Here is a 57,671-nt window from a genome sequence, read left to right on the forward strand (position 1 = left end):
ATTGGTTCATGCCAACAAGGCTGGCAACTATGGCCTCACAGGCCATGGCACGTTGCAACAAATGTGGGAGCGGGCTTGCCCCGCGAAGCGCCGCGCGGGCGGCGCTCGATCTCAAGGGCGCTGAAGACCCCAAGGCAAGCGCTTCGCGAAGCGCCGCGCGGGCGGCGCTCGATCGCAAGGGCGCTGAAGATCCCAAGGCAAGCGCCCCGCGAAGCGCCGCGCGGGCGGCGCTCGATTTCATGAACGCCAAAAACCTCACGTCATGCACCCGGATCCCCACCTCCCATCCCCCCAAAAAAAGCCCATAATCCCCCCTTAATCCCCCCATAGTGCAATGCCAGCCACACCACCCCGGGAGCTCCAACCATGCACGTTCTGCTCTGCGAGGACGACGACCTGATCGCCAGCGGCATCTGCGCCGGCCTCACCGCACAGGGCCTGACCGTGGACCGCGTGGCCAACGCCGCCAGCGCCCGGGCCATTCTCCAGGCCGCGCAGTTCGACGTGATGATCCTCGACCTGGGCCTGCCCGACGAAGACGGCCTCAAGCTGCTGCGCCGCCTGCGCCAGCAAGGGGTGGACCTGCCAGTGCTGGTGCTGACGGCACGCGATGCGGTCACCGACCGGGTGGATGGCCTGCAGGCCGGCGCCGACGACTACCTGCTCAAGCCTTTCGACCTGCGCGAGCTGGCCGCGCGCCTGCATACCCTGCTGCGCCGGGTGGCCGGGCGGGCGGTCAACGTGATCGAGCATGGGCCGCTGCGCTATGACCCCAGCAGCTGCGAAGCAAGCCTGGCCGGCCAACCCGTCGACCTGTCGCGCCGCGAGCAGGCCTTGCTCCAGGCGCTGCTGCAAAACCCCGGCCGCGTGCTCTCCAGCGAGCAGCTCAAGGACTGCGTGTACGGCTTCAGCGACGAAGTCGAAAGCAATGCCCTCAACGTGCACATCCACCACCTGCGCCGCAAACTTGGCAACAGCATCGTCGAGACCGTGCGCGGCCTGGGCTACCGCCTTGGCCCGGCGCAGGCACCGGAGGAAGCGGCATCATGAGCTTGCGGGTACGCCTGAGCCTGATCCTTGGCAGCGCCTTCATCATCATCTGGGTGCTGGCCGCCGCGTGGATGCTGCGCGACCTGCGCCAGCAGATGATGTTCTCGCTCGACCAACGCCTGGTGGCTTCGGCGCGCATGGTCGCCGGGTTGATCGACCAGTTGCCGCAGCCGCTGGCCGCCAAGGGTGAAGATGCGCACTTTTCCGCCGACCAGTTCAGCGTGCCCGACGGCATGGCCTGCCAGGTGAGTTCGCTGCGGGGTGAAATCCTTGCCAGCAACCACAAGCACGATGGCGCCATGGACGACCAGCGCAGCGGCTTTCGCGACCAGACCATCGACGGCGCGTCGTGGCGTACCTTCACCTACAACCATGGCGATGTACGCATTACTACCGCCGACCGCCACATGGAACGCGAGGCGCTGAACCAGTCGATACTGCTGGCGGCCTCGGCACCGGTACTGATGGCCTTGCTCGGCAGCCTGGGGCTGGTGTGGATCGGCCTGGGCAAAGGCCTGGAGCCGCTCAACCGCATGCGCGATGCCCTGCGCAGGCGGCGTGCCGACAGCGTCGAGCCGCTGCAGGTGGCAGGCTTGCCCAGTGAGCTGCAGCCGCTGCTCGATACCCAGAACCAGCTGTTCCTGCGCATCGCCCAGACCCTCGAGCGCGAGCGCCGCCTGACCGACGACGCCGCCCACGAACTGCGTAGCCCGCTGACCGCGATCAAGACCCACCTGCAGGTGGCACGCATGACCGACGGCGCAGTGCGCGAGCAGGCGCTGGAACATGCCGAGCAGGGTACTGACCGTATGCACCGCACCCTGGAGCAACTGCTGATGCTGGCGCGTGTCGAGGGCAGCCTGTCGTTCGAGGATGGCCTGCAGTGCAGCGCCGAGCAGGTCGCCCGCCAGGCGGTGCAGGATGCCGGTGGCGGTGACAACCGGCGCATCGTCGTCCGCCTGCCTGAGGACGCCACCCGCATCTACCTCGGTATGCCCGCACCTCTGGCAGTGGCTGCCTTGCGCAACCTGCTGGACAACGCCCTGCGCCATGGCGGTGACACCGAGGTGGAGCTGGAGGTGCAGATGGCCGATGGGCAGGTGGGCTTCATGGTCCGCGACCACGGGCCGGGCATTGCTGCAGACGACCTGCAACACCTCACCGAGCGTTTCTGGCGGCATGGACAGAGCGGTGGTTGTGGGCTGGGGCTGGCGATCGTGCAGGCGATCGTGCAGCGCTGTGCCGGCAGCTTGCGCTTCGACAGCCAGGGCGATGGCCTAAGGGTGTTGCTGCAAGTGCCGGCGCGCTCGGGCGCCTGATCTTCCTAGCCTGTACCGGCCCCATCGCCGGCAACGACCACAAAAAATCCCACAACAACCGCTAAATCCCCCCCGCAGCCAAGCGTTTCCCAAGCGACAACTACCCGCACATTCGCTTGCTTGCGAGGATCTACCCATGTCGACCGCTTCCAGCCTTGCCCAAGTCCCGCCGGCCAGCGCGCCGCAACCGCTGTACGAGTTCAACGACTCGCCCTTGCTGCAACGCCAGCAGCAACAGGAATCCAACGCCCGCAGTTACCCCCGGCGCATCCCGCTGGCGCTCAAGCGCGCCCGTGGCATTCATGTCGAGGATGTCGAAGGCCGCCAGTTCATCGACTGCCTGGCCGGGGCCGGTACCCTGGCGCTAGGCCACAATCACCCGGTGGTGATCGAGGCGATACAGCGGGTACTGGCCGATGAAATACCCCTGCACACCCTCGACCTGACCACGCCGGTCAAGGACCGCTTTGTCCAGGACCTGTTCGGCATCCTGCCCGAAGCGCTGCGCCGCGAAGCCCGGGTGCAGTTCTGCGGCCCTACCGGTACCGATGCTGTCGAGGCGGCGCTGAAACTGGTGCGCAGCGCCACCGGGCGCAGCACCGTGCTGGCCTTCCAGGGTGCCTACCATGGCATGAGCCAGGGCGCGCTGAGCCTGATGGGCAGCCATGGCCCCAAGCAGCCGTTGGGTGCGTTGCTGGGTAATGGTGTGCAGTTCATGCCGTACCCCTACGATTACCGTTGCCCATTCGGCCTGGGTGGCGAAGCCGGGGTCAAGGCCAACCTGCATTACCTGGAAAACCTGCTGCTCGACCCGGAAAGCGGCGTGCCGTTGCCCGCTGCCGTGATACTGGAAGTGGTGCAGGGCGAGGGTGGCGTGGTGCCTGCCGATATCGAGTGGCTAAAGGGTGTGCGCCGTATTACCGAACAGGCCGGCGTGGCGCTGATCGTCGATGAAATCCAGAGCGGCTTCGCCCGCACCGGGCGGATGTTCGCTTTCGAGCACGCCGGCATCGTGCCGGATGTAGTCACCCTGTCCAAAGCCATCGGTGGCAGCCTGCCGCTGGCGGTGGTGGTCTACCGCGACTGGCTCGACACCTGGAAACCCGGCGCCCATGCCGGCACCTTCCGCGGCAACCAGATGGCCATGGCCGCAGGGTCTGCGGTCATCAACTACCTGGTCGAACACCGCCTGGCCGAGCATGCCGAGGCCATGGGCCAGCGCCTGCGTGGTCATTTGCAATCGTTGCAGAAAAACTATCCGCAGCTGGGTGATATCCGCGGCCGTGGCTTGATGCTCGGGGTGGAGCTGGTCGACCCGCACGGCCCGTGCGACGCGTTGGGCCATCCGCTGGCACATCGTGAACTCGCACCCAAGGTGCAACGAGAATGCCTCAAGCGCGGCCTCATCCTGGAGCTGGGTGGGCGCCATGGCGCGGTGGTGCGCTTCCTGCCGCCGCTGATCATCAGCGCGCCGCAGATCGATGACGTGGCGCAGCGCTTTGCCGAGGCGCTGGCTGCCGCTCACCACTGAGGAGTACCACCCATGACCTCGGTATTCGACCGCCCAGGCGGTCCAATGCGGGTGCTGGACATGGCCAATGTGCAGCTGTTCTGCCTGCCTTATTCGGGGGCCAGCGCCAGGGTGTACTTGCACTGGCGCAACACCCTGCCCGCATGGCTGAGCGTGCTGCCGGTGGAGCTGCCTGGCCGCGCAGGGCGTATCGGCGAGCCCCCGCAGACGGACATGGTGGCCTTGGCAGGTCAGCTGGCGGGCGAAATCCTGCCCAGGATCACCGGGCCGTATGCGTTGTTCGGGCATGGCTTGGGGGCATTGCTGGCGTTCGAGATGGCCCATGCATTGCGCGGCGCCGATGCCCCCGCGCCGTTGGCATTGATTGCCTCGGGCGCGGCGGCGCCGTCGCGGGCCGATACCCTGCTGTGCGAAGGCTACCGGTACACGCTGCGCGAACCCCTGGAATGCCCGATTCACGTGCTGGGTGGTGCGAGCGACACGGTAACCCAGGCGCAGTTGATCGATTGGCAGTTGGAGGGCGCCTCAGGCTTCTCTCTGGATGTCTTGCCAGGTGGCCACCTGTTCATTCATCAGCATGAGGCCAAGGTGCTGCGCATGCTCAGGGCCTGCCTGGAGCGCGATGGGCGCCGCCTGTCTTGGCCGGCTCTGAGGCAAGCCTCGGCTTGAGGCGCGTTTCAGGCGCCACTACCCACCCATGTCAACGCACGCCAGAAGACCTCGCTCACTCGAGGCCTTCTGGCGCGCTCTTGCTTGAGCCCTTGCCTTGGCTTGAACAGCCCAACGCTTGAGCCCAGTCACATTTGCCGGGCATCGCCCGCGCCTGCGGGGCTAAATCGGACCTTCGCTGTTTCGTCCTTGTGGGATGACTGGGTCCTGTGGTCCCGCTTCCTATTGCTAAGGACGCATCGCATGAATGCCGAAGATTCGTTGAAACTCGCTCGCCGCTTCATTGAGCTGCCGCCGGAAAAACGCCCATTGTTCCTTGCCGCGCTGCAGAAAGAGGGGGTGGATTTCGCCGTGTTTCCAATCCCGGCCAATGTCGCCACTGCGGGCCGTGACCGACTCTCCTATGCACAGCGGCGTATGGCGTTTCTCTGGCAACTGGACCCGCAGGGCGCGGCCTACAACCTGCCTATGGCGGTGCGACTCAAAGGGGACCTCGATGTAGCGGCGCTGCAAAGCGCGTTCGATCAGTTGGTTGCACGTCATGAAAGCTTGCGTACCCGCCTGCGCGCTGACGCCGATGAATGGCTGCAGGAGGTGCTGGAGCCTGCGGCCGTGGCCATCACCCGCCATGACCTGAGCCTTTTGGAGGCGGGCGAACGCGAGCAGCAGGTCACGGCGCTCGGCGCAGCCGAGGCACAGGCGCCATTCGACCTGGCCCGCGGGCCGTTGCTGCGGGTACAGCTGGTCAAGCTGCAAACCTGCGAGCACGTGCTGTTGCTGACGCTGCATCACATCGTCGCCGACGGCTGGTCGCTCAATGTACTGGTCGATGAATTCGTGCGGCTGTATGACGCTGCCTGTAAGCAAGTGCCGCTCTCGTTGCCGGCCTTGCCCATTCAATATCGCGATTACGCGGTGTGGCAGCGCAGTTGGCTGGAAGCGGGCGAGCAGGCGCGGCAACTGGCGTATTGGCGTGCTCAGCTGGGCGACGACCACACGGCGCTCGATCTGCCGTTCGATCACCCGCTACGCGCAGTACCCAGCTTGCGTGGCAAGCGTGTGGAACTGCAGGTTGAACCGGCCCTGGCCGCACGCCTGGGTATCCTCGCCAAAGCCCAGGGCGTGACCTTGTTCATGGTGCTGCTGGCCTCGTTCAAGCTGCTGCTGCAGCGCTATAGCGGTCAGCGAGCGATCCGTGTCGGCGTACCGGTTGCCAACCGCCACCGCAGCGAAGTGGAAGGCTTGATCGGCTGCTTCATCAACACCCAAGTGTTGCACACCGAGCTCGATCCGCTGATGGACGTGGCGCAGCTGCTGAGCCGCGTCAAGGACACCGCGCTGGGTGCCCAGGCACACCAGGATCTGCCCTTCGAGCAGTTGGTGGAGGCTTTGGGCGTTGAGCGCAGCGCCAGCCACAGCCCCCTGTTCCAGGTGCTGTTCAATCATCAGTCGGCCATCGCCGATGCGGGGCAGATTCAACTGGCGAGTGGGTTGACCCTGGAAAAGGTCGCCCTGGACAAGCACAGTGCGCGTTTCGACCTGGCGCTGGACACCTACGAAAGTGCCGGCCGCCTGCACGCGGTGTTCACCTATGCGGCGGACCGTTTCGAGCACTCGACGTTGGTGACCTTAAGCCAGCACTGGTTGCAACTGCTGCAGGGCCTGGCCGAGGGGGTGCAGGGCCCGGTGGGCGAGCTGCCATTGGGTGATGCACCGGCCTTGGTGGCGCCGAGTGTGGTCGAAGCGACAGGCTGCATCCATGACCTGATCGACGCCGCTACTGCCCGTGATCCACACCATGTGGCGGCGGTCAGTGGCGCCCGCCAGATCAGCTATGGTGCGTTGCAAGCCCGTGCTGACGGCCTTGCCCGCGTGCTGCTCGACGCTGGCGTGCAACCAGATGAGCGCGTGGCAGTGCTGGCCGATCGTTCCCTCGACATGCTGGTCGCCATCCTGGCAGTGCTCAAGGCCGGCGCCGCTTATTTGCCTGTGGAGCCGGAGCAGCCGCAGGCGCGGTTGGATTTCATGTTGGCCGACAGCCAGGTCAAGCGGGTGCTGGCGCCGGCCGGGCAGCTCAAGCTGGCGCCAGGCATCGAGTGCATCGACCCGGCGCGCGATTACCCTGAGGCGCCGTCGCCGTGTGTGCCGGTCAGCGCCGACAACCTCGCGTATGTGATTTACACCTCGGGTACCACCGGCACGCCCAAGGGCGTCGCAATCAGCCACGGCGCCCTGGCCAACTATGTGCGTGGCGTGGGCGAGCGCATGCAGGTGCATGAACTGCACAGCCTGGCGATGGTCACCACGCCGGCGGCAGACCTGGGGCACACCATGTTTTACGGGGCACTGTGCAATGGCAAGACCCTGCACATGCTGTCCAGGGATACGGTGTTGGACGCCCAGGCCTTCGCGGGTTATCTGCGCCTGCATGCCATCGACGCGGTGAAGATGGTGCCGTCGCACCTGCAGGCGATGCTCGCTGCTGGCCGCGATGCCCTGCCTGGGCGCTGCCTGGTGGTGGGGGGGGAAGCCATTGCCCCGGCATTGATTGCCCGCATCGCCACGCTGGCACCGGGCCTGCGTTTGATCAACCACTATGGCCCCACCGAAACCACGGTGGGTGTGCTGACGCATGAAATCCAGGGGCAGGCATTGCTCGGGCGCCCTCTGGCCAACCTGAGTGCCCATGTATTCGACGCTTGCCTGCTGCCCGTCCCCAGTGGAGCGCGTGGTGAACTGTTCCTTGGCGGGGCGGGCCTGGCCAGGGGCTACCTGGCGCAGCCAGCACTGACCGCCGAGCGGTTTGTACCAGACCCAGCGGGCCAAGGCGCTCGCCTGTACCGCAGCGGCGACTGGGTGCGGCGCGACGGCCAAGGCCAGCTGTCGTTTGCCGGGCGCATGGACGGCCAGCTCAAGATTCGTGGCTATCGCGTGGAAACAGCGGAAATCGACAGTTGCCTGCGCCAGCTGCCAGAGCTGGACAATGTGGTGGTGCGGGTGGTCGGCGAGCAGGACAACCGGCAATTGGCAGCGTATCTGGTGCCGCGCGCATGGCCCTCGAACGAGGCCGGCTGCCAGGCCTTCACCGACAACGTACGCCTGGCTCTGCGCCAGGCGCTGCCCGAGCACATGGTGCCGCAGTACCTGATGCTCTTGCCGCACCTGCCCGTGACTGCCAACGGCAAGGTCGATCTGGGCGCACTGCCGCAACCCGTGGCCACCCAGGTGGATTACCGCGCCCCGGTGACAGGGCTGCAAACCCAGGTGGCGGCGATCTGGGGGCAGGTGTTGCAGGTGGAGCAGGTAGGGCTGGACGACAACTTCTTCGCGCTGGGCGGCCATTCGTTGCTGGCCACGCAGGTGGTGTCGCGCATTCGCCAGCAACTGCAGTTGGAAGTGCCCTTGCGTGTGCTATTCGATACCCGCGACCTGCACGCATTCACGCAGGCGCTCGAAGGCCTGGAGCAAACCGGCGGCGACGAGATCCAGGTGCTGGACAGGGGCGAGCGCTTGCCTGTTTCGCATGCGCAATACCGGCAGTGGATGTTCTGGAAGCTCAACCCCGCCAGCACTGCCTACAATACCCCCCTGGCAGTGACGTTGCAGGGGGCGCTCGACCTGGGCGCGCTGCAGGCAGCATTCGACGCGCTGGTCGCTCGGCACGAAACCCTGCGCACCGTGTTCTGCGAAGAAGATGGGCTGCCCTGGCAGGTGGTGATGCCTGCAGCGCCAGTGCTCATAGAGACCCGGGACTTGACGGGCCTGACCGCTGATGGGGTAAAGCCGCACCTGGATCAGTTGTTCGCCAGCCCCTTCGACCTTGGCCAAGGGCCGTTGCTGCGCGTCGCGCTGTTGCGCACGGCTGCGGCCGAGCACCTGCTGGCCGTGTCGTTGCACCACATCGTTTCCGACGGCTGGTCGATGAGCGTCATGGTGCGTGAACTGGCCGCAGTGTACAACGCTGGCCCCGGGGGGCACCCCGTTCAGCGCCCGGCGCTAGCCGTGCAGTATGCCGACTACGCCGCCTGGCAGCGCCAGCGCCTGGCCGATGGCCAATTGCAGGCGCAGCTGGCGTTCTGGAAAGCGAAACTGGAAGACGACTTTGCGGTACTGGAACTGCCGGCCGACCGCTTGCGCCCGCAGCAGCAGAGCTATCGGGGTGGGCGCATCGACGTGCATCTGCCTGGCGAACTGACGTGCCAACTGCGGCGCCTGGCCGTAGCCGCCAATGCCACGCTGTTCCATGTGTTCCTGGCATCGTTCGCGCTGCTGTTGTCCCGTTACAGCGGGCGCCAGACGCTGAACATCGGCATTCCCGTCACCAATCGCAACCGCGTGGAGCTGGAAGGCCTGATCGGCTTTTTCGTCAATACCATCATCGCCCGGGTGGGCATCGCGCCTGCGCAGACCTTCGGCCAACTGCTGGCGGCGGTCAAGGAAACGACCCTGCAGGCCCAGGCCAACAAGGACATCCCCTTCGACGTGCTGGTCGAGCAGCTCAAGCCCGAGCGCGGGCTTGGGCACAATCCATTGTTCCAGGTGATGTACAACCACCTGCTGGATGTGGGCGAGAAGGTCTCCGGCGACAGCGTACAGGGCTTGCACGTGGAGGAAGTGCAGTGGCTGGAACAGACCACGCAGTTCGATTTGTCGTTGGATACCCTTGAGCGCTCGGATGGCGTGACCGCGTCGTTCAGCTACGCCTCCGACCTGTTCGATGCTGATCGCATCCAGCGTCTTGTGGGTCACTGGCTGACGCTGCTGGCGAGCCTCGGCCAGCCCGAGTTGGCCGTCGCCGAACTGCCGCTGGTCGATGCTGCGCAGTACCGGCAGCTGGTAAACGACTGCAACCCGCTGCCCAACGCCGCCGCGCTGGCGCCCAACGCCATGCAACTGATCGAAGAGCAGGCCCGGGCACGGCCGCAGGCCACCGCGCTGGTGCTGGACGACCAGTGCATGAGCTACGACGAGCTGAACCGTCGAGCCAACCGCCTGGCGCACGCGTTGCGCGAACAGGGCGTGGGCCCGGATGTGCGTGTGGGCATCGCGGCGCAGCGCGGCCTTGACCTGATCGTCGGCCTGTTGGCGATTCTCAAGGCGGGTGGCGCCTACGTTCCGCTGGACCCGTCCTACCCGCATGAGCGGCTGGAGCACATGCTGCAGGACAGTGGTATCGAACTGCTGCTGAGCCAACCTCACCTGGCGTCGAACCTGCCGGCCCTGGCCGGCGTTCGGCGCATGGACCTGGGCGCAACCCCTGAAACGCTGCTGGGCTACAGCGACAGCAATCCGCTGCCGTTGACTGTGCCGACCAACCTCGCCTACGTGATCTATACCTCCGGTTCCACCGGCAAGCCCAAGGGCGTGGCCATCGCCCACGGCGAGCTGTCGGCGTTTTGCCAGGTGGCCGCGGACTATTCGCGACTCACCCCCGAAGACAAGGTCCTGCAGTTCGCCACCGTCAGTTTCGACGGCTTCGTCGAGCAGCTATACCCGGCGCTGTGCCAGGGTGCACAGGTGGTGATGCGGGGTGAGCAGCGATGGGATATCGAGACGCTGACCGACACCATCATCCGCCACGGCGTGACCGTGGCCGACCTGCCCACTGCGTACTGGCGGCTGTTCGCCGCGCACATGCGTGGTGCGTCCTCCTGTGGGGCGTTGCGCCAAGTGCATGTGGGTGGCGAAGCCATGCCGCCCGAAGGGCTGAACGACTGGTTTGCTTCCTGCCTCAAGGACGTGCGCCTGCTCAATACCTACGGGCCTACCGAAGCCACGGTAGTGTCGACGGTGTTCGATTGTTCATTCAGCGCACAGCAGCCGTTGCCCAAGGCCAGCGTGCCGATCGGTACGGCCATCGATGGGCGTGCCACCTACCTGTGCGACAGCGGCTTCGCGCTGGCGCCTGTGGGGGTTGTGGCAGAGCTGTTGATCGGCGGCAATGGCTGCCTGGCGCGGGGTTACTTCAACCGGCCGGCGCTGACTGCCGAGCGTTTCGTGCCGGACCCGTTCGATTCCAGTGTGGCGGGGGGCGGGCGCCTGTACCGCACCGGTGACCTGGCCCGCTACCGTACCGACGGGGTGCTGGAATACAGCGGGCGAATCGACCACCAGGTCAAGGTCCGAGGTTTCCGCGTGGAAATGGGCGAGATCGAAGGTCATCTGCTGGGCCACGCCTTGGTGCGCGAGGCCGTGGTACTGGCGCAACCGACACCCAGTGGCCTGCAGTTGGTGGGTTACGTGGTGCCTGTCGAGGGCGTGCAGGCCGGCGACCTTCAGAGCGAAGCGGTGCTGCGTGACACCTTGCGCGATGCGCTCAAGGCAAGCCTGCCCGAGCACATGGTTCCGGCCTTCCTGCTGTTCCTCCCGGCAATGCCGTTGTCGCCCAACGGTAAGCTGGACCGCAAGGCCCTGCCACAGGCCGACGCCAGCCTGCTGCAACAGAGCTATCAAGCACCGCAGAATGCCCTGGAGGCGCAGGTCGCAGAAGTATGGGCACAAGTGCTGAAACTGGACCGCGTCGGGCGCGGCGACCACTTCTTCGAACTGGGCGGCCACTCGTTGCTGGCCACGCAGATGATCTCCCGGGTGCGCCAAGCCCTGGGCCTCGACCTGCCGCTGCGCAGCGTGTTCGAGGCGCCAGTGCTGGCTGATTTCGCCGCGCTGGCCGTGGTCGCGCCACAGGCCAGCCGGGGCGGTATCCCCAAGGTCGCCCGGGATCAGCCATTGGCGTTGTCCTACGGCCAGCAACGTCACTGGTTCCTCTGGCAGTTGCAACCTGACAGCGCGGCATACCATGTGCCGGCGGTCCTGCGTTTGACCGGGGCACTGGATGTCGCAGCCCTGAAGCGCAGTTTCAACGACCTGATTGCCCGTCACGAACCATTGCGCACGACCTTCAGCCAGCACGGTGATCAGGTCTACCAGGTCATTCACCCCAGCCTGCCGCTGGCTTGCACCGTGGATATTCTGCAGGGCCGGGATGATGCAGGCGTGCAGGCCTGCATCGACGCGGAAATTCAGCGCCCGTTCGACCTGGAGCACGGGCCGCTGTTGCGCGTACGGTTGTTGCAGCTGCGTGAGGACGAGCATGTACTGATCGTCACCCAGCACCACATCGTCACCGATGGCTGGTCCATACCGATCATGGTCGATGAGTGGGTGCAGCTGTACGAGGGGCACCGTCAGGGTCAGCCTGTCACACTGCCAGCGCTGGCTGTCCAGTACGCTGATTTCGCTCAATGGCAGCGCCAATGGCTGGAGGCAGGCGAGCGCGACCGCCAGTTGGCCTACTGGCGGGCCCAACTTGGCGCCGAGCAACCGTTGCTGGATCTGCCTGTGGACCGGCCACGGCCCAGCGTGCAGAGCCACGCTGGCGCGCGCCTGGAGCTGGTGCTCGATGAGCCTCTGACACGCTCGCTGCGGGCCCTGGCCAGCTCGGCGGATGCCACGCTGTTCATGGTGTTGTTGGCCAGCTGGCAGAGCGTGCTGCGGCGTTACTCGGGGCAAACCGATATTCGAGTGGGCGTACCCATCGCCAACCGTACGCAGGTCGATACGGAGCAGTTGATCGGTTTCTTCGTCAATACCCAAGTGATGAAAGCCGAATTCGCGCCTGACACGACGTTTGCCAGCTTGCTGCAGCAAGTGAAACAGGCGGCATTGGGCGCACAGATGCACCAGGACCTGCCGTTCGAGCAGCTGGTAGAGGCGTTGCAACCTGAGCGCAGCCAAAGCCATAGCCCGCTGTTCCAGGTCATGTTCAACCATCAAGGCCAGGGCCGACGCGCCGTTCACAGCTTGCCGGGGCTGAGCCTGGAGCCGTGGCCGCACGCCCATGGCTCTGCGCAGTTCGACCTGACCTTGGACACCGTCGACAACGGCGCCACGCTGGCGGCGTCGCTGACCTACGCAACCGAGCTGTTCGATGGCGCGACCATCGAACGCCTGGCCCGGCACTGGCTGCGTTTGCTGCATGGGGTGGCTCAAGCGCCGCACCTGGCCATTGCCCGGGTGGCCTTGCTCGATGCCCAAGAGCAGCGGCAGGTCATGCAAGCCTGGAACCCTCGGTCCGCCCACTACCCGCAAAGCCAATGCCTGCACCAGCTGATCGAGCAGCGAGTGGCGCAGGACCCGCAGGCCATTGCCGTGACCCTGGACCGCCAGCACCTGAGCTACGGCCAGCTCAACCGCCGTGCCAACCGCCTGGCGCACCGCCTGCGCGAGCTTGGGGTGGGGCCGGATGTGCGGGTAGGGGTGGCGCTGGAGCGTAGCCTGGAAATGGTGGTCAGCCTGCTGGCCATCCTCAAGGCCGGGGGCGCCTACCTGCCTCTGGACCCGCATTACCCTAGCGAACGCTTGGCGTACATGCTGCAGGACAGCGGCGTGCAATGGGTGCTGACCCAGCCGCATCTGCAGCAGCGGCTGTCGGCACCCCAGGCGGTGCATTGCCTGGATGTGGGCACTGGCGATGGCGCCTGGGCCAGCTACAGCGATGCCAACCCCGACAGCGGGGTGCAACCGCAGAACCTGGCTTATGTGATCTACACCTCAGGCTCCACCGGTAAACCCAAGGGTACCCTGCTGGCGCACGACAACGTCACCCGCCTGTTCGAGGCGACCCAGGACGATTTCGGCTTCAACGCCGAGGATGTCTGGACGGTGTTCCATTCCTACGCCTTCGATTTCTCGGTTTGGGAACTGTTCGGCGCTTTGCTGTACGGCGGGCGGGCGGTGATCGTGCCGCAGGACGTGGCGCGCTCGGCTGAAGACTTCCATGAGTTGCTGGTGCAAGAGCGCGTCACCGTGCTCAACCAGACCCCATCGGCGTTCAAGCCGCTCATTCGCGCCGCCTGCGCAGGAGCGCAGGGCGGGCAGGTGCTTGCATTGCGCTACGTGGTGTTTGGCGGTGAAGCACTGGATGTGGCAAGCCTTGCGCCTTGGTTCGAGCAGTTCGGCGATGCCCGGCCACGCTTGATCAACATGTACGGCATCACCGAGACCACGGTGCACGTCACTTACCGTCCGGTCACCCGCCAAGACTTGCAGGGCGTTGTAACCAGCCCCTTGGGCAGGGTCATTGGCGATTTGTCCTGGTACTTGCTGGACGACCAGTTCGAGCTCGCGCCCCAGGGCTGTCGTGGCGAACTGCACGTCGGCCAGGCCGGCCTGGCGCGGGGTTACTTCAACCGCCCTGGGCTGACGGCCGAACGTTTCGTGCCTAACCCCTTCGATACCAGCGAGCAAGGCGGCGGGCGGCTTTACCGCACCGGTGACCTTGCACGGTGTGGAGCCAACGGCATCATCGAATACAACGGACGTATCGATCACCAGGTCAAGGTGCGTGGTTTCCGTATCGAGCTGGGGGAAATCGAAGCCCGGCTGGTGGAGCAACCGGCTGTACGCGAGGCGACGGTGCTGGCCCAGGAAGGGCCTGGCGGCACGCAACTGGTGGCCTACCTGGTCCCCGCCGAGTCGGCGCTGCTGGACAGCCCCCAGGCTCAACAGGGCCTGCGTGACACCTTGCGTGCGGCGCTCAAGGCGGTGCTGGCCGAGCATATGGTGCCGGCCCATCTTTCGTTCCTCGCCGGGCTCCCGCTGACGGCCAATGGCAAGCTTGACCGCAAGGCCCTGCCGCAACCGCAGTTGGAGCAACTGGCGCATACCTATGTCGCACCCCAAGGCGAGCACGAGCTACAGGTGGCGGCAATCTGGGCCGAAGTGCTGGATGTCGAGCGGGTAGGGCGCAGCGACGACTTCTTTGCGCTGGGCGGGCATTCGTTGTTGGCGACCCAGGTGGTTGCGCGTGTGCGTCAGCAATTGGCGCCAGGCCTCAAGCTGCGTGCGCTGTTCGACCATCCGCGGCTGGACGACTTCGTTGCCTGCCTCGGCTGCGAGGAGCTTGCACGGCCAGCGCTGCCGGTGTTGCACGCCCGTTCGGGCACTACGCGCGCGCCGCTGGCGCTGGTGCAACGCAGGTTGTGGGTGGTGGAACAGCTATCACCAGGCAGTGCTGCCTACGGTATGCCCATGGCGTTGCGCCTGCGCGGCGAACTGTCGGTCGAGCTGCTTCATGCCAGCTTGCAGGCCGTGGTCGAGCGCCACGAGGTGTTGCGCACTACCTATGGTCAGGACAGCGAAGGTGAACCCATTGCCTTGATTGCGCCGCAGTTGGCCGTCGAGTTGCCGGTTTACGACTGGTCGGGCCTGAGCCGGGCCGAGCAGGAAGCCCAGGTGGCGAACCAGGCGCTGGCCAACGAAGCCTACCCCTTCGTACTCGATCAAGGGCCGCTGCTGCGGATGCAGGTTGCGCGGCTGGGGCCGTTGGAACACGTGCTGTTCTATTCCATGCACCACATCATCTCCGATGGCTGGTCGATGGCAGTCATGGCCAATGAGCTGGTGCAGATCTATGCAAGATTGCGCGCGGGCGACCACTCGCCACTGCCGGCTCTGGCGCTGCAGTACTCGGACTTTGCCCATTGGCAGCAAGCGTTGCAGGACGCCGGTGTGCTGCAGCGACAGGCGCAGTACTGGGCCGGCACGCTCGCCGGCTACTCCGGGCGGCTGCCGTTGCCGCTGCGCCAGCCGCGGCCGGCACACGCCAGCCATGAAGGCGGCAGCGTCTCGTTCCGCCTTCGCGATGGGTTGACCGCAGCGCTGAACGAATTGGCGGCACAGGCCCACGTCACGCTGTACAGCGTGATCCTGGCCGCGTTCCAGGCCTATTTGCACCGTTTGACCCGCAGTGACGATGTGGTGGTGGGCGTCGACTACGCCGGTCGTCAGCAGGCTGAGCTGGAAGGCTTGATCGGCTTCTTCGTCAACGTGCTACCGGTGCGCTCACGCCAGGTGCCAGGCAGCACGTTCGCCCAGTTCCTGGCCCAGGGTCGCGAGCAGCTGCTCAACGCATTCGAGCATCAGGACTTGCCGCTGGACATGATCGTGGAGGCCGCACGGGTGCCACGGCACAAGGGCATCAGCCCGCTGGTGCAGGTGTTGTTCGTGATGAACGACTTGCCCCTGCCTACTGCGGGTATCGAGGGGTTGAGCGTTGAAGCGCTGCCCAGTGTGTCGCAGCAATCGAAATTCGACATGGCGCTGTTCGTCGAGCAGGGCCAGCAGGCCGAACTCAGTGGCCATTGGCAATACGCCTCAGCGTTGTTCGAGCAGGCTGAGATCCAGGGGTTCGTGGACGGCTGGATAGCCGTTCTCGAGCAGATCACATGTGACCAGAGCGTGAGAGTGGAAGACATGACCATGCCAATTCAAGACGCGGCGGCCAGCCCAGCACCTGCCGGTAAAGCCAACAAGCTGGACAAGTTCCTGAAAAAGAACCAGACCCGCCCTGCAGCAGGGGCACAACGTCCGATTCGCGAGTCCCTGCTGGTGCCGGACCAGGTATTCCCACTGCTGCTGGAGCCGACCGACCCTGGGCTGGACGTAACGGGCTGGATCGCGGCCAATCGTGCCTGGGTCGAAGAAAAACTGTTGCATCACGGCGGCATTCTGTTCCGAGGCTTCAGCGTGCCTGACAGCCAGGCGTTCGAGGCATTCGCCGAGGCGGTACAGCCAGGTTTGTACGGCAATTACGGCGACCTGCCGAAGAAGGAGGGCGGGCAGAACACCTATCGGTCCACGCCCTATCCCGAGAAGAAGATGATTCTCTTCCACAACGAAAGCGCCCACCAGGACAGCTGGCCACGTAAGCAACTGTTCTTCTGCGAACTGCCATCGCCGGTCGGCGGCGCCACCCCGGTGGTGGACTGCCGGCAGATGTACCGGCGTCTGCCTGCCGCGCTGCGTGAGACCTTCGAGCGCAAGGGCCTGCTGTATGTGCGCACGTTCACCGGCAAGCTCGACGTGTCCTGGCAGCATTTCTTCAAGACCGAGCAGCGCGCCGAAGTCGAGGCCCGCTGCCATGCTGCCGGTATTCAGTGGCAATGGCTGGCCGACGATGAATTGCAGATCCGTACTCCGTGCCCCGCCATCATCACTCACCCGGGGAGTGGCGTGCGCTCGTTCTTCAACCAAGTGCAACTGCACCACCCTTACTGCCTGGATGACGATGTGCGCGAAGACCTGCTGACACTGTTTGGCAATGAGCGTATGCCGCGCAACGTGTACTACGGCGATGGCTCGCCGATCGAGGACGAAGTGATGCAGCTGATCGGCGAACTGTATGAACAATGCGCGGTGCGTTTCGACTGGCGCAAGGGCGACGTGATTCTGCTGGACAACATGCTGATTGCTCACGCCCGTGACCCCTTCGAGGGGCCGCGCAAGATTGTCGTGGCCATGGGCGACATGCTCGACCGGGCCAGCCTGGCTGCGATGCAGCCGCACCCACAGGAGGTGGATGCATGAGCACCATGATGGTTGAAAGCGTTGCGCTTTGCCCACAACAGCACTGGGCTTTGCAGGCCCTGAAGCGCGCCACGACCTTCGCTGAAGCAACCCGGCGCGTCACCCTGGATATCCAAGGGGAGCTGGATGTGCCCCGGCTCCAACGTGCCGTGGCAGCGCTGCCTGAGTTGCACCCTGAACTGACGGCGCGCCTGCAGGCAGTGACGGGCTTTCACGGGCTGCGCTGGTGCCCTGTAGCCGACTGCACTTCGCTGCCGCTGACGTCGCACCTGGCGCTGGTGTCAGGGTCGCAGGCCCAGTTGCAGCGCGAGGCCTGGTTGGGCCAGGCCTTCTCCCTGGCTGGCGGCCCCTGGGCGCAGGCCTTGCTGCTGCGCTTGGGCCAGACGCACTGGCAACTGACGCTGGCGGTGGCCAGCGTACTGGTCGATGGTCCCGGCATGGGCCTGCTGGCCGAAGGGCTGATCACCTTGTATGGAGCACCTGAGACACGCCTGTCGGAAGAGGCCGGGTGTTTTGAGCAGTACCTGGAATGGCGTGCGGAAACGGCGATCGATGAGGATGCCGAGCAGGCTCAGCGCTACTGGCGCGACCACCTTCAAGGTGAGTCGAGCGGCCGCGCCAGGCTGCCCTATCGCCTGGGCGACAGCCAGGGTAGCGCCATGGAACGTGTGCACGCCGAGGTGGCCCCGGTGCTGCTGGCCGGCCTGCAGGCGCAGGCTGCCGCGTTGCAGGTCGCACCGTTGACTGTGGTGCAGGCAGCCTGGTGGGTGCTGCTGGGCCGGGTCAGCGAGCAACCCGGATTCCTCGCGCAATGGCGGCATGACAGCCGTGAAGACTATGACTATTTTGCCCACAGCGCTGGGGTGCTGGAAAAGTCCCTGCCGCTGAAGCTGCGCATTGACGATGCCCAGCCTTTCGATGAGTGGGTGGCCCAGCTTGCCACGTTGGCGGCACAGCACGTGACCTGGCAGGAATACTGGGCGGCAGCCCCCGACGAGGCGCCGCCTGCGCTGGGTTTTGCAGCGGCGCGTGAGCACTGTGCCAGTGCGCCGCAGGGCTGGCGCCTGGAGCAAGCGCCGCGTGGCGGCGAGCCCTGTGAGTTGATGCTGCAGGTGCAGCTGTCTGCCGAAGGCGACTGCAAAGCCCTTTGGCTCGACTTTCTGCCCGACTGCTACGACGCCTCCAGCGTGCAGCGCCTGCTTGAGCAGTTGCTGATGCTGCTGCAGGGGATTGTCGATGACGCCACGCAGGCCGTGGGTGCCTTCAACCTGGTCGACCAGGCAGAGCAGGCGCGCTTGCTGGCCCTCAACCCGGCGCTGCCGGCATCGCCTGCGCCGCTGTTGATGGCGCGGCTGGCGCAGTGGCTGGCGCACGATTGCACGCGGGACGTCGTGGTTCACGGCGACCAGCGTTTGAGCTACGGCACGTTGGGACAACGCGTACAACGCCTGGCGGCGAGCCTTGCTGCCCAGGGCGTGGGGCCAGGTGCGCGGGTGGCCGTCGCCTTGCCGCGTTCGAGCGCGTTGGTGGAGTCGATCCTCGCCACCTGGTGGCTGGGTGCGGCCTATGTGCCATTGGACCCGCAGTGGCCACAGGCCCGTCAGGCCAACATTGTCAGCCGAGCGGGCGCAGCCTGGGTGGTTGGCCAGGCCGCGCAGTCGGCCCCCTGGCAAATGCAGGGCGTGCAGCTGCTTGATCCGGCAATGCTGGTGGAGCAACCCCTGGGCCAATGCACGCAGCCTTACCCGCTGCAGGGCGATGAGGCGGCCTACATCCTGTTCACCTCCGGGTCCACCGGGGAGCCCAAGGGCGTGATCATCGAGCATCGCCAGTTGGCCAATTACCTGGCCGGCGCCACTCAGGTGATGGGCCTGGCGCAATGTTCGCAGTTTGCCTTCACCAGCGGCGTGGCGGCGGACCTGGGCAATACCACCTTGTTCGGCGCGCTGTACAACGGTGCCTGCCTGCAGGTGGCCGATGAAGAGACCCTGCGCGATCCTGAGCGCTTCATGGGCTACCTGAGGGGTGGCAATGTCGATTGCCTGAAGATCGTCCCCTCGCACCTGTCGGCTTTGCTGGAGGCCGAGCACCCCTGTCTGCCGGCCACCCTGGTGCTGGGTGGGGAAGCGCCGGCCCCCAGCCTGCTCGAGCGGATTTTCCAAGTGCGCGCCGATTGTCGCGTGTTCAACCACTATGGCCCCACCGAGGCCACGGTCGGGGTGATGGTGCAAGCGCTGTCGCCCGCTTCGGCCGGGTGTGGGCCCGTGGGGCTTGGCAGCGTGCTGCCGGGCAACCAGGTGTATGTGCTGGACGGTCAGCAACGCCTGGTGCCTCCGGGTGTGCTGGGCGAGCTGTACATCAGCGGCCGCCAGCTGTGCCGAGGCTACCTGAACAGCGCTACCGACGTTTTCGTCGACAACCCGTTCGCAGCGGGAGAGCGGCTCTATCGCACGGGTGACCTGGCCCGTTATCGGGTCGATGGCAGTCTGGCCTTGCACGGGCGCAAAGACCAGCAGGTAAAACTCAATGGCTTCCGGGTCGAGCTCGGCGAGCTGGAAGCCGAGCTGCTGCAGGTGCCCTGTGTGCGCGAGGCGGCGGTTGTCGCGGTGCCTGCCGAGGACGCTCAGGCGGGGCTGCAACCGGCAGCCTTTGTCGTTGTGCACGCCGATGAGCAGGACCCCCTGGCCAGCATCCGGCGCGACCTGGCCTTGCAACTGCCTGGGCCTTTGCTGCCACGGCGTATTCAGGTGGTTGCGCAATTGCCACGGTTGGCCAATGGCAAGGTCGACCGCCAGGCCTTGGCCAGCCTGGCACCCCAGCCGCCAGAGGCTGAACTGCAGCCGGCCCGCACGGCGTTCGAGCAGTTGCTGGCCAAGCGCATGGGCCAATTGCTGGACCAGCCAGCCCTGGGCTTGCACCAGGACTTCTTTGCCGCCGGGGGGCACTCGTTGCTCGCCATCAAGCTGGTCGCGGGCATCCGCAAGGTACTGCGCCGTGATATCAGCCCGGCCATGGTGTTCGACAACCCGACAGTGGCACAGCTTGCCCAAGCGCTGGGTGAATTGCCCGACGCGGACCCGCAAGCGCTTGAAGCCCTGGCGCGTGCCCACCTGCAACTGGAGGCATTGCCGCCTGAACAGCGCGCGGCGCTGGAAGAAAAGGCCCGTCGCCTGCGCGAAGCGCAAAGCTGATTGCAAGGGCGCGTGCCCCGCGCGCCCGCGTCAGTTCACAAAAATGAAAAAATCATTAATTTTCGCTGAATGTCGCTCGTCTCATCTACGCCTTCAACCAAGGCGTAGGTGCCGACGCAGATCGGGAAGGGGTTCTGCGGGGCGTTTTTCAATACGCCAACCATTAGAAAAGACCATCACGACAAGGGGATTACAATGGGTTCCGTAGTACGGCAAGGGCGGCGCAGGACGTCTTCACTGCATAAGCGCGCGGGCATTCTGTGCCTGTCCGTATCGGCGCTGCTGCTGGCGATGGGGGATGCGGCATTTGCCAAAGAGGTCAAGATCGATATCCCCAAGCAGCCGCTGGGCAGCGCCTTGCGCGAGTTTGGCGAGCAGACCGGCCTGCAGCTCCTTTATTCCCCCGAACTGATCGGCAACGCGCAATCGTCGCGCGTGTCCGGCAACATGGAATCGGAAACCGCGCTGCATCTGTTGCTTGAAGGTACCGGCTACAACTTCCAGATCGAAAACGGCGCAGTGATCCTGCTGCCCGCCACCAGCAGTAGCAACGGCGTCACGCTGCAGTCGACCGCCATCACCAGCCAGGGCATGGGCGAGATGACCGAGAACAGTGGGTCTTATACCACCGGTGCGGTGAGCGTGGGCTCCAAGACCCCGACCAGCTTGCGCGACACGCCGCAGTCGGTGTCTGTGTTGTCCAGCCAGTTGATCGAAGACCGAAGTGTCACCAGCCTGCAGGACGCGCTGAAAATGGCCCCAGGGGTCACGGTGCAGAAAACCACCAGCGACACCTACGAGTTCTACTCGCGCGGCTTCAACATCGACAGCATTCAGATCGACGGCGCCGCGCCCATGGCGTTGTCGTCGGTGGCCACCAGTTTCTATTCGCGCCGCTTGTACAACCTGGCCGAATTCGACCACGTGGAAGTGTTGCGTGGTTCGGGTGCGCTGTTTGGCGGTGTCGGTGACCCCGGTGGCGTCATCAACCTGGTGCGCAAGCGCCCGTTGTCGGACTTCCAGTTGAAGTTCGAGGCCGCCGCCGGCTCCTGGGACAACTACCGTTCGCAAGTCGACCTGACCGGCCCGTTGACCGACAGCGGCAACGTACGCGGCCGACTGGTGACCGCCTACACCGACCGCCAGTACTTCACGGATAAACTGGCCACGCAGAAACCCACCGTCTATGGGGTGTTCGAGGTCGACCTGGGCCCGCAGACCATCTTTACCCTGGGTGGCATGTATGAGAGCACCCACTCCAACTCGTCGTTGGGCCTGCCACGCTATACCACAGGCGCTGACATCGGGCTGGCGCGTCACACCAACCTGGGGCAGAACTGGTCCTACATGGACAACATTTCCCAGGAGATCTTCACCAAGGTCGACCACTACTTCGACAACGACTGGAAATTGAACGTCTCCTACACCAATACCCGCGACGCCGGCAAGGCGCTGGCAGCGGTATCGGGCAACGCCGTCAACCCGGTGACCCTGGCCGGGCCGGTCTGGCGCGCCAGCTACAATGTCTACTCCACCAGCCAGGACCTGCTCGACAGCAACCTTTCTGGCAGCTTCGATGCCTTTGGCCGCGAGCATGAGTTCGTGCTGGGGGCCGACTATCAACGCGTGACCAGCCGCTGGCAGGGTTCAGGGGTGTTCACCGGCACCGGTGTGCCCATCGACGTGTTCGACCCCGGTTACTGGAAGCCGACCACCACCTCGCTGGTGACCCCGCGTGACTACAGCCCCAACACTCAGGAACAGTACGGTTTGTATGGTCGCCTGACGTTGCAGGTGAGCGATCCGATGAAGGTCATCCTGGGAGGCCGGGCAGCCCGTTACCACTTCCAGCAGGTGTACACCAACGCCGGTGTGGTGCAGAGCGACATCGACATGCGCGAACCGACGCGTTTCGTGCCGTACTTCGGTGCCATCTACGACCTCGATGACCAATGGTCGCTGTATGGCAGCTACTCGAAGATCTACAAGCCTCAACAAAGCTACCTTCGCGGGCCAATCGGCAGTAACGACGTGCTGGAGCCGCTGGAGGGCAAGACCTCCGAGGTGGGCATCAAGGGTGAACTGTTCGAGGGCCGTTTGAACACCAGCCTTGCCGTGTTCTACACCAAGCGCAAGAACGGCGCGGTGCAGGACACCAACTATCCGCAGGCGTCGGTGTTGTATGGCGGCAGTTGCTGCTACGTGAACCAGGGCGAGGTGGTCAGCAAGGGTATCGAGCTGGAAGCAACGGGCGAAATCCTCAAGGATTGGAACCTGATGGCCAGCTACGTGTACAACTACAACAAGAACGAGACTGACAGCACGGCGTTGAGCACTATCACGCCCAAGCATCAATTCAAGGTGTGGTCGACCTACCAACTGCCTGGAGAGTTTTCCGACTGGACCGTGGGCGGCGGGGTCGATCTGCAAAGCGCCACCTACGTCAGCGGTACCACGGTGCGAGTGGATGGCAATGGCAACGTTGTGGAGTCGAACATCCCGTTCGATTACAAGCAAAGTGGCTACGCGGTGTGGAACGCGCTGCTGCGCTACCGCGTGGATGACCACTGGACAGTGTCGCTCAACGCCAACAACCTGTTCGACAAATCGTACTACCAGACTGTTTCCAGCGCGGCGAACGGCAACTTCTACGGTGACCCGCGCAACTACATGCTGACGCTGCGTGGCGACTTCTAAGCTCTGTACGACAAGTCTCAAGGCTTTTCGTACAGAGCCTAAGCCCTCACTCGGCCGAGCTGCACAGCCCTGCACCGCCTGACAACAGGCGTCGACGCCGGCCAATTCCTGCCCAGGGATTGGCCGGCTTTGTTTTGCCCGGCCGGTCGGCTGCGGGCCCGCCACGGCTGGCCGGGTGTGTAAATTTCACCACAGGCCTTTCGTCATCTGAGGACGATCCAATTCCCGCTCCTTCGAAACGAGGCCGACACTGATGTCTTCCACCCCCCTGACCGATGATGATCTGCTGGCGCTGTTGATGGCTGACGACAGGGACGATCCGGGGGTCATTCGGCCTTTGGGTCGGCCGTTGACGTGTCAGGCGTCTTTCGCTCAGCAACGTCTGTGGGTGCTGCAGCAGCTGGACCCTGCCAGTTCGGCCTACCACCTGGCGCGCGCGCTGCGGCTGACGGGGCCCTTGCAAGTGCCTGTGCTGGAGGCGGCGCTGGAGCGGGTGGTGGCGCGTCATGAAATCCTGCGGACCGGTTTCGAAGCGGTCGATGGCCAGCCTATGCAGGTCGTGGCAACGGTGCGCCCGGTGCTGCAGGTCGAGCGCCTGGCCGCATCGAGCGAAGTCGAACGCCGCCAGGCATTGGCCGAGCGCCTGCAAGCGTTGACCCTTCAGCCCTTCGAGCTGAGCCAGGCGCCGTTGCTGCGTTGTGTGCTTTTCGAGCTCGGGCCCGAGGAGCATGTGCTGTTCCTGAACATGCACCATATTGTCTCCGATGCCTGGTCCAACCCCATCCTGCTGCGTGACCTGACCCTGGCGTATGCCCAGGCCCTGCAGGGTGATACCGCGCCCTTGTCGGCACTGCCTGTGCAATACGCGGACTATGCCCACTGGCAACGCCATGTGTACCCCGGCACTGCCGACTACGCACGGGCTCAGGCCTACTGGCAGGACTACCTGGCAGGGGACATCGCGCCCTTGGCCTTGCCGTCGGATCGCCCGCTTCAGGTTGCGCAGCCGAGCGTCGCGGCCTTGCAGCGCATCAGCGTGCCCCAGGCACTGCTGGCACGTCTGCACGCGCAATGCGAAGTGCTCGGGCTGACACCCTTCGCCTTCGTACTGGGCGCCTGGCAGCTGTTGCTGGCGCGCTACAGCGGCCAGTCCGATTTCTGCGTAGGGGTGCCCAATGCCGCGCGCAACCGCGCGCAGATCCAGGAGCTGGTGGGTTACTTCGTCAACACCCAGCTGTACCGGGTGCAGGTCGACGGCGCGATGACCGGGCTGGCGTTCCTGCAGGCCATCCGCCGCCACTCCCTGGCCCTGCTGGAGCATGCCGACTGGCCGATCGAGATGCTCGAGCAACAGGGGCAGGCTGCTGCCACATTCGAGACCTTGTTCAACTGGCGAGTGGACGGCGACGGGCCGACGGCGCTGCGGCTGGGGGAAGTGGCCGTCGACTTCCTGCCGACGGGCCCGCAGCGGGCCAAGTTCGCCTTGTCACTGGATGTCGACTATGCCCCCGAGGCCATCAGCGGGACAGTCGAATATGACCCAGGGCAGTTCAGCCCTGAGACCATCGAGCGTCTGGGGCGCTATTGGCTGCAGGTGCTGGACGGTCTGCTTCAGGCGCCCGAGCGGCCCCTTGCCGAGCTGACGCTGCTGGATGCCGAGGAGCAGCGCCGCGTCATTGCCCAGTGGAACCCCGCGCTGACGGATTACCCGGCCGAACGCTGCCTGCATACCTGCATCGAGGCGCAAGCGGCCAGGGCGCCCCACGCCATCGCCGTCGTGGCGGGCGAGCAGCGGGTGACCTACGACGTGCTCAACCGCCGAGCCAACCGCCTTGCGCACCAGCTGCGGGCCTCGGGGGTAGGGCCGGACGTGCGCGTGGGGGTCGCGCTGGAGCGTGGCGTGGACATGGTGGTAGGCCTGTTGGCCATTCTCAAGGCGGGCGGCGCCTACGTGCCGATGGACCCTGAGTACCCGGAGGAGCGGCTGGCCTATATGCTGGCCGACAGCGCCATCACCTTGCTGGTGACACATAGCCAATCGCGCGGCCAGTTGCCCGAGGTCGAAGGGGTAAGGTGCATCGAGCTCGATCAGATACCGGCGCTGGATGGCTACCCTGACACCAACCTTGCCAATATCACCCATCCGGGCAACCTGGCTTACGTCATCTACACCTCGGGTTCCACGGGCAAGCCCAAGGGCACTTTGCTGCCCCATCAGAACGTGACACGCCTGTTCCAGGCGACACAGGCAGATTTTCATTTCGATGAAAACGACGTCTGGAGCGTGTTCCATTCCTATGCATTCGATTTCTCCGTGTGGGAGCTGTTCGGCGCCCTGTTGCATGGCGCCACCGCAGTGATCGTGCCGCGGGATGTGGCGCGGTCGGCCGAGGACTTTCATGCCTTGCTGGTACGTGAACGGGTCACGGTGCTTAACCAGACGCCGTCGGCCTTCGCCCCATTGATTGCGGTCGCCTGCGCGCCCGCCAACCGTCATCTGGCCTTGGCGCTGCGCTACGTGGTGTTTGGCGGCGAGGCCCTGGACGTCAGCAGCCTTGCCCCCTGGTTCGAGCATTTCGGCGACCAGCATCCGCAGTTGATCAACATGTACGGCATTACCGAAACCACGGTGCATGTCACGTACCGAGCGTTGAGCCGCGCCGACCTGGCGTTGCAAGGCGCCAGCCCGATTGGCGAGGTCATCGATGACCTCTCCTGGTACCTGCTGGACCACGATTTCAACCTGGTCGCACCCGGTTGCCAGGGGGAATTGCATGTCGGCCGCGCCGGCCTGGCGCGCGGTTACCATGGGCGCCCGGGTTTGACCGCCGAGCGATTCGTCCCCGATCCGTTCGATGACAGCCCGCTGGGCGGTGGGCGCCTGTACCGTACGGGTGACCTTGCCGGCTACCGGATCGATGGCGTCATCGACTACCGGGGACGTATCGATCACCAGGTCAAGATTCGTGGTTTCCGCGTCGAGCTGGGCGAAATCGAAGCCAAACTGCAAAACCATGAAGCCATTGCCAAGGCAGTGGTGCTCGACAGGGATGGGCCGGGCGGCAAGCAATTGGTCGCCTACCTGCTGACCGAAGGTGAGCGCGCCGCTGACGCCCCGCAACAGGACACGCTGCGCAACGCACTGCGCGATTACCTGCGGGGGCTGCTGCCGGATCACATGGTCCCTGCGCACCTGATCTTCCTGCAGGCGTTGCCATTGACGGTCAATGGCAAGCTCGATCGCAAGGCGCTGCCCGCCCCGCAGGCCACCCTTGGTGCCGGGTACGTGGCACCCGAAAGCGGTCACGAGCACGCTATCGCCAGCCTTTGGGCCCAGGTGCTCAAGGTGCAGCGCGTAGGGCGTTACGACAACTTCTTCGAGCTGGGTGGGCATTCGCTGCTGGCTACCCAGGTGATTTCGCGGTTGCGCCAGGTGCTGAACATCGACCTGCCCTTGCGCACCTTGTTCGAGACGCCGGTACTGGCAAGCTTTGCGGCGTTGGCAGGGCAGGGCAGCCTGGACGGTGCGCCGCCCTTCACAACCGTGGATCGTACCCTGCCGCTGAGCCTGTCCTATGCGCAGCACCGGCAATGGTTCCTGTGGCAACTGGAGCCCGAAAGCTGCGCGTACAACATCCCGGCGGCGTTGCGCCTGCGGGGGCAGTTGGACGTCGCGGCGCTGGCCCGCAGTTTCGACGCGCTGGTAGTGCGCCATGAAACCTTGCGCACGAGCTTCCAGATCGAGGCCGGGCAGGCGGTGCAAGTGGTGCATGCGCACATGCCATTCGCACTGCAGGCCGAGCCGGTCGCCCCGCCAGCGGGCGAGGCGCTGGAGGGGTGGCTCAAGGGCCAGATCGAAAGGGAAACCCAACGCCCCTTCGACCTCGCGCAAGCCCCGCTCTTGCGGGTGAAACTGCTGCGCCTGGCGGATGACGACCATGTGCTGATACTCACGTTGCACCATATCGTTACCGATGGCTGGTCGATGCCCATCCTGGTCGAAGAGCTGGAGCATTACTACGCCGGTTTCTGCACTGGCCAGGTGGTGCCACTGCCTGAGCTGGCGGTGCAATACGCCGACTACGCAGCATGGCAGCGGCAGTGGATGCAAGCCGGTGAGCAGGATCGCCAGCTGGCGTATTGGAAACAGCAGTTGGGCGGCGAGCAGCCGGTGCTGGAGCTGCCCACCGACCGCCCGCGCCCGGCCGTGCAGAGCCTGGTCGGGGCCAACCATGAGATCGTGCTGGATGAGGCGCTTGCCGAAGCGCTCAAGGCGCTGGCCAGGCAGCACAATGCAACGTTGTTCATGGTCCTGCTGGCCAGTTTTCAGGTGTTGCTGCACCGCTACTCAGGGCAACGGGACATCCGCGTGGGAGTGCCGATCGCCAACCGCAATCGAGCGCAGATCGAGCGCCTGATCGGCTTTTTCGTCAATACCCAGGTGCTGCGCGCCGACTGCGATCCGCAGGTGTCCTTCAGCGCGCTGCTGGGGCAGGTCAAGGACACTGCCCTGGCGGCCCAGGCCCATCAGGACCTGCCGTTCGAGCAACTGGTGGAAGCGCTGCAGCCAGAACGCAGCCTGAGCCACAGCCCGTTGTTCCAGGTGATGCTCAATCACCAGACCCAGGTGCGTGGCGAAACCCAAGCGCTGCCGGGCCTTACACTGCAGCGGCTGTCGTGGGAGCGCCACAGTGCGCAGTTCGACCTGACCTTGAACACCTTCGAGCATGAGCACGGCCTGGGCGCCTCGTTGAGCTACGCCACCGCGCTGTTCGACCGGCAGACCGTGCAGGCCTTGGCCGATAACTGGCGCGTACTGCTGCAAAGCATCGTCGAGCAGCCTGAAGCGCGTATCGCCGACCTGGCGCTGCTTGATGCACAAGCCCGCCAGCAGGTCATCAAGGCCTGGAACCCGGCGCCGGCGCAGCAGCAGGTCGAGCAGTGCTTGCACCAGGCTATCGAGGCCCATGCCGCCCGTTCGCCGCAGGCGGTAGCTGTGACGTGCGAGGGCCGACAACTGACCTACCGCCAGCTCAATCAGCGCGCCAACCGCTTGGCTCGCCAGTTGCGGGGCCTGGGCGTAGGCCCGGACGTGCGGGTGGGCGTTGCCATGGCGCGCAGCCTGGACATGGTGGTTGGGCTGCTGGGGATTCTCAAGGCCGGTGGTGCCTATGTGCCCCTGGACCCCGAATACCCCGAGGACCGCCTGGCCTACATGATCGAAGACAGTGGGATCACCTTGCTGCTGACGCAGCCCGACCTCTCGGGGCAGCTGCCCTTGGCCCCGGGGGTGCAGAGCCTGGTGCTGGGGCAGGACGAACCCGCGCTCGACGCTGACGACCTCCATGACCTGGACAACCAGACGTCGCCTGAGAACCTGGCCTATGTGATCTATACGTCGGGCTCCACCGGCAGGCCCAAGGGGACGTTGCTGCCGCATGCCAATGTGATGCGTCTGTTCCAGGCCACCCAGGGCTGGTTCCAGTTCAATGCCGAGGATGTCTGGAGCGTCTTCCACTCCTATGCCTTCGACTTTTCCGTGTGGGAGCTGTTCGGCGCGCTGCTGCATGGCGCCCGGGCGGTCATCGTCCCGCGCGACGTGGCGCGCTCGCCGGAGGACTTTCATGCCCTGCTGGTACATGAGCAAGTTACGGTACTCAATCAGACACCGTCGGCGTTCAAGCAACTGGCTGCCATTGCCTGCCAGCCGGTACATGACCCGGCGGCGCTGGCCTTGCGCTACGTCGTGTTTGGCGGCGAGGCGCTGGATATCGCCAGCCTCAGGCCGTGGTTCGAGCGCTTCGGTGACCAGCGCCCCCAGTTGATCAACATGTACGGCATCACCGAAACCACGGTGCACGTCACCTACCGCCCGTTGCGGCTGGCCGATGTGCAGCGCGAAGGCCTGAGCCCGATCGGCGAGGTCATTCCCGATTTGTCCTGGTACCTGCTGGACGCCAACCTCAACCTGGCCGTGGCCGGCAGCCATGGCGAACTGCACATCGGCCAGGCGGGGCTTGCGCGTGGCTATCATCAGCGCCCGGCGCTGACCGCGGAACGCTTCATTCCCGACCCGTTCGACCGCAGCCCTCAGGGCGGCGGCCGGCTGTACCGTACCGGTGACCTGGCGCGCTACCGCGCCGAAGGCGGCATCGACTATGTGGGCCGTATCGATCATCAAGTGAAGATCCGCGGCTTCCGGATCGAGTTGGGTGAAATCGAAGCGCGCCTGCAGGCGCACCCTCGCGTTGGCGAGGCGGTGGTGCTGGCTGTCGACGGCCCTGGCGGCAAGCAGCTGGTTGCCTACCTGATCACCAATGAGGCGCAGCCGCTGCAGCTGGCCGCTGAGCATCAATTGCGCAGCGAACTGCGGGATTACCTGCTGGCCGGCCTGCCGGACCATATGGTGCCCGCGCACCAGGTGTTCTTGACTGCCTGGCCACTCACCACAAACGGCAAACTCGACCGCAAGGCACTGCCGGCACCTGATTCCACACACGTGCGGCAAACCTTCGTGGCCCCGGAAACGCCCTTGCAACAACAGATTGCAGCGGTATGGGCCGATGTGTTGAAACTGGACCGCGTGGGGCTTGCAGATAACTTCTTTGAATTGGGTGGCGACTCGATCATCTCGATCCAGGTAGTCAGCCGAGCGCGCCAGGCGGGCATCCGTTTCACGCCCAAGCAGCTGTTCCAGCACCAGACCGTGCAGGGGCTGGCCACGGTGGCCAGGCAGGGCGAGCAGGGTGAAATGCTGATCGACCAGGGACCTGTCACAGGCCGGGCCCTGCTACTGCCGATCCATCAGTATTTCTTCGATGAGTCGATCCCGGAGCGGCATCATTGGAACCAGGCCCTGTTACTGCAGCCGGTCGAGGCCTTGGACGCTCAGGTACTGGAGGGTGCGCTGCAGGCGTTGATCGCCCACCACGATGCCTTGCGCTTGAGTTTCACCCAGGCCGATAACGGTGGTTGGCAGGGCCATTACCAGGACGTCGCGCAGCAACCGTCGTGCTTCTGGCACGAGACGGTGGCCGATGTCACGGCGCTGGAAGCCTTGTGCGAGCGCGCCCAGCGCAGCCTCGACCTGGCCCAGGGGCCATTGCTGCGCGCGGTGTTCGCCACCTTGCCCGATGGCGGCCAACGGCTGTTGCTGGCGATTCACCACCTGACGGTGGACGGGGTGTCCTGGCGCATCCTGCTGGAAGACCTGCAGACCGCGTATGGCCAACTGCGGGCAGGGCAGCCCGTCAGTCTGCCGGCCAAGACCAGTTCTACCCGTGCATGGGCCGAAAACCTGCGCGATTATGCCCAAGGCATCGGGCTCGAGCAGTTGCCGTACTGGCAAGCCCTGTTGACGGATGTGCAGGCCGATCTGCCTTGCGACAACCCTTCAGGGTCGCTGCAAGGGGTACACATGGCGGTCGCCCATACCCGCTTGAATGCCGAGGATACCCGCGCCCTGTTGCAACAGGCGCCGGCGGCCTATCGCACCCAGGTCAACGACCTGTTGCTGACCGCCCTGGCTCGAGTGATTGCGCGCTGGACTGCGGCCGAGCATGTGCTGGTGCAGTTGGAGGGGCATGGCCGCGAGGACCTGTTCGACAGCGTGGACCTGACCCGTACCGTGGGTTGGTTTACCAGTATGTTCCCGGTCAAGCTCAGCCCTGCGCCATCGCTCGCGCATTCGCTCAAGTGCATCAAGGAGCAGCTGCGGGCTATCCCCGACAAAGGGGTGGGCTTTGGTGCGTTGCGCTACCTTGCCGATGAGCCCACCCGTCAGGCCTTGGCCGCCTTGCCGGTGCCGCGCATCACGTTCAACTATCTGGGGCAATTCGACGGCAGCTTCGCCGAGCCCACGGGCGAGGGCGGCCAAGGGGCCGGGCTGCTGACCCCGGCAGCAGAAAGCAGCGGCGCCAGCCTGAGCAGCGAAGCGCCTCTGGGTAACTGGCTGTCCATCAATGGTCGCGTCTATGGGGGGGAGCTGAGCCTGGGCTGGAGCTTCAGCCGGGAGATGTTCAAGCCGGAATCGGTGCAGCGGCTGGCGGATGAATACGCCGCCGAGCTCAAGGCCCTGATCGCCCATTGCGTCAGCGGCGAAGTGGCGGGCATCACCCCATCGGACGTGCCGCTGTCTGGCCTCGATCAAGTGCAACTGGACAGCCTGCCCGTTGCGGCGGCGCACATCGAAGACATCTACCCGCTGTCGCCCATGCAACAGGGCATGCTGTTCCATGCCAGCGAAGACGATCAGGCAGACCTGTACATCAACCAGACCAGCGTGCCGGTCACCGGGCTGGATGCCACGCGTTTCATCGACGCCTGGCAACAAGTGGTTGCCCATCATCCGATCCTGCGCACAAGCTTCCATCAAGGGGCACCCTTGGTTGAACCGGTGCAGCTGGTGCAGCGCCAGGCGCAGCTGGACATTCGCCTGCTGGACTGGTCGTCCAGAGCTGTGAGCGACGATGAGCTGGCGCAACAGGTGCTGGATGATCGTCGCCGTGGTTTCGACCTGGCCCAGGCGCCACTGATGCGGCTGACCCTGATAAGCCTGGCGGACCGTCATCATCTGATCTGGACCAGCCATCACCTGTTGATGGACGGTTGGAGCGCCTCACGGTTGATTGCCGATGTGCTGGCCAGCTACGCAGGCCAGGCCCTCGAGGCCCAAACGTGCCGTTACCGTGACTATATCGACTGGTTGCAGCGCCAGGACCTGCAGGCCGCCCAGCGCTTCTGGGAAGAAAAACTGGACGGGGAGGGTGCCGCGACGCTGCTCGCCGACGCATTGCCGCAGCCTGCGGCGCCATTGCCCGGGCATGCCGCGCTCTACCTGAAGTGGGACCAGGCGCGAACCCAGGCGCTGCAGGACTTCGCCCAACGCCAGCGGATCACGCCCAACACCTTGATCCAGGCCGTGTGGTTGCTGCTGCTGCAACGCTACACCGGCCAGGACCGCGTGTGCTTCGGCGCCACCGTGGCCGGCCGACCGGCAGACGTGGTCGGTGCCGACAAACTGCTGGGCCTGTTCATCAATACCATCCCGGTGATTCAGCGCCCCGTTGTTACCCAGCCTGTTTCGCAGTGGTTGCAGGCGCTGCAGACCTACAACCTGGAGGCCCGCGACTTCGAGCACACCTCGCTGGCCGACATCCAGCGCTGGAGCGGCCGCAGTGGCTTGCCCCTGTTCGACAGCATCATCGTGTTCGAGAACTACCCGATCGATGACCGCTTGCAGCAAGGCGTAGGCGGCCCTTTGAGCTTCGGGCAGGTGCAAACGCGGGATGTTACCAACTACGCCATGGACCTGGCGGTGAACCTGGGCAACACCCTGAGCATCGAGTTCCTCTACCTGCGCAACCGCTTCAGTGAGCCGGTGGTTGCGAACATCGTCGCCGCGTTCGACACCTTGCTCGACGCCATCCTGGCCAACCCCGAGGCATGCCTGGGCAACTTGCCCCTGTGCGCCCCTGGGTTGCCGGCGGCGGCCACCGCCCTGCCGGCGCGCACCTCGGTGGCCGAGCTGATTGCCGCCCAAGCGCAGCGCTCAGGCGATGCCATAGCGGTGGTCTGCGCGGAGCAATCCCTGAGCTATGGAGCATTGGAGCAGCGTGCCAACCAGCTGGCGCACGTGCTGGTAGCGCGGGGTATCGGGCCGGAAAGCCGGGTTGGAGTGGCCCTGGAACGTTCGGTGGACAGCATCGTGGCGTTCTATGCCGTGCTCAAGGCCGGCGCGGCCTACGTGCCGCTGGACATCGACTACCCTCGTGAACGCCTGGAATGGATCATCCAGGATTCGGGCATGGCGCTGCTGCTGACCCACTCGGCGCTGCTGGCACGTCTGCCCGTCACGCCGGGGTCCGGATGCCTGGTCCTGGACGGCCTGGACCTGGCGGCCCAGCCCGGCAGCGCACTGCAGGTACGGGTAAACGAGCAGAACCTGGCCTACATGATCTACACCTCGGGTTCCACCGGCCAGCCCAAGGGCGTGGCGGTGAGCCATGGGCCGTTGAGCATGCACTGCCAGGCGATCATCGAACGCTACGGCATGGACCGTGACACCCGCGAGCTGCTGTTCATGTCCTTCGCCTTCGACGGCGCCCAAGAGCGCTGGCTGTCGACGATGCTGGCCGGAGGGCGGCTGGTGATGCGTGACAGCCAGCTATGGACCGCCGAGCAGACCCTGCAGGTGCTGCGCGACCAGGCGATCACCATCGCCTGTTTCCCGCCGGCCTACCTGCAGCAATTGGCCGAGCAGGCTGCCACAGAGGTGTTGCCGCCGCCCGCAGTGCACACTTACTGCTTCGGCGGCGACGCGGTGGCGCAGGCGACTTTCGAGTTGGTCAAGGCCAGCCTGCAACCGCGCTACCTGACCAATGGCTATGGCCCGACCGAAACCGTGGTGACCCCGCTGCTGTGGAAGGTCGCTGGAGATCAGCCTTGCGGCGGCCCGATCGCGCCGATTGGTGAAGCCGTGGGCGCGCGTGAGTTGTACGTACTGGACGATCAGCTGAACCTGTTGCCCGATGGCGTGGCCGGTGAGTTGTACATCGGCGGCGAGGGCCTGGCGCGGGGTTATCACCAGCGTCCGGGGCTCACCGCCGAGCGTTTCGTGGCCAACCCGTTCCAGGCCGGTGGCCGGTTGTACCGCAGTGGCGACCTGGTGCGCCGGCGCGCCGACGGCATCTACGACTATCTGGGGCGTCTGGACCAGCAGGTTAAGATCCGCGGCTTCCGTATCGAGCTTGGCGAAATCGAGGCGCGCCTGCGTGCCTGCGAAAGCGTGCGCGATGCGGTCGTGAGCGTGTTGGGCGAGGGCGCCGACAAGCGCCTGGTGGGGTTTGTCACCAGCTCCGCCAGCGAGGACATCGGCGAGTCGCTGCGCGAGCAGCTGCGTGCGCTGCTGCCCGATTACATGGTGCCCGCCCGTGTTCTGGTGCTGGACGCCCTGCCGCTCAACCCGAACGGCAAGGTGGACCGCAAGGCGCTGCCCGACCCGGACTTCAGCGAGCCTGCGGCGCGTCATGTTGCGCCGCGCAACCTGTTCGAGGAGCAATTGGCACAGATATGGGCCGATGTGCTGGGCGTGGAAAGGGTGGGGGTGACGGACAACTTCTTCGAACGGGGCGGCGACTCGCTGCGCAGCCTGAAAGTGATATCGCGCGTGCGCAGCCTTCAACGTGAAGGGTTTGAACTCAAACTGCGTGACCTCATGACCCGGCCGACGATCGCTGAACTGTCCGGTTACAGCGAGCCGACGGCCGGGGCACTGGACCCGCTGCTGTTGCTCAATGAGCCGGTGAGCGGCGTACCGCCGCTGTTCTGCCTGCATGCAGGGTTCGGCACGGTGTTCGACTACGAGCCTTTGGCACGTCGCCTGACGGGCGAGTGCAGCGTTTACGGCGTGCAGTGCCGGATGCTGCTGGACCCGGGCTGGCAGGACGAATCGTTGCCCGCCATGGCCATCGACTATGCCCAGTACATTAGACAGAAGCAGCCCAGCGGCCCTTATCGCTTGCTGGGGTGGTCGCTGGGCGGCGTCCTTGCGGTGTTGGTGGCCGCTGAATTGCAGCAGCAGGGGCAGGTTGTGGAGCATGTATCGCTGGTGGACAGCTTCATCCCGGATGAGGCCGAGCCTGACGCAGCATCCGAGGCCTTTGACTGGCGCCAGGAACTGGCCGGTTTCTGTCAGGTAATGAATGTCGTCAAGCCTGCCGGTGCGTTGCCTTCGACCCACCAGGCCTCAACCTTGCCGTCGTTGCCACAGCTCACGGCGTACTTCGCCACAGGCGCTGACGCAGGGACGGGGTTCGATGCCGAAGACCTGGCCCAGGCGTTCATTGTCGGGTTGCGGTTGCGCGCCTTGTCGTTGCAAGCACTGACGTTGCCGATGCTGTCCGGGGCGGTGGGCTTCTGGTGGGCACAGGCCGCGGTTGGGCAGGTGCTCACAGATTTCGAACGGCAAGTGGCGGTCACGTCGACCCAGGTAGCGCTGGACACCGATCATTACAGCATTCTCAGGCATTCGCGCTTGCTGGATGGGGTGGCCCACGCTCTGGCCAACGAGGTGTCTGCCTAACCACCCAGCGCACGGAGCGGCGGCTGTCGGGCGCTGCTCTGACTGCGTGAGACCTTCGATATGACTGTGCCCCATCGCACCCCGGACCGGCCGCTTCATGGCCGCGCTGTCGGCGCGTGGGGCTTCTTGCTTTCACGTGTATGAAGTCCGTTCTTCAAGGAGAATCAAAGATGTCGCTGCATCCCGATCTGGAAGCTTTTCTGGAATTGGTGGAGCTTGGCAGGGCTACCGGTAAAAGCCTGCCCATGCATGAGCAGAGTGTCGAGCAGGCGCGCGAGGAGTTCGAGCTGAGTGCCCTGTTGCTCGACCCCGCCCCGCCGCAAGATACCGCGGTCACCCCGCTGCAGATTCCCACCCGCGACGGCGCACGGTTGCCGGCGCGGCTGTACCGTGCTCCTGCCTGTCAGGACCAGGGGCCGGTGATCCTCTATTTCCATGGCGGCGGTTACGTGGTCGGTAGCCTGGACTCCCATGACATGGTCTGTCGTCGCCTGTCGCAAGCCACTGGCTATGCGGTGCTGGCCCCCGCCTATCGCCTGGCGCCCGAACATCGCTTTCCGGCCGCAGTGCACGACGCCCACGACAGCGCCTGTTGGCTGGCCGACAATGCCGCACAACTGGGCCTGGACGCGAGGCGGATCGTGGCGGCGGGGGATAGCGCTGGCGCCACCCTGGCCACGTTGCTGGCGCGCACCGCTGCCCTGCAAGGTGCTGACGCCGGCTTCGCGCTGGCGGCGCAGGTGCTGTTCTACCCGGTCTGCGACGCCTCGGTCACGTACCCGTCAAGCCGCGCTTACGCCGAGGGTTACCTGCTGGAGCACAAGACCATGGACTGGTTCTACCAGCACTACCTCGACACGCTGGGCAAGCGCGAGGATTGGCAGGTGTCGCCGCTGTTGGCTGATGATATGCCGCCCTTGGCGCCCGCTTACGTCAGCGTGGCGCAATACGACCCGCTGCGCGATGAAGGGCTGGCCTATGCCGCGTTCCTGCAGCGGGGTGGTACGCCGGTGCACCTGAGGGAGGAAGAGGGGCTGACCCACGACTACCTGAGGATGTCGGGGGTGATCAATGGCGGGGTAGAAACGCTGTACCAGGCTGCAGCCCACTGGTTGCGGCAGCAGGGCTGAAATGCAAACCGCCGGCAGCGCAAGGCTGCCGGCGGCTTCGGCAATCACGCAACGTTCAGCTCGCAGAGCACCTTGCCTGCTTCCATGCGCACCAACTGGTCGGCCACGTCGAAATAGCGGTCGTCATGGCTGATGACGATGATGGTCTTGCCCAGTTTTTTCAGTTCCGGCAGCAGTTCGGTGTAGAACACACGGCGGAATGTAGGGTCCTGGTCTGCCGCCCATTCATCGAACACCAGCACCGGGCGCTCTTCCAGCCAGGCATTGATCAGCGCAAGGCGCTTGCGTTGCCCGGTGGACAGATCGGTGGTGCTGAACACGCCATCGCGGATACTCACCTTGTGTGCGATCTCCAGGCGCTTGAGGTAAGTCTGGGCACTTTCCGGCACTTGCTGCGATCCCATGGCAGGGTCGTCGAACAGGTAGTAGTCGGCAAAAATAGTGGTGAACAGCTGGCGGTAGTCATCGCGGTGTTTTGCGTCGATGGCCTGACCATCGATGCGGATCTCCCCCTGCTGCGGCGCATACAGCCCCAGCAGCAGCTTGATCAGGGTGGTTTTGCCGCAGCCGTTCTCGCCGACGATGAAAACGATGTCGCCCTGCTTGATCTCGAGGTTCACCGGGCCCAGCACGAAGGGCGCGCTACCCTCCACAGGCGGGAACGCATAGCGTACATCACGCATCTGCAGCGTGTTGAGGCCGGTCAGTTGGCTCTTGCGATCCTCCAGCAGCAGGTGCGGCTCGGGCGAAGAAAACTGTTCGGACAGCTCGGCGATGCGGCGGAAGGCGATCTGCGCGCGGCTGACGATGGGCAAGGTGCCTACCAGGTGTTCCAGTGGGCCCTTCATGTACAGCAGCACCAGCACGAAGCCGCTCATCACCGAGGCATCTGCGGCCGGCCACAGGGACTGCAGCACCAGCGCCGCGCCGATCACCACGAAGAACAGCATGGAGCCAAAGCTTTTGGCCACGACGAAGGTATTGATCGAGCGAATCTGAGTGTCGCGGATGCGGTCGGCAGTGCCTTGGATGTGGCGGCTGAACATGCGTTGCCGACGTGGCCGGTGGATGCGTAGCTCCTTGGCGCCTGCGGCGATGGCGTTGTAATGCTTCTGCAGCTCGTCCTCGGCATCGCGCGCCGCCAGGAAGCCCTTCATGCCTTTGGCCCGGGCCAGGTACTGCGCGGCGGTGCCCAGAGCGATGGCCACCAGCATCAACAGGAACATCGGCCATGACAGCAGCGCGAGGTAGCCCAGGCAGCCCAGCGTCACGGTCATGGAGATCGCCAGCGGGGCGAAGGCGAAGGCGAAGTCGCTGATGGTGTCCACGTCATGGGTCAGTACCGGGATCAGGCGGTGACTGCGATAACGCTCGATCTGCTCGATGGGTGCGGACAGCACCTTTTCGCCCAGTTCCTTGCGCAACGTGGCGATGATGTACTGGCCCACGCGGTTGGTGCCCAGGTCGGAAAAGATCGAGCTGGACAACGCCACCAGGCACAACCCGGCGAACAGCCATACCACCCCCTGGCCCAGGCCGCTCTGGGCATGCAGCGAGCGATTGATGGTGGCCAGCAGGACGGTGATGCTCAAACCGCCGATCACGCCCAGCAGGACTGACCCCAGCACGGTGTACTTGAACGGACGCAGCAGGATGAACAACTCCCGCAGCGCGCTTTTAGGTTGCGGTGACATGGTGTACTCCTTGTGAGGCATCGGGCGCAGGTTAAGTGCACACATGCGCGAATAGAGAGGTCAGGCGCGGCACGAGCGCCAGGATCCAGCGGCGGCGCGTGCCCGTCATCGAGCCTTCATGACCTGGTCAAAGGCCGCCAGAAACGCCTGCATCTGCTGCGGGGTACCCACGGTCACGCGCATCCAGTCAGGCCACGCATCGAACACGCGTCCCACCCGGACCTTGCGCTCGGCCAGTGCCTCGATCACCGGTTGCGCAGGGCGCCCGAGCGCTATCATGAAGCAGTTCGCCTGGGCGTCCGTGCAGCGGTAGCCGGCGGCGCGCAGGCGCTGGGTGGTGTCCAGCAGCACCTGCTGGTTGGTGCGCTTGCGTTCGCTGACCAGATCTGCCTGTTCGAGGCAGGCGATGCCCCCCAGGGAGGCCGCCAGCGAAATGAAGTTGCGCCCATTGAGCCGCTGCAGGTCGTTCAGCACTGCAGGCCTGGCGATGGCCAGCCCCAGGCGTGCGCCTGCCATGCCATACAGCTTGGAGAAGGTGCGCAGGACCATGACATCATCGTGCTGCACGGCCAGGTCCAGGCACGGTGGGGCGTCGCTGAAATGGATATAAGCTTCATCGATGATCGCCAGGCAGCCGGCGGGTTTGTGCTTGACCACATGCTCGATGTCGGCGCGTGGGGTGAGCGTGCCTGTGGGGTTGTTGGGGTTGCACAGGTAGATAACCCCGGGGTTGCTGTCGACGGCCAACATACCGCGCACATCATGGGCGTGGCGGGCATCGAGCGGCACCTCGTGCACTGCGGCGCCCACGCTCCTGGCGCCGGCAGCCACCGAGTCGTAGGTGGGCGCGGCCGTGACTACAGAGCGTTGGCCGGCGTACCGCGCCAGCGCGTACTGCAGGGGTGATCGCGACCCGCAGAACACGGCCACGTGGTCGCGGGGTACTTGATTCTGCCGGGCGAACAGTTCGATCAGGCGCACCTGTTGTTCGTAGTAGTAACGCCCGCTCTGGCGGGCGCCGAGCTCGAGCGCCTTGACCGCTGACGGGCACGGACCATACGGGCTTTCGTTGTAGTCCAGGCGCACGATGTCATCGCCAAAGATCGGGTCTATGCCAGTGCTGGCAGGCGCTTGCGTTGCCCAGGCAGGCAGGGCAGGGGCGACGCTGGCCAGCGCGGCGGTGGTGACGAAGCGTCGTCGACTCAAAGCACTCATGGTGGTTCTCCCTGTGGTCAGTGCTGGCCGTTGGCGTCGAGCTCGCGGGCTACGCGAAAGCCCAGCCAGTCACCGCGGACGTCCGGTTCGCGCTCGTTGCGGTTGCCCGAACGCGAGAAAATCGCCGGTTCGCTGTAGTCGTTGCCGCGGATCTGGCGATGTTCGCAACTGCCGCCGGTGGTCCAGGCGCTGCCGTCGGTAGGGGCGCCGACGTAGTCGGTGTGCCAGCAGTCTTCCACCCACTCGTAGACATTGCCGTGCATGTCGTACATGCCGAAGGCGTTGGGCGGGAAGCTGCCGACTGGCGAGGTGAACGAGAAGCCGTCGGTTGGCCCGTAGACGTTGGCATGTTTGCTGATCGTATATTCCCCTTCCTTGTCGAACGGGAAGGGGAACGAACCCTTGGAGCCGGCGCGGGCAGCGTATTCACGTTGCGCTTCGCTGAGCATGCGGTAGGGCTTGCCGGTGGTTTTGGCCAGCCAGGCGATGTAGTCGCGGGCCTCGAACCACGTCATGCACACCGCCGGCTGGCGCGGGCCCTGGGCGTAGTGCGGCTTGCCGTTCTGGCACAGGCGACCGGGGCGGTGGTCGCCGTCGGGCAGTACAGTGCCGGTGGCTTTGGCATACGCTTGCCATTGCTCGGCGGTGATGGTGAAGCGGCTGACCGCGAAGGGGCGCGCAAAGGTCACTGTGTGCAGCGGGTTTTCGTCGTCCTGCTTGCCCACCTCGTCATCGGGGGTGCCCATCACGAAGCTGCCGGCGGGCAGCACCACCATTTCCGGGCAGTTCTTCTGGCAGTCGGTGAATACCTTGCCGGGTTCGCTCGGGTCGGCGGCGAATGAGTGGGCCGACAGCGAAAGGCAACCTAGGGCAAGTAGCAGGTCAAGGCGTTTCATGGGTGTCCTTGTAGTTGAGCGACAGGAGAGTTGGCCGGCTTGGCGGCCTTCTGGACGGTGTCCCACACGCGCAGGAAGTTGCCGCCCCATAGTTTGGCGATGTCTTCATCGGAGTAGCCGCGCTGTATCAGCTCAGCGGTGACGTTGCGGCTCTCGCCCACGTTCTGGTAGCCGATCACGCCGCCACCGTCGTTGAAGTCCGAGCTGATACCGACGTGGTCGATGCCAATCTTCTTCACCGCGTAGTCGATGGAATCGACGTATTCAGCCAGGGTGGCTTCGGGTTCCTGGCCCAGGATGTCGTAGAAGGGGGTCAGGAATTCGCCGAACTTCTTCTCTGACCAGATCGAGAACACCGGGTCGGTGGTGGTGCCCATCTGGGTCTGGTTCTGCACGTCGGGCAACCCGTAGCGTTCACGCAGGGCGTTCATCCTGGCGATGGCATCGCGCGAGAAAGGCTTGAGGTATTTGGAATAGGCGACGATGTTGACCAGGCCGTCGGTGGCTTTGATGTGGGCCAGGTCGGCGTCGCTGAGGTTGCGGCGGATGTCCATCATGCCCTGCACGCCGGTGTGCGAGGCGATCACCGGTGCGCGGCTCAGCTGGGTGACCTGGGAGAGGGCCTGGCTGGACATCTGCGAGACGTCGATGACCACGCCCAGGTCGTTGAGCTTGGCTACCGCGCGGCGGCCCAGCGGCGACAGACCACCCAGCGGGTCGAGCGAGTCACCCAGGAAGGGTAGCGGGCGTGCCGAGTCCACCCAGCTGTTGTTGCCTACGTAGCCGGGGCCGAATACCCGTACGCCGCGCGCGGCCCACAGGTCGAGCTTGTCGACGTCGTCGCCCAGCGGTGCGGCGTTGAGCATGCTGATGACGATGGCAAACTTGCCTTCGTCGGCCAGGCGGCGGAAGTCTGCCGGGGTGTAGGCAATGCCGGCCTGATTGGGGAAGTCCCGGGCGATGCCGGTGATGATCTTGTAGCGCACCTCCAGTTCATTGGCCATGGCGGCCTGGAAGCCGGCGGTGGGGCGGTGCGGCCAGTTGGGCCCGCTCCAGAACTCGGGCCATGACCAGATGGCGATCGAGGCGCCGCGCAGGCGCGCCTTGCCGGCCTTGACCAGATCGAACTGGGTAGGCCCGTCACGGTTGGCTTCGCGGCCGTCGGTGCCATAGCTCAGGGGGACGTCCAGGTGGGCGTCAAGCGCCAGGATGCGCTCCTGCAGGGCGTTGGCCCGCTGCACGATGTCCCGGCTGTAGGGATGCGCCGGCAGGTACACCCAGTACCACCAGGCGCCGGCACCCGCAGTGGCCAGCAACAAGGCCAGGGCCAACAGCCAGGGCCACTTGCGCGATAGAAGAAGGTGTTTCGTCATTGCCATTTCGACCCGACTGGACGACGGCCCCATGCCGTTCGAACTTGTTGGGTGATACGAGTCGATGGCGGAAGAATTTACCAAACGCCTAAATCGTCCTTGTGACCGTTCGTTTCCGCTGGAGTAGTCACGTCATGAGTACAGTGGATGAAGGTGTCACGCCGAGGAATGCTGGCAGGGCTTGTGGCCGCCGGTGTAGCGCTGCCTGCGGGTTATTACGCCTGGCAGAAATGGGACGAGGCCCAGGAGGCCGAGCTCAGTTCCGACGAGCCGGCGGTGCCGGTGGACGATGTACCCAATGCACTGCTGGGTGAGCGCCTGGCGGGGATCTGGGAGTGGCACCTGGTGGAGGGCGAATCGGCGCTGCGTGAACTCGCCCAGCCGTTGGAGCTGCTGCTGGACGTAGGGCAGGGCGCGCGGGCCGTGCGCGGCTACCTGGGGCGACCGCCCTACGGCGACGGTTTTCAGGTATACGGGCCGCTGGCTGCCGAGCGGCTGCCGCACCTGCGCTTGCAACTGGTCTCGGCCGGTGGCCAGCGTTATGACTGCGAAGCGGTGCTGGATGAGATCTGGGAGGGCTGGAGCCAAGGTGGTGGCGGCGCGACCATCAGCGGCCAGGTGCGCCCTGCAGGTACCCAGCCCGGTTTCTCCGGGCCCAAGGGGCGGTTCGTCGCCAGTCGTCGGCCCTTCGTGCCTGCGCGTGAGCGGCTCGCCTATGCGCCTGAGCTGCACGAGCAGCTGATTTCGCCGGGCTGGCGCTACTTTCATCAGTTGTGGCACGCCACCCGCGACCGCTGGCACCGTATCGACGAGTCACGGCGCCAGGCCGTGCGTGCACTGGGCTGGCAGGCCGGGCCCCTGGGCAATGAACGCAATGCCCGTGGTCATGATCGTCACCGCAACGGTTCGGGCGAGGATTTCCTGTTCATGCATCGGCACATGCTGCAGGGTGTGCGCCAGGTGCAGGACCTGCGCTCGTGGCCGAGCCTGCCAACCCCGCGCCCCTACGTGGGCGAGAACGTGCAGGCGTTTGCCGACTACATGAACAACCTTACTGGCTACAGTGTGCCGCCGTGCTGGCAGGCTGACGACGATGACGCGTTCAATCAGTGGCTGTACTACATCAAGAGCCGTGAAGGCCTGTACGCCAACTTCCAGCTGTGGGAGTCGCAATTGCATGACCCTGCATACCTCAGCACGCTGTGCCTTGGGGAGCTGGGCTCGCGTATCGAGTTGGGTATTCACGACTGGCTGCACATGCGCTGGGCGGCCATGGGCCAGGACCCGAACACGGGCTGGCCAATGGCCTATGCGCGACGTAACTATGATTTTTCCGAGCGTTGGTTCGGGGCCGGCAACGATTTTCTCGGCGACCCGTTTTCCTCCCATGTGAACCCGGTGTTCTGGGCGTTCCATGGCTGGATCGACGACCGTCTAGATGACTGGTTCCTGGCCCATGAGCAGGCGCACCCAGGGGAGGTGCGACGCTTGACCGTCAACGGCATTCCCTGGTTCGCGCCAGGGCGTTGGGTGCGCGTGGCGCAGCCGTGGCTGGGGCCATCCAGCCAGGGTTGTGGTGCCTGGGGCAAAGGCAATGGTGGCGGTAGCGAGCTGGATATCGAAACCATGAAGCTGGCGTTACAAGTGATCTTCAGCCCCGAGCAGGAGGCTGATCGCTTGATGAAGCGCGTGCCGCCGAGCCGGCCATGGTTTGCCCAGTATCTGGCGCCAGGGCCGCGCAAGGATGGGCTGTAGCCGCAACACGCGCGATGCCAGCCGCTGCTACGCCAGGGGCGTCACAGGCGCTGGGTGGCCCAGCCGCCGCCCAGGGCTTTGTAAAGCGCCACGCTGGCCTGCAGGCGATCCCTGCGCAGCAACACCCGCTCGGCCTGGGCATTGAACAGGCTGCTTTGTGCCTGCAGCACGCTGAGCAGGTCTTCTGCACCTGCACGGTAGCGGCTTTCGGCAAGGTCGAAGGCGCGTTGCGCCTGCTGCAGTTCTTGTTGTTGCCAGCGGGCCTGACGGTCCAGGCCATCGACGCTGTTGAGCGCTTTTTCGACCTCGCCGAAGCTGGTGATCAACACCCCACGGTAGGCTTCCAGTAGTTCTTCCTGGCGCGCCTGAGCTTTGTCGCGTTCGGCGCGCAATTGGCCGTTGTTGAAGATTGGCGCGGTCAGGCCCGCCCCCAGATTGAGCACCGGGTTACGCAACAGGTCAGCGACCTGGCGGTCGCCGGTGGCCACGCTGGCGCTCAGGGTCAGGCTTGGAAAGAGCGCGGCACGTGCCACGCGCACGTCGGCCTGGGCGGCGGCCAGGCGTGCCTCCGCAGCGGCGATGTCGGGGCGGCGTGTCAGCAGCTGGCTGGGGATGCCGGCATCGATCGCGGGCCCCTGCATCTGCTCGAAAGGCAAGTCTTCCAATCGCAGGTTTTGTACGGGCTCGCCCAACAAGGTGGCGAGGGTGATCAGCGCGTCGCGGGCTTGCTGGTGGTAAAGCGGCAACTGCCGTTGCTGGCCAGCAACCAGGCTTTGCTGCTGGGCCAGCTCCAGTGCGGTGGCGGAGCCGGCCTGGTGGCGGGCGCGCACCACGTCGAGGACTTTCTGCGCATTGCCCAGGTTCATCGTGGCAATTCGGGTTTGTTCGCGCGCGGCCAGGGCTGCAAGGTAGGTGTCGGCCACCTGGCCTGCCAGGCTCAGTTCGAGGGTATCGCGATCCCGTTCGCTGGCCTGGAGGCTGTGCCGGGCGCTGTCGCGAGCCGCGGCGTTGCGCCCCCAGAAGTCCACTTCATAGCTGGCCGTGAGTGCCGTACTGAAATAGTGGTAGGTACGCTCGCTGCTGGAGGCGTCCAGTTCGCTGTAGCCCTGGCCCTTCAACAAGCGCTGGCGATAAGCGTCGGCGCTTGCATCGAGCCGGGGCAGCAGCGTGCCGCCGGCGACCCGCACATCGGCACCTGCCTGGCGTACCCGCGCCATGGCCGCTTTGAGGTCGTAGCTGCCACTGCGGCTCTGGTCTATCAGCCGTGCCAGCTGCGGGCTGTTGAAGCTCGCCCACCATCGTTCGAAATGGTCGGCCTGCGCCTGGGGCGCGGCTGGGCTTTGCCAGCTGGACGGTGGCGCGATAGCGCTGTCCACGGGCGTGTTCTGGGTGCAGGCGCCGAGCAGTGCCAGCAGGGGGATCAGGGCATATGGGGCTTTGGTCATGGGTCATTCACTGGACAGGGCGGCAACCGGGTCGAGCCCGGCGGCCTTGCGGGCTGGCATGAAACCGAAGATCACACCGGTGGCGACCGAGCAGGCGAAGGCGCCGAACATGGCCAGGGTGGAAAAGGCCACGGCTACCTTCGCCAGGTTCAGGCCGGCGCCGATCAACAGTGCCAGGGCCACGCCTGTCAGGCCACCGACCAACGACAGCACCACGGCTTCAGTCAGAAACTGGCGCATTATGTCGCGCTGACGAGCCCCGGTGGCCACGCGAATGCCGATCTCGCGAGTGCGTTCGCGCACCGTCATCAGCATTACGTTCATCACGCCGATGCCGCCCACCAGCAGCGAGATGGCGGCGATGGCTCCGAGCATGAGCGACAGGCCGTTGCGCGTCTGGGCCTCGGCCTGGATCAAGGCGGCGCTGTTGTCTATCTCGAAGTCCTGCACACCATCATGCAGGGTGGTCATCAGGCTGCGGATGGCCTGTTCCGCCTCCTGGACCAGGGTGCTGTCGGTGGCGGCGATGATCACGTACTCGGGGTGCTCGACACCGGACAGGCGAATACGTGCAGCCGAGTAGGGGATGGCGATGCGCAGATCGTTGCGCTGGTTGGCGCCGCTGGAGCCTTTGCTGGCGAGCACGCCAATGACCTGAAAGGGCACGTTCTCCACCAGAATGTAGCGGCCGATCGGGTCCTGACCGTCGCTGAAGAGTCTTTTGCGAACCTCGGAACCTATGACTGCGACGGCGGCGCCGGACGCCATGTCGTTGTCGTCGAAAAAGCTGCCTTCGGCCACCGGCCAGTTCAGGATCGCCGGAAAAGCCGGGCTGTAGCCGCCGATGGTCGAGGTCATTTCACTGTTGCCGTGGCGCACCTCGGCCTGCAGGGTGGTCGCGGCCATGATCGATTTGACCTGGGGCAGTTCAGCCAGCGCCTGTACGTCGCTGAGGCGGATATTGCCTGGCGGTGCGCGCGGGGTGGCGGGAGCACCGTTCATGAACATGATGTTGGAGCCGAAGGCGCCGATTTGCGCCATTACCTGGCGTTTGCTGCCTTCGCCCACCGCCAGCATTACCACTACCGACGCCACGCCGATGATGATGCCCAGCAGCGTCAAGGCGGTGCGCATACGGTTGGTCCACATCATCCGCCAAGCGGCTACCAGGGCATCGCGGGTTTCGGCAAGCCATGGGCTGCGCGCCTGGTGGGCGTGCGCCAGGCGCTGGCGCAGCGTGTCGGCCTGCAGGGCGCCGGGGTTGGCAGGTGGGGGCGGATTGCCGGCAGCACTGTCGCTGACCACCTCGCCATCGCGTACCTCGATGATGCGTTGTGCGCGGGCGGCGACCTCTCGGTCGTGGGTAATCAGGATCACCACGTGGCCTTGCCGGGCCAACTCATCGAGCAGGGCCATGACCTCGGTGCCGCTGTGGCTGTCCAGCGCGCCGGTGGGCTCGTCGGCGAGTATGATGTGCCCGCCGTTCATCAGTGCCCGGGCAATCGACACGCGCTGCTGCTGGCCACCGGACAATTGCCGTGGGCGGTTGCCAATGCGCTCGCCCAGCCCCAGGCGCTGCAGCAAGGCCTTGGCGCGGGCGGCGCGTTCAGCAGCGGGGGTGCCAGCGTAGATGGCCGGCATCTCGACGTTTTCCTGGGCAGAAGCCGAAGGGATCAGGTGGTAGCCCTGGAATACAAAACCAAAGGCTTCACGGCGTAGCCAGGCCAACTCATCGTCGTTGAACCCGGCCACATCTTCGCCAGCGAAACGGTACAGGCCGGCGCTTGGCCGGTCCAGGCAGCCAAGGATGTTCATCAGGGTCGACTTGCCGGACCCCGAGGTGCCGATGATGGCGATGAATTCCCCGGCATGAATGGCCAGATCGATGCCACGCAGTACCTCCACGGTGGGGCTGTCGCCACCGCCATAGGCCTTGCGGATGCCGCACAGCTGAATCAGCGGTGTGCTCATGGTCAGCCTCCGCTGCCAGTGGGGCCGATCAGCAGCCGATCGCCTTCCTTCAAGCCGTCAATGATCTGCACCCGCAGGCGGTCACTGAGCCCGGTGCGCACGGCGCGCTGCTGTACCTGGCCGTTGTCGGCCAGGACCTGGGCAGTGCGCTGGCCAGGTTCATCGGGTTTGCCTTGCAGCGCGGCGACCGGCGCGGTCAGGACGCCCTGGGCGCTGCCGGCGACGAAGAAGATCTGCGCGGTCATGTCGGCCATCAGTGTGTTGTCGGTGTTGTCGACATCCAGCAGTACGGTGTACAGCACCACGCGCCCGGCACCACTGCCGGTGCCGCTGTTTGCACCGGCTGCCGCCGGGCTGCCGCCGCCCTGGCTGAGCTGGTCCAGCGGCTTGGGCGGGATGGGCAGAATTTGCCGTACCGTGCTCGGCCAGCGCCGATCGCCGCCACTGAGGGTAGTGAAGTAGGCTTGCATGCCCACCTTGACCTGGCCGATATCGGCTTCCGACACCTCGGCCCATACAGTCATCGGCGATAGCCGTGCAATACGCAGGATCAGCGGTGTGCGCTGTTGGGCGTTGAGCGTCTGGCCCTCACGGGCGTCGAGCGCCACCACGGTGCCGCTCATGGGCGCATAGATGCGCGTATAGCCCAGTTCGGCCTGGGCACTGCGCAGGGTGGCTTGGGCCTGGAGGATTTGCGCCTGGTACATGTGGACGCGGGCCTGGGTTGTCAGCACCTTGGCCTGAGCGGTCTGCACGTCCTCGTCGCGGGTGGCGCCATCGGCGGCCATGCGTTGTTGGCGCTGCAGTTGCTGCTTGGCCAGCAGGTGTTCGGCCTGCTGTTCCTTGACCTGGGCCTTCAGGGTTTCGATTGCGTACCGTTCGGCGTCCAGTTGCGCCTGTTGCGTAGACGGGTCGATTTCCACCAACAGTTGGCCCTGCCTGACCACGTCGCCCACTTGCACGTGCAGCGTGCGGATTTGCCCGGAGGCTTGGGCACCGACATCCACATACTGACGCGGTTGCAGGGTGCCCAGAGCGGTAACGCTGGACTCGATATTGCCGCGCGCTACGCGCACGAAGGGGCGCTGGTCCGCCTCACCGGGCAGTAGATGCCAGGCCGCCGTGGCAGCCAGCGGAACGAGGCAAAGCATGACGATTGCAGCACGGCGGGTGAGGCGAAGGTGGATCATGCAGGGGTCCGGCCAGTTGGGGAGACTGCCGGTTAAACGAGGGTGAAGAGGCGAAATTTAGCCCGGTACGATTCCAGTGGATGGGCGCCTCGCGCAGCTTGCAAAGCGCGTGCCCCGTACCCGTAGCAGAATGCCCTTCGGGTGGTTCGCTGCGGGTCAGTCGCTGACGGTCAGGGTGCCTTTCATCACTGTGGCATGGAAGGGGTAGGAGCAGAAGAACACGTAGTCATCGCCCTGTTTCAACGCCTTGGTGTCGAATGTAACCGATGCCTCTTCATTGCCGCCTATCAGCTTGGTGTGTGCAATCACCCGGGCATCCCCCGGCTGGACGTAGTCATTGCTTTGGCCTGCCTTGGCGCCGTCGTCGGCGACGGCCTTGAGGTCATCCTTCCTGGTCAACACCCAGTTATGCCCCATGACGTTTTTCGGCAGGGTGCCTGGGTGTTTCAGGTTGACCGTGAAATGCTCGCAACTGGCAGGCACGGTGATGGTCTTGAGGTCGTAGGTCATCTGGTCGGTGCCGTGAATGGTCACCGAGCATTGCGGGTCAGCGTAAACAACCCCTGAAAGCGTCAGTGCAGCCAGGGCTGCGGCAGTGCGAAGCATGGTCTATCTCCATGAATGAATGGACGGCGCCACGCGTGGGCGCCAGCCTGAAAGGCTGGCACCCATGCAGGTCACAAATAGACGAAGGCGAAGGCAGTCGATTTAGCCGCGACCACGCCAGTGCCTCAAGTTGCTGAGAATCATTGTAATTTGTAAGATTGCGCGCTGATATCATCCCCAGTACGACGCGCTTCACCGCTGGCAGGAGGCCTTGGGTACCCTCATGGAACACTACTATCGCGAACTGGTGAGGTTTCTGTCTGCACGCATGGGGAGCCGCGAGGCGGCCGAGGACGTGGCCCACGATACCTATCTGCGGGTGCTGGAGCGTGCCGGCGGCGAGCAGATCGCACACCCGCGGGCGTTTCTGTACCGTATTGCGCTTAACCTCGTCGTTGACCGTCACCGCCGCCACCAGGTGCGTATGGCCGCGCCGTTGGAGGCAGTTGATGTGCAAGAGGCGGATGTCACTCAGCAGTTGCAGCATGACCTGCAACGCGACCAGCGCCTTGCATTGATGCAAAAGGCCCTGGACGAACTGAGCAAGCCCTGCCGCGACAGCTTCCTGTTACGCAAGCTCGATGGCCTGTCACACCAACAGATTGCCGATCACCTGGGCATCTCCCGCAGCCTGGTGGAAAAGCACATCGTCAACGCCATGAAGCATTGCCGCGTGCGCATGCGCCAATGGGAATCCTGAAAAAGCGGTGAAAGGCCGGTGAAAATTCTGTGTGCTGGCAACTTGATTTCTAGATGTTTCACGACAACTATCTAACTTGACCCCTCCAAGCGTTCAGCCTTGGTGGTTGCCTGTTGCTGGCGCAGTTTGGTCAGGGAGCGTGCCCTATCTACCTGACTGCCCAGGTCCGCCAATGACCAACAAGACCCTGCGCATCCTGATTGCCGACGAGCACCCGTCCCAGCGCTTGCAGCTGGAAAGGCTGCTCAATGGCCTGGGCTATTACCGGATCGCTCCGGTCGAGTGCTTCGATGAGTTGCAGCGCCTGGTGCACTGCGCGCTGCAGCCATTCAACCTGCTGGTTGGCAATATCGAGCTGGCCAGCCATGCCGGTGTCGACCTGGCACGATTTTGCCGGGTCAGCACGCAGATCCAGCATGCCCTGCTGTACCACTCCCGCCAGTTGAAGGTGCCTGCCGTGCCGCAGACCGAGCGCCAGGCGGTGAACGTCAGCCTGCCGCAGGTGCCGGACAACGAGGCCCTGGAGGCCTTCATGGCGATCATCGACGCGCCGGTCGTGGTCGGCAAGTTGGCCTTGCCGCCCGGCCTCGCCAGCGGCGGGCCACCGGCCTACCCGCGCAGGAACTTCGCCCACACCGTGTTCAGCCGATAGCGGGGGCGGGCAGGGCGGCGAGTATTTGCTATCCTCCTGCCCTTTGCCGATTTGCGGACCCTTGTCATGACTGCCATCGATACCGCTCGCCCGCCCCGGTTCAGCCGCGGCGACCACCGGACCCTGGGCCTGGCGGCGCTGGGCGGCGCGCTGGAAATCTACGATTTCATCATCTTCGTATTCTTCGCCCTGACCCTCAGCCAGCTGTTCTTCCCGCCAGAAATGCCCGAGTGGCTGCGCCTGCTGCAGAGCTTCGGGATTTTTGTCACCGGCTACCTGGCGCGGCCGCTGGGCGGCATTCTCATGGCGCACTTCGCCGACCACCTGGGGCGCAAGCGGGTGTTCAGCCTGAGCATCCTGATGATGGCCCTGCCGTGCCTGCTGATCGGGGTGATGCCGACCTATGCCGACATCGGCTACGCGGCGCCGCTGATCCTGCTGGGGCTGCGCATTCTGCAGGGCGCCGCAGTCGGGGGGGAGGTGCCAAGCGCCTGGACCTTCGTTGCCGAACATGCCCCGCACGGGCGGCGCGGCTATGCCCTGGGCTTCCTGCAAGCCGGCTTGACCTTCGGCTATCTGCTGGGTGCGCTGACCGCCACATTGCTGGCGCAGGCCTTTACCGCGCAGGAGATTCTCGATTACGCCTGGCGTTACCCCTTCCTGCTGGGCGGGGTGTTCGGTGTGATCGGCGTGTGGTTGCGCCGTTGGTTGAGTGAAACACCGGTGTTTCTGGCCTTGCGCGAGCGTCAGCAGCAGCCGGTGAAGTTCCCGTTGCGGCGCGTGCTGGGGGAGCACCGTCGGGCGTTGATCCCGGCAGCGCTGCTGACCTGCGTGCTGACCTCGGCAGTCGTGGTGCTGGTGGTGATCACCCCGACGGTGATGCAGCAGCGCTTCGGCATGACCGCCGGGCATACCTTCGCCCTGAGCAGCGTCGGCATCGTCTTCCTGAACATTGGCTGCGTGCTGGCCGGGCTGCTGGTCGATCGCCTGGGCGCCTGGCGTGCGCTGATGATTTACAGCCTGCTGCTGCCGCTGGGCATCGGCGCCTTGTATGCGAGCCTGGTGGGGCAGTGGGGCCTGACCTGGCTGGCGTATGCGCTGGCGGGGCTTTCTTGTGGTGTGGTGGGTGTGGTGCCGTCGGTGATGGTCGGGCTGTTCCCGGCCGAGATCCGGGTGTCGGGTATTTCCTTCACCTATAACGTCGCCTATGCCCTGTGGGCCAGCACCACGCCGTTGGCGTTGATTGCACTGATGCCGTGGAGCCCGTGGGTGTGTGTCGGGTTCTGTCTGATCATGGGGACTGTCGGGTTGCTGACAGCGGTGTATTTCGGGCGCCGCGAGCCATTGGCGTTCGCGGCGGAACCCATGCCGATCATGTGTGGTGACAAATGACCCACTAAGTGTTTGCGGGTGGTGAGGCAGACTTTCAGGTGGAGGCTATTGGATAACCTATTAGCCAAATTTACCTAGAAGGTTAATTTCTCATGGAAAAGAGAACGCCTCATTGCCCGCTGGAGCGGGTATGGGCATTGATTGCGGCGCGGCGCATTCGCACGACTAGCACCGCATTGCAGGGTGCTCAGGCTTCTGGAGTGGATTACCCATGCATGCTCGAGGTCATCATGAGTTTTAAGCGCACGGATTTCCACAAGAGCATGACCAGCCATGTCGATCGTCGAATTTGGCAGGAAAGCGTCTACCTCAAGCTGTCCGTAATCGACGACGTGCTCATCGTGTCTTTCAAGGAGCTGTGATCATGAGATGTCCTATTTGCGGTGGTGCGGAGCTCGCACCTGACACCCAGGATATGCCGTATTGCTACAAGGGTGAGACGACGCTGATCCCTGATGTCAGTGGCGATTATTGTTCTGTCTGTGGCGAGTCTGTACTGGGCCATGATGAGGCCATGCGTGTCAGTAACCTGATGTCGGCTTTCAACCGTCAAGTGAATGCTATGGCGGTCGATCCTGGATTCATTACCTCGGTGCGCAAGAAATTCGATCTGGACCAGCGCGAGGCTGGGGAAATTTTCGGCGGAGGGGTGAATGCCTTCTCACGTTACGAAAATGGCAAAACCAGGCCGCCAGTGGCTTTGGTCAAACTGTTCAAACTGCTGGATCGTCACCCCGAGCTGTTCGAGGAAGTCAGGACTGCCTGACACTGCACATACGAAAAAGCCCCCTTACCGCGAGGTCAGGGGGCTTTTTGCTGCCGCATCGGCAGGGCTTACATGTTCGGGTAATTCGGCCCACCTGCGCCTTCAGGGGTAACCCAGGTGATGTTCTGGGCCGGGTCCTTGATGTCGCAGGTCTTGCAGTGCACGCAGTTCTGCGCGTTGATCTGGAAGCGCTTGTTGCCGTCTTCCTGGGTGACCACTTCGTACACGCCCGCCGGGCAGTAACGCTGCGCCGGCTCGTCGTACAGCGGCAGGTTGCTGGCGATTGGGATACTCGGGTCGGTCAGCTTCAGGTGGCAGGGTTGTTCCTCTTCGTGGTTGGTGCTGGAGAGGAATACCGAGCTGAGCTTGTCGAAGCTGAGCTTGCCGTCCGGTTTCGGGTAGTCGATCTTTTTCGAATCCGCGGCCAGCTTGAGGCAGGCGTAGTCCGGCTTGGTATCGTGCAGGGTGAACGGCAGCTTGCCGCCGAACCAGTTCTGGTCCACATAGTTGAACGCGGCGCCCAGCAGCGGGCCGAACTTGTGCATGGCAGGGCCGAAGTTGCGGCTGGCGAACAGTTCTTCGTACAGCCAGCTGGCCTTGAAGGCGCTGACGTAGCTGTTCAGCTGGTCACCACCTTCGCTGCCGGCGATCAGGGCGTCGGCCACCGCTTCGGCGGCGAGCATGCCGGACTTCATGGCGGTGTGGCTGCCCTTGATCTTGGCCACGTTCATGGTGCCCAGGTCGCAACCGATCAGTGCGCCACCATTGAAGACCATTTTCGGCAGCGAGTTGATACCGCCCTTGGCCAGGGCACGGGCACCGTAGCTGATGCGCTTGCCGCCTTCGAGGTACTGGCTGATCACCGGGTGGTGCTTGAGGCGCTGGAATTCATCGAACGGCGACAGGTACGGGTTGGCGTAGGACAGGTCGACGATCAGCCCGACCACCACCTGGTTGTTTTCCAGGTGATAGAGGAACGAGCCACCGGTGTTGTCCTTGGCCACCACGTCCAGCGGCCAGCCAGCGGTGTGCACCACCAGGCCCTGCTCGTGCTTGGCCGGGTCGATTTCCCAGATTTCCTTCAGGCCGATGCCGTAGTGCTGGACGTCGGACTCGCTGTCGAGGTTGAAGCGCTTGATCAGCTGCTTGCCGATGTGGCCGCGGCAACCTTCGGCGAACAGGGTGTACTTGGCGCGCAGTTCCATGCCGGGGGTGTACAGGCCGTCCTTCGGGTTGCCTTCACGGTCGACGCCCAGGTCACCGGTGACGATGCCGCGAACCACGCCGTTGTCATCGATCAGCGCTTCCTGGGCGGCGAAGCCTGGGTAGATTTCCACGCCCAGGTTTTCCGCCTGCTGGGCCAGCCAGCGGCACAGGTTGCCCAGCGAAATGATGTAGTTGCCCTGGTTGTGCATGGTCTTGGGCACGAACAGGTCAGGCACCTTGGTCGAGCTGCCGGCATCCTTGAGCACGTAGATGTCGTCGCGCTTGACCTCGGTGTTCAGCGGCGCGCCGAGTTCCTTCCAGTCGGGGAACAGTTCGTTCAGGGCGCGCGGCTCGAACACCGCGCCGGAGAGAATGTGGGCGCCGACCTCGGAGCCTTTCTCGACCACGCAGACGCTGATTTCGCTACCGGCTTCGGCGGCCTTCTGCTTCAGGCGGCAGGCGGCTGACAGGCCTGCCGGGCCAGCGCCGACGATGACCACGTCGAATTCCATGTATTCGCGTTCCACTGGTTCTCTCCTACTCATCAAGGCTGGTGCTGTTGCTTTGTCTTATGGGTGTCGGGTGATCATGCGCACCGCGCTTCACGGGAGCGGAGCTGTAGCAGCGCAGAGGATGGACTACACCGTTTTGTCTTGGCCGCGCATTATATCTACACCACTTGGCGGGTCCAATACAAACGTTTGTTTGAATTTGCCGCAGGCCAGTAAAATCACAGGAACGCGGCTGGAGGGTGACCGATTTGCCGTATTGACCGGATTGGGTGTTGCGGTCAAGATACGAGCGGTTTTACGTTCGCCGTAGGCTTATCGCCGGGCGCAGGTACACCTCTAAAAACCAGGTGTGGAGCAGGGCTTTCGGGCCAGATCACGGTTTGTAGTGGAGTTTACACGCCACCACAGAAAATGACCCGCAGCTATTTGCCGCAATGGTCTGAACAAGACTGATTGGTCACGCTGAAGTTTGCGCCCCCCGGCACGTTTTTAGAGGTGCCCTTGTACCCACGCGCATCGCCGGGCATAGCCCCAGGCGACTATCTATTCACCGGAGAGTAACGAGGAATCCATGAAGGTTCTTGTAGCTGTCAAACGAGTGGTCGACTACAACGTCAAGGTTCGCGTCAAGGCGGACAACTCCGGCGTCGACCTTGCTAACGTCAAGATGTCCATGAACCCCTTCTGCGAAATCGCCGTGGAAGAAGCCGTACGCCTGAAAGAGAAGGGCGTGGCGAGCGAGATCGTCGTCGTCTCCGTCGGCCCGACCACTGCCCAGGAGCAGCTGCGTACTGCGCTGGCACTGGGTGCCGATCGTGCCATCCTGGTCGAAGCCGCCGATGAGCTGAATTCGCTGGCCGTGGCCAAGGCGCTGAAAGCCGTTGTCGACAAAGAGCAGCCGCAGCTGGTCATTCTCGGCAAACAGGCCATCGACAGTGACAACAACCAGACCGGCCAGATGCTGGCCGCGCTCACCGGCTACGCCCAGGGCACCTTCGCCTCCAAGGTCGAGGTGGCTGGCGACAAGCTGAACGTCACCCGTGAAATCGATGGCGGCCTGCAGACCGTATCGCTGAACCTGCCAGCGATCGTCACCACCGACCTGCGCCTGAACGAGCCGCGCTACGCGTCGCTGCCGAACATCATGAAGGCCAAGAAGAAGCCGCTGGAGACCGTCAAGCCTGACGATCTGGGCGTTTCCCTCGCCTCCACCAACAAGACCCTGAAAGTCGAAGCGCCGGCTGCACGCAGCGCGGGTATCAAGGTCAAGTCGGTGGCCGAACTGGTCGAGAAGTTGAAGAACGAAGCGAAGGTAATCTAAATGACTATCCTGGTTGTCGCTGAATACGAAAACGGTGCCGTAGCCCCGTCCACCCTGAACACTGTCGCCGCAGCCGCCAAGATCGGTGGGGATGTGCACGTGCTGGTCGCAGGCCAGAACGTCGGCGGCGTTGCTGAATCCGCTGCCAAGATCGCTGGCGTTGCCAAGGTGCTGGTGGCTGATAACGCCGCCTACGCCCATGTCCTGCCGGAAAACGTCGCCCCGCTGATCGTCGAGCTGGCTACGGGTTACAGCCACGTGCTGGCCCCGGCCACCACCAACGGCAAGAACATCCTGCCACGCGTTGCCGCGCTGCTGGACGTCGATCAAATTTCCGAGATCATCTCGGTCGAATCCGCCGATACGTTCAAGCGCCCGATCTATGCCGGTAACGCCATTGCCACCGTGCAATCGAGCGCTGCGGTCAAGGTCATCACCGTGCGTACCACTGGCTTCGACGCCGTGGCCGCCGAAGGTGGCTCGGCCGCTGTCGAGGCCGTTGGCGCTGCGCACAACGCCGGTATCTCCACCTTCGTCGGTGAAGAACTGGCCAAGTCCGACCGCCCAGAGCTGACCGCTGCCAAAATCGTCGTTTCCGGCGGCCGCGGCATGGGCAACGGTGACAACTTCAAGCACCTGTACAGCCTGGCCGACAAGCTCGGCGCCGCCGTGGGTGCCTCGCGCGCTGCGGTCGACGCAGGCTTTGTGCCCAACGACATGCAGGTCGGCCAGACCGGCAAGATCGTTGCGCCGCAGCTGTACATCGCCGTCGGTATCTCCGGCGCGATCCAGCACCTGGCCGGCATGAAAGACTCCAAGGTGATCGTTGCGATCAACAAGGATGAAGAAGCGCCGATCTTCCAGGTGGCCGACTACGGCCTGGTCGCTGACCTGTTCGAAGCGGTTCCAGAGCTGGAAAAGCTGGTCTGATCCGCCTGCTTCACTTATAAAGAAGCCCGGCCCTTGTAACGAGGGCCGGGCTTTTTTATGCGGGCAAGGAGTAAGGGATGGCGTTTCGCAAAGCAGGCAAGGTGCTGGCATGCACGGTGGCGATGCTGTCGCCGCTGGCAATGGCGGCAGGCAAATGTGAGCGCCTGGTGGCTACCGGCAGCCCGGATGCCCCGCCTTATTCCTGGCAAGACCCGAAAGACCCTGAACACCTCATCGGCGCCAACGTCGACCTGTTGCGCCAGGTGGCCGGCGAGCTGGGCGTGAAGGTGGAGGTGTTGAATGCCGGCAGGCGCGACCAGGCGCTGGAAGAGGTGCGCAGCGGGCGCATGGACCTGCTGCTCGATACGCCCATGCAAGTGGAGCAGCTGACTGCACTGGACTACATTCACCCGCCCTTGCAGCTCAACGAATACCTGGTCTGGACCCGACATGACGCCGAGGTCGACTTCGACGGCCCGGCGGACCTGGCGAAATACCAGGGCACGCTGTCGGAGCGCGCCCGCCTGACCCCCGCCTTCAGCGCCTTTGCCAAGGCGCAGCTGAAGCTGGTGCCCGCGCAGAACCTGACCCAGGCGTTTCAAAAACTGGTGCTGGGCCAGGTCGATTATGTGCTGGCCGGCCGCTACTCGGGCATGGCCATGACCCAGAGCCTGGGCATGAGCAACGACCTTATCGCGCGCGGCCTGCCGGTGGATCGCCCAGGGCTGTACCTGGCCGTCTCGCACAACTCGGCGTGCAATGACGCGTGGTTGCGTGGGCAACTGGCAAAAAAACTGACAGAATTGCCGATCTCCGGTGCGTCTGAAGCCGTGCTGCAACGCAATGTCGAGCGCTGGAAAGCGCAGATGCACGTGCAGGCGGATGCCCCCAAACAGTAGGAAGAGTGCGTGAGAACCCAATCACTGATCCTTGCCGTGGCCATGCTCGGCCTGGCCGGCTGCGCCAATGACCCGGCGCCCAACGAGCAGATGCGTATTTCCGAGCAGGCGCTGGAACAGGCCAAGGCGGTCGGTGCCACCGACCAGGTCGAGGAGCTGAAGCTGGCCGAAGACAAGCTTGCCCGGGCCAAGACTAATATGCTGACCGAAGACTACCGCGACGCCCGCATGCGGGCCGAGCAGGCCGAGCTGGATGCGCGGCTGGCCGAAGCCCGTGTGCTTAACCAGAAGAGCGACGAGCAACTCGACGCGCTGCAGTCTCGGGTCAAGCGCTTGCGCAAGCAGCTGGAGGTGCAGCCATGATGCGCTACAAGCCAATGGCCGCTCTGGCCCTGCTGGCACTGACCGCCGGGCTACAAGGTTGCGCCAGCCAGCGCAGCGAGTCCGCGCTGGATGATGCCGCCACCGCGTTCCAGAAGGTCAAGGATGATTCCGATGTGCTGCGCAGCGCGCCGCGTGACGTGATCCGTGCCGGTGAATCGCTGGCCCGCGCTGAACGCCTGTCCAGCTACATCGGTACAGGCACCGACGTGCGCCACTATGCCTACTTGAGCCAGCGCTACAGCGAGATCGCCAGCGAGCACGCCAAGCTGGCGCTGAACCAGGAACGCCTGGCCAAGCTCGACCTCGAACGCCAGCGCCTGCAACTGGCCCTGCGCGAGGCCAAATTGGCCAGCGTGCAGCAGCAAGGCAAGTGGGTCGAGACGCAGATCGCCGCGTTGGCCTCGGAGCAGGCTGACCGCGGGTTGGTGATGACGCTGGGCGATGTGCTGTTCGACACCGGCCGCGCCGACCTGAAGAACTCGGCCAGCCGCACCGTGCTGAAGCTGGTGCAGTTCCTGCAGCTCAACCCTCGTCGCGTGGTGCGGATCGAAGGTTACGCCGACAACACGGGCGCGCCGGAGGACAACCTCAAGCTATCGCGTGATCGGGCGCAAGCGGTGGCCGATATGCTGGTCGATCTGGGCATCAACGAAAAACGTCTGCAGGTCGAGGGGTATGGCGATCAGTATCCGATCGAGGCCAACGCCTCCGAGCGGGGCAGGGCGCAGA

At 64.5% G+C, this 57,671-nt stretch carries 30 protein-coding genes (1 of these 30 running past the window's edge); 21 read left to right on the forward strand and 9 right to left on the reverse strand.

What is annotated here, in order from left to right; translation table 11 throughout:
• The 10 genes from ABEH27_RS22075 to ABEH27_RS22120 form a co-directional block, all read left to right on the forward strand.
• On the forward strand, positions 1 to 308 hold a 308-nt coding region (locus ABEH27_RS22075; RefSeq protein ID WP_346615605.1), incomplete at its 5' end, for a hypothetical protein.
• Between the two features lie 58 nt (positions 309 to 366).
• A complete protein-coding gene (locus ABEH27_RS22080) occupies positions 367 to 1,050 on the forward strand; it encodes a response regulator transcription factor (RefSeq protein ID WP_346615606.1) in 684 nt (227 codons plus the stop codon).
• On the forward strand, positions 1,047 to 2,369 hold the full coding sequence (locus ABEH27_RS22085; RefSeq protein ID WP_346615607.1) for an ATP-binding protein: 1,323 nt from the start codon (positions 1,047 to 1,049) through the stop codon (positions 2,367 to 2,369). The genes ABEH27_RS22080 and ABEH27_RS22085 overlap by 4 nt, the downstream gene beginning before the upstream one ends.
• Before the next feature lie 136 nt (positions 2,370 to 2,505).
• On the forward strand, positions 2,506 to 3,900 hold the full coding sequence (locus ABEH27_RS22090) for an aspartate aminotransferase family protein (protein WP_346615608.1): 1,395 nt from the start codon (positions 2,506 to 2,508) through the stop codon (positions 3,898 to 3,900).
• Positions 3,901 to 3,912: 12 nt separating this feature from the next.
• A complete protein-coding gene (locus ABEH27_RS22095) occupies positions 3,913 to 4,569 on the forward strand; it encodes a thioesterase domain-containing protein (protein WP_346615609.1) in 657 nt (218 codons plus the stop codon).
• Positions 4,570 to 4,812: 243 nt separating this feature from the next.
• Positions 4,813 to 16,935, forward strand: a complete 12,123-nt coding sequence (locus ABEH27_RS22100; protein WP_346615610.1) for an amino acid adenylation domain-containing protein — start codon at positions 4,813 to 4,815, stop codon at positions 16,933 to 16,935.
• Positions 16,932 to 20,126: an amino acid adenylation domain-containing protein gene (locus ABEH27_RS22105; RefSeq protein WP_346615611.1), complete on the forward strand. Its 3,195-nt coding sequence runs from the start codon at positions 16,932 to 16,934 to the stop codon at positions 20,124 to 20,126. Before ABEH27_RS22100 ends, ABEH27_RS22105 begins: the two co-directional genes overlap by 4 nt.
• Positions 20,127 to 20,321: 195 nt before the next feature.
• A complete protein-coding gene (locus ABEH27_RS22110; protein WP_346615612.1) occupies positions 20,322 to 22,823 on the forward strand; it encodes a TonB-dependent siderophore receptor in 2,502 nt (833 codons plus the stop codon).
• A 253-nt stretch (positions 22,824 to 23,076) separates the two neighbouring features.
• Positions 23,077 to 34,905: an amino acid adenylation domain-containing protein gene (locus ABEH27_RS22115; RefSeq protein WP_346615613.1), complete on the forward strand. Its 11,829-nt coding sequence runs from the start codon at positions 23,077 to 23,079 to the stop codon at positions 34,903 to 34,905.
• A 170-nt stretch (positions 34,906 to 35,075) separates the two neighbouring features.
• Positions 35,076 to 36,035 (forward strand): alpha/beta hydrolase, encoded by a 960-nt coding sequence (locus ABEH27_RS22120; protein WP_346615614.1) that lies wholly within the window; start codon positions 35,076 to 35,078, stop codon positions 36,033 to 36,035.
• A gap of 44 nt (positions 36,036 to 36,079) precedes the next feature.
• Here the strand turns inward: ABEH27_RS22120 and ABEH27_RS22125 are convergent, their stop codons facing one another.
• From ABEH27_RS22125 to ABEH27_RS22140, 4 genes are all read right to left on the reverse strand, one after another.
• Positions 36,080 to 37,729, reverse strand: coding sequence for a cyclic peptide export ABC transporter (locus tag ABEH27_RS22125; protein WP_346615615.1), 1,650 nt, complete (start codon positions 37,727 to 37,729; stop codon positions 36,080 to 36,082).
• Positions 37,730 to 37,834: 105 nt separating this feature from the next.
• Positions 37,835 to 38,944, reverse strand: a complete 1,110-nt coding sequence (locus ABEH27_RS22130) for an aminotransferase class I/II-fold pyridoxal phosphate-dependent enzyme (RefSeq protein ID WP_346615616.1) — start codon at positions 38,942 to 38,944, stop codon at positions 37,835 to 37,837.
• A gap of 17 nt (positions 38,945 to 38,961) precedes the next feature.
• The gene (locus ABEH27_RS22135) at positions 38,962 to 39,840 is read right to left on the reverse strand and encodes a formylglycine-generating enzyme family protein (RefSeq protein ID WP_346615617.1); all 879 of its coding nucleotides are present in this window, start codon (positions 39,838 to 39,840) and stop codon (positions 38,962 to 38,964) included.
• Positions 39,837 to 41,213, reverse strand: coding sequence for a dipeptidase (locus ABEH27_RS22140; RefSeq protein WP_346615618.1), 1,377 nt, complete (start codon positions 41,211 to 41,213; stop codon positions 39,837 to 39,839). The genes ABEH27_RS22135 and ABEH27_RS22140 overlap by 4 nt, the downstream gene beginning before the upstream one ends.
• A 147-nt stretch (positions 41,214 to 41,360) precedes the next feature.
• Here ABEH27_RS22140 and ABEH27_RS22145 point away from each other — a divergent pair, with 147 nt between their 5' ends.
• A complete protein-coding gene (locus ABEH27_RS22145; RefSeq protein ID WP_346615619.1) occupies positions 41,361 to 42,968 on the forward strand; it encodes a PvdJ/PvdD/PvdP-like protein in 1,608 nt (535 codons plus the stop codon).
• A 41-nt stretch (positions 42,969 to 43,009) separates the two neighbouring features.
• Here the strand turns inward: ABEH27_RS22145 and ABEH27_RS22150 are convergent, their stop codons facing one another.
• From ABEH27_RS22150 to azu, 4 genes are all read right to left on the reverse strand, one after another.
• Entirely contained in the window at positions 43,010 to 44,413 is a 1,404-nt protein-coding gene (locus ABEH27_RS22150) for an efflux transporter outer membrane subunit (RefSeq protein ID WP_346615620.1), read from the reverse strand.
• Positions 44,414 to 44,416: 3 nt separating this feature from the next.
• Positions 44,417 to 46,384 (reverse strand): MacB family efflux pump subunit, encoded by a 1,968-nt coding sequence (locus ABEH27_RS22155; RefSeq protein ID WP_346615621.1) that lies wholly within the window; start codon positions 46,382 to 46,384, stop codon positions 44,417 to 44,419.
• Between the two features lie 2 nt (positions 46,385 to 46,386).
• Positions 46,387 to 47,574: an efflux RND transporter periplasmic adaptor subunit gene (locus ABEH27_RS22160; protein WP_346615622.1), complete on the reverse strand. Its 1,188-nt coding sequence runs from the start codon at positions 47,572 to 47,574 to the stop codon at positions 46,387 to 46,389.
• Positions 47,575 to 47,730: 156 nt separating this feature from the next.
• Positions 47,731 to 48,180, reverse strand: a complete 450-nt coding sequence (gene azu / locus ABEH27_RS22165; RefSeq protein ID WP_346615623.1) for an azurin — start codon at positions 48,178 to 48,180, stop codon at positions 47,731 to 47,733.
• A gap of 211 nt (positions 48,181 to 48,391) precedes the next feature.
• Between azu and ABEH27_RS22170 the strand changes: the two genes are divergently transcribed.
• The 5 genes from ABEH27_RS22170 (at position 48,392) to ABEH27_RS22190 (ending at position 51,690) form a co-directional block, all read left to right on the forward strand.
• Positions 48,392 to 48,880: a sigma-70 family RNA polymerase sigma factor gene (locus ABEH27_RS22170; protein ID WP_346615624.1), complete on the forward strand. Its 489-nt coding sequence runs from the start codon at positions 48,392 to 48,394 to the stop codon at positions 48,878 to 48,880.
• A gap of 172 nt (positions 48,881 to 49,052) precedes the next feature.
• Complete coding sequence (locus tag ABEH27_RS22175) at positions 49,053 to 49,532, forward strand: histidine kinase (RefSeq protein ID WP_346615625.1); 480 nt, start codon at positions 49,053 to 49,055, stop codon at positions 49,530 to 49,532.
• A gap of 66 nt (positions 49,533 to 49,598) precedes the next feature.
• A complete protein-coding gene (locus ABEH27_RS22180) occupies positions 49,599 to 50,924 on the forward strand; it encodes an MFS transporter (protein WP_346615626.1) in 1,326 nt (441 codons plus the stop codon).
• A gap of 92 nt (positions 50,925 to 51,016) precedes the next feature.
• A complete protein-coding gene (locus ABEH27_RS22185; RefSeq protein WP_346615627.1) occupies positions 51,017 to 51,286 on the forward strand; it encodes a type II toxin-antitoxin system MqsR family toxin in 270 nt (89 codons plus the stop codon).
• Between the two features lie 2 nt (positions 51,287 to 51,288).
• Positions 51,289 to 51,690, forward strand: coding sequence for a type II toxin-antitoxin system MqsA family antitoxin (locus ABEH27_RS22190; RefSeq protein ID WP_346615628.1), 402 nt, complete (start codon positions 51,289 to 51,291; stop codon positions 51,688 to 51,690).
• A gap of 68 nt (positions 51,691 to 51,758) precedes the next feature.
• On the opposite strand, the gene ABEH27_RS22195 is transcribed toward ABEH27_RS22190, so the two are convergent.
• Positions 51,759 to 53,423 (reverse strand): electron transfer flavoprotein-ubiquinone oxidoreductase, encoded by a 1,665-nt coding sequence (locus tag ABEH27_RS22195; protein ID WP_346615629.1) that lies wholly within the window; start codon positions 53,421 to 53,423, stop codon positions 51,759 to 51,761.
• Between the two features lie 556 nt (positions 53,424 to 53,979).
• Between ABEH27_RS22195 and ABEH27_RS22200 the strand changes: the two genes are divergently transcribed.
• From ABEH27_RS22200 to ABEH27_RS22220, 5 genes are all read left to right on the forward strand, one after another.
• The gene (locus tag ABEH27_RS22200; RefSeq protein WP_346615630.1) at positions 53,980 to 54,729 is read left to right on the forward strand and encodes an electron transfer flavoprotein subunit beta/FixA family protein; all 750 of its coding nucleotides are present in this window, start codon (positions 53,980 to 53,982) and stop codon (positions 54,727 to 54,729) included.
• Positions 54,730 to 55,659 (forward strand): FAD-binding protein, encoded by a 930-nt coding sequence (locus ABEH27_RS22205; RefSeq protein ID WP_346615631.1) that lies wholly within the window; start codon positions 54,730 to 54,732, stop codon positions 55,657 to 55,659.
• A 77-nt stretch (positions 55,660 to 55,736) separates the two neighbouring features.
• Positions 55,737 to 56,558 carry a transporter substrate-binding domain-containing protein gene (locus tag ABEH27_RS22210; protein WP_346615632.1) on the forward strand — a complete coding sequence of 274 codons (822 nt, stop codon included), beginning with the start codon at positions 55,737 to 55,739 and terminating at the stop codon, positions 56,556 to 56,558.
• Between the two features lie 9 nt (positions 56,559 to 56,567).
• On the forward strand, positions 56,568 to 56,921 hold the full coding sequence (locus tag ABEH27_RS22215; RefSeq protein WP_346615633.1) for a DUF4398 domain-containing protein: 354 nt from the start codon (positions 56,568 to 56,570) through the stop codon (positions 56,919 to 56,921).
• Positions 56,918 to 57,671: the 5' portion of an OmpA family protein gene (locus tag ABEH27_RS22220; protein ID WP_346615634.1), read on the forward strand. The gene runs 59 nt beyond the window's last position; the window shows 754 of its 813 coding nt (coding positions 1-754); its start codon is at positions 56,918 to 56,920; the stop codon falls past the right edge of the window. The genes ABEH27_RS22215 and ABEH27_RS22220 overlap by 4 nt, the downstream gene beginning before the upstream one ends.

Source organism: Pseudomonas sp. P39-UII1 (genome assembly GCF_039672635.1).
GTDB lineage: Bacteria > Pseudomonadota > Gammaproteobacteria > Pseudomonadales > Pseudomonadaceae > Aquipseudomonas.

Bases quoted from the DNA above. Each gene is read 5' to 3' on its own strand.
- ABEH27_RS22125 (WP_346615615.1), bottom strand. From the start codon at position 37,729: ATGTCACCGCAACCTAAAAGCGCGCTGCGGGAGTTGTTCATCCTGCTG.
- ABEH27_RS22210 (WP_346615632.1), top strand. From the start codon at position 55,737: ATGGCGTTTCGCAAAGCAGGCAAGGTGCTGGCATGCACGGTGGCGATG.
- ABEH27_RS22175 (WP_346615625.1), top strand. From the start codon at position 49,053: ATGACCAACAAGACCCTGCGCATCCTGATTGCCGACGAGCACCCGTCC.
- ABEH27_RS22135 (WP_346615617.1), bottom strand. From the start codon at position 39,840: ATGAAACGCCTTGACCTGCTACTTGCCCTAGGTTGCCTTTCGCTGTCG.
- ABEH27_RS22095 (WP_346615609.1), top strand. From the start codon at position 3,913: ATGACCTCGGTATTCGACCGCCCAGGCGGTCCAATGCGGGTGCTGGAC.
- ABEH27_RS22205 (WP_346615631.1), top strand. From the start codon at position 54,730: ATGACTATCCTGGTTGTCGCTGAATACGAAAACGGTGCCGTAGCCCCG.
- ABEH27_RS22105 (WP_346615611.1), top strand. From the start codon at position 16,932: ATGAGCACCATGATGGTTGAAAGCGTTGCGCTTTGCCCACAACAGCAC.
- azu (WP_346615623.1), bottom strand. From the start codon at position 48,180: ATGCTTCGCACTGCCGCAGCCCTGGCTGCACTGACGCTTTCAGGGGTT.
- ABEH27_RS22090 (WP_346615608.1), top strand. From the start codon at position 2,506: ATGTCGACCGCTTCCAGCCTTGCCCAAGTCCCGCCGGCCAGCGCGCCG.
- ABEH27_RS22200 (WP_346615630.1), top strand. From the start codon at position 53,980: ATGAAGGTTCTTGTAGCTGTCAAACGAGTGGTCGACTACAACGTCAAG.
- ABEH27_RS22120 (WP_346615614.1), top strand. From the start codon at position 35,076: ATGTCGCTGCATCCCGATCTGGAAGCTTTTCTGGAATTGGTGGAGCTT.
- ABEH27_RS22150 (WP_346615620.1), bottom strand. From the start codon at position 44,413: ATGACCAAAGCCCCATATGCCCTGATCCCCCTGCTGGCACTGCTCGGC.
- ABEH27_RS22185 (WP_346615627.1), top strand. From the start codon at position 51,017: ATGGAAAAGAGAACGCCTCATTGCCCGCTGGAGCGGGTATGGGCATTG.
- ABEH27_RS22100 (WP_346615610.1), top strand. From the start codon at position 4,813: ATGAATGCCGAAGATTCGTTGAAACTCGCTCGCCGCTTCATTGAGCTG.
- ABEH27_RS22190 (WP_346615628.1), top strand. From the start codon at position 51,289: ATGAGATGTCCTATTTGCGGTGGTGCGGAGCTCGCACCTGACACCCAG.
- ABEH27_RS22160 (WP_346615622.1), bottom strand. From the start codon at position 47,574: ATGATCCACCTTCGCCTCACCCGCCGTGCTGCAATCGTCATGCTTTGC.
- ABEH27_RS22080 (WP_346615606.1), top strand. From the start codon at position 367: ATGCACGTTCTGCTCTGCGAGGACGACGACCTGATCGCCAGCGGCATC.
- ABEH27_RS22180 (WP_346615626.1), top strand. From the start codon at position 49,599: ATGACTGCCATCGATACCGCTCGCCCGCCCCGGTTCAGCCGCGGCGAC.
- ABEH27_RS22140 (WP_346615618.1), bottom strand. From the start codon at position 41,213: ATGACGAAACACCTTCTTCTATCGCGCAAGTGGCCCTGGCTGTTGGCC.
- ABEH27_RS22115 (WP_346615613.1), top strand. From the start codon at position 23,077: ATGTCTTCCACCCCCCTGACCGATGATGATCTGCTGGCGCTGTTGATG.
- ABEH27_RS22145 (WP_346615619.1), top strand. From the start codon at position 41,361: ATGAAGGTGTCACGCCGAGGAATGCTGGCAGGGCTTGTGGCCGCCGGT.
- ABEH27_RS22155 (WP_346615621.1), bottom strand. From the start codon at position 46,384: ATGAGCACACCGCTGATTCAGCTGTGCGGCATCCGCAAGGCCTATGGC.
- ABEH27_RS22110 (WP_346615612.1), top strand. From the start codon at position 20,322: ATGGGTTCCGTAGTACGGCAAGGGCGGCGCAGGACGTCTTCACTGCAT.
- ABEH27_RS22085 (WP_346615607.1), top strand. From the start codon at position 1,047: ATGAGCTTGCGGGTACGCCTGAGCCTGATCCTTGGCAGCGCCTTCATC.
- ABEH27_RS22130 (WP_346615616.1), bottom strand. From the start codon at position 38,944: ATGAGTGCTTTGAGTCGACGACGCTTCGTCACCACCGCCGCGCTGGCC.